The following is a 54971-nucleotide window of genomic DNA, read 5'->3' as shown; positions in this document are numbered from 1 at the left end:
AAGTATGGGGTTGGGGATCCTGCCCAGCCCGCCAGGCGCAGGCGCCGGGCCGATGGCGCCAGCGGTCCCGCTTGCCCCCGCCCACCAGCCCCCGACAGATATCCGCGGCGGACGGGCGAGCAACTGCAATGCTATGGCTGGGGTGTTGGTGGGTGCGGACCTTGGTCCGCACTATCTGTCCAATGTCATGAACCGTCGTCGCAATCGACCTTGCCTGCGCACGCTGGCGACTATCGAATCACGATGCATGTCGCAGATTGCTCGGTCTATCGCGACCGTGGCGCCACCTGCGTTCGAGGCGGCTTAACAGCATGCAAAAATGCCGGAAACCTCCTGACGTTGCGGGCATTGCAACTTGTCTGATTGGCATTCCGCTACGACGGGTTTACAGATGGTGAGCCGCCGAAAAAGGGTGGCCGGGTGTCGAAAACCCGCGACGCAAGATGTTGTTTACGCTTGCCAGCCGGCGTCACCTTGCGTGGCGCCGGCTGGCAATCCGTCTGCCGGTCATGGCGGGCGGAGCGTGGGGGCTTTCGGGTCCACCGGTTTCGTCTTGCGTCCCGGTTTTCGAGCCACGTCTCCGTCCGCCACCTTTGAGTGGCGGCTACCGTCTGTCCTGCACGGAGCCTTGCCATGAACGCATCGGATTTCCCCCATCTGCACGCCTACCTCGGCCCGGCAGACGCCGACGAGGACACGGAACCGTCGCCAGCGCTTGATCCCACCACGTTGGTTGCGACCCTGCGGCGCATCGGTACCGGCGCCGCCGCTGACGGTCAGCCGTGGCCGGAGCGGCATCAACTTCCCAGCCGGTGCATGGCGCTGGCCGATGCCGATTGCGCGCTGGCCGGGCTGCGCGTGGTGCAGGAGGTCCTGCTGGCCGCCGAACGCACCCGGCAGAACGGCGCGCCGGAGGAGTACGTCGGCGACCGGGTCATGGAAGGCCTGATGCTGGCCTGCCTTGCCTTGTGCACGCAGGCAAGCACACGACTGCAGCCGCAGCTGTAACGGATGTTGCAGCGTCAGCTTCCCCGGCAAACGGGGTCAGATCCCTTTTCCGGAGGAAAAGGGGTCTGACCCCTGTCCGCTCATTACGGCACTGCCGCCGTAACGATGATCTCAACCTTCCATTCGGCGTGCGCAAGCTTGGCTTCAACCGTGGCGCGGGCCGGGGTCGCGCCCTCCACCACCCACTCGTCCCACGCCTTGTTCATGCCCTCGAAATCGGCCATGTCGGCCAGGAAGATCTCCGCACGCAGCACGTGCTGGCGGTCACTGGCCACCAGCGCCAGCAGCTTGTCGATCTCGGCCAGCACCTGCCGGGTCTGGCCGGTGATGTCCTGGCTGGTGTCTTCCGGAATCTGGCCGGAAAGGTAGGCGACCTTGTTGTACACGGTCATCTCGGACATGCGCGGTCCGACGTCGTAACGCTCCATCATGGGCGTGGCTCCTGCGGGTGGTCTGGACTGCATTCTCACCCAGCCGGCGTTGGAAGTGTGTGCCCGGTGCGGCCACTGGATACCGCCACCACCAGCACAGCGGCAGTGCTGGTCAAACGGCGTGGACAGGCGCACGATGCGCCACGCCTGCGTTGACACCGCCCTCGCCCTTTCTGACGCACCCTTGCGCCGATGACCGCACCCACCGATTCCACTGCCTCCCCTTCCACACCGACCTGGAAGCGGGTCGTCACCATCGTCGTCCCGCTGCTGATCCTCGCGCTGGCCCTGCATGGGCTGGCCGGCGAATTCGACGAGCATGGCTACCGCGCCATCCGCCAGGCCTTCCGCGAGCTCAGCGCTGCGCAGATCGCGCTGACCGTGCTGCTCGGCCTGGCCAGCTACGCCTGCCTGATCGGCTTCGATGCGATCGGCCTGCGCCGCAGTGGCATCCGCGTGCACCCGGCACGGATCGGCATCACCGCCTTCCTCGCCCACACCCTGGGCCAGACCGTGGGCTTTGCCGCCCTCACCGGCGGCGCAGTGCGCCTGCGCGGCTACCGCAGTGCCGGCCTGGACCTGGCGCAGATCGGCCAGGTGGTGCTGATGAGCACGCTCGGCTTCATCTTCGGCGCGTGGCTGCTGATCGGCGTTGCGCTGTGCATGGAGCCGGCCGCTGCCGCGCTTGCGCTGCCGCTGGACCCCGGCGCGGTGCGCGTGGTCGGCATCGTCGCGCTGCTCGCCTATGCGGCCACCTTCGTCCTGGTCGGCCGCAACGGTCGCCAGTTCCGCATCTTCGGCCATGGCCTGTGGCTGCCCGACCGGCGCACCATGCTCGGGGTCACCGTGTTGAGCGTGGTTGAACTGGTCCTGGCCAGTGCCGCGTTCTATGTGCTGCTGCCCGATTCCACGCCGACCGGCCTGCCCGGTTTCGTCGGCCTGTATCTGGTCGCCGTGCTGGCCGGCCTGGTGTCGACGGTACCGGCCGGCCTTGGCGTGTTCGAGTGGAGCCTGCTGAAGCTGCTGCCGCAGGTGGCGCCGGCTGCAGTACTGGCGGCGGCATTGATCTACCGCGTCAGCTACTACGTGCTGCCGCTGCTGCTGGCGACTGTGCTGGCCCTGGCGCCCGCGCTGCGGCAGCCGCTGCAGGCCAGCGCAGGTGCCACCCGCGCCGGCTGGTACGCGCTGCGTCCGTGGTTGCCGCAGATCATCGCGCTGGCCGCCTTCAGTGTCGGCGCCGCGCTGGTCATCGACGGCACCCTGCCCACACCGCGACGGCACCTGATCAATGCCTCGCTGCCGATCCTGGAAACCTCGCACCTGATCGGCAGCCTGGCCGGCGTCGCCCTGTTGCTGATCGGCCAAGGCCTGGCCCGCCGCAGCCACGCGGCCTGGATGCTGGCGATGGCGATCTGCGTGATCGCACCGCTGCCGATCTGGCTGCGCGGTGGCCAACCGCTGATCGCCTTGTCGGCGTTGCTGGTGGCGATGGCGCTGTGGGCAGCACGTCGCGAGTTCTATCGCCAGGGCGCGCTGCTGGACGAAGCCTGGTCGTGGCCATGGCTGCGCAACCTCGGCCTGGTGCTGGTGGCGGTGACGTGGCTGCTGTTCTTCACTTACAGCCACGTCGAATACCAGAACGAGCTGTGGTGGCAGTTCGCCGTGTCCGGCAATGCGCCGCGCGCGCTGCGTGCACTGCTGCTGGTGGCGATGGCGCTGGTGATGTTCGGCCTGGCGCGGCTGCTGCACAGCACGCGCAGCCCGCTGCCGCCTGCCGACGACGCAACCCTGCAGGCGCTGGCACCGGTGCTGGCCGGTGCCACCGACACCCAGGCCTGCCTGGTGCTGACTGCCGACAAGGCGGTGCTGCGCGATGAGCAGCACAAGGGCTTTGTGATGATGCAGCGCTACGGCGGCTCGCTGATCGCGATGGGCGATCCGGTCGGGCCACCGGAGGTGGCGCGCGCACTGATCTGGCGCTTCCGCGAAGAAGCCGACCGGCTTGGACTGCGCCCGGTGTTCTACCAGGTGGGTGAGGCGTATTGGCAGACCTATCTCGATCTCGGCCTGGGCCTGGTCAAGCTGGGCGAAGAGGCCATGGTGCCGCTGCACGACTTCGGCCTGGAAGGCCGCGAGCGTGCCGACCTGCGGCAAGCCTGGAACCGCGGCAAGCGCGGCGGGCTGTCGTTCCGCGTAGCACCGGCGGAAGAGATCCCTGCCCTGCTGCCACGCCTGCATGCGATTTCCAACGCCTGGCTGGAGGACAAGTCAGGCGACGAGAAAGGCTTCTCGCTGGGCAGCTACGACCCGGACTATCTCGTGCGTTTCCCGATCGCCCTGGTCGAAGCTGAAGGTCGGATCGTGGCCTTTGCCAACCTGTGGCAGGCACCGGCAGGCGCCGAACTGTCGGTGGATCTGATGCGTCATGTCAGCGATGCACCGAAGGGCACGATGGATTTCCTGTTCATCGAGCTGTTCCTGTGGGGCCGCGCGCAGGGCTACGCACGGTTCTCGCTGGGCATGGCGCCGCTGTCCGGCCTGGCCCAGCACCGTCTGGCCGGTCGCTGGAACCGCCTGGCCGGCCTGCTCGCACGGCATGGTGAGCGCTTCTATGGCTTCAGCGGCCTGCGCAGGTTCAAGTCGAAGTTCGATCCGCAGTGGCGACCGCGCTACCTGGCCGCGCCCGGCGGCATGCACCTGCCGGCTGCACTGCTGGATGCCACGCGGCTGATCTCGCTGGACCCGCGGCGCAACTGACGCCCCGATCCGCCGGGCATGGCCCGGCGCTACCTGATGGATCGTCCGCACGGGTAGCGCCGGGCCATGCCCGGCGGTGGTCCCATGAGGCCGCTTACGCGCCGCCCTTGAGGATCACCTCGGCCAGGCGATCGTAGTCACCGCCGAAGTGATGGTCACCCGGCAACTTGACCTTGTGCACGCCGTCGTTGCCCGGCAGATCGGGGCACAGCGCATCCTCGTCCTTGTCGCCGTACACGCACAGGGTCCTGGCCGCCGGCAGCTTCGCCACTTCCGGCGCGATCGGCAGGCCGCCGCCACCGCCGCCCAGCCAGTTGCTGACATGGAATTCAAAGTCGGCGTTCCTGCCCACCGACAGCAGCACGATGCGCTCTAGGCCGGCGCGGGTGCCTGCATCAAGCTGGTTGATGGTGGCCGGCAGCACGTCGGCGCCCTGCGAGAAACCGATCAGCATCACCTTGTCGCGCTGCCATTGCTGGCGGTAGTGGCCGATGATCTTCTGCAGATCGACAGCGAATCCCTGCGGCGTGCGTTCGCTCCAGAAATAACGCAGCGAATCGATGCCAACCACCGCCACGCCATGTTCGGCCAGGGCGCCGGCCACGTCCTTGTCCAGGCCGGCCCAGCCGCCATCGCCGGAAACGAACACCGCCAAGGTGTCACCGCTGCCCTGCGCCGGCACTTCCACTACCGGCAGCCCCTTCAGGGCATCCGGCGGCGGTGCCAGCGCGACCCCGGCCTGCGCGCCGATCACCCGCGCGGCGGCCACCAGCCCCGGTGTCGCATCGCCAGCGGCGGTGCGCTTGAATTCACGCGCCATTGCAACCTGCTGCACGAACGGGCCAGCGCTGTTGGTCGAACACCCCGGCGCGCCGGCCGCGTTCAACCACGGGAAATTCAGTTCGCTGGGCTGCAGGCGGTCGTGCTTCACGCCATCACCGCAGACCATGCGCTCGTGCACATGTGCCGGGCAGAATCCCGAGGTCAGCAGGCCGGCAAAGACCTGGGTGTCGGCCTGCGCTGCCAGCGCATAGGCCAGTTCGGCGCCTTCGCCGCTGCCGCCGACCAACGGCAGGTGATACCCCGGCAGATGCAGGAACGCCTGTACCCAACGCGAGAAATTCTCGACATCGCCCGCGCCGAACGCGCAGCTGCTGTTGCCTTCGCGCTTGAGCACGCCACGCAGGTGGGCCACATCCACCGATGCGACCAGTGCACCATCGGCGCGCAGCGCTTCAATCGGCATGCGGCTGTCATCGGCATCGGCGCCGTCATGGAACCAGATCACCACCCGTTGCGGTGCCCCGGCCGGAACATGCACCGGCACCTGATCGAAACGTCCATGGCTGACCTGCTGCACTGACGCCACCGCTGGCACCGCCGCCAGCGCCAACACCAGTCCCATCGCCCTGCCCAGCCCTGCACGCATCGTTTCGCATCCCGTTGGAATGCGCACACGATACGCCGCTGCTGCGTGCACGGCACGTACCGGTACAGGCGCCCTGCAATCGGGCAGGTGGTTGATTCAGCGGGTGCCGGCGGCACGCCCGCGGCGATACAGCGCCAGCGCCAACCACAGCAGCCAGCCGACGATCACCGCGATCACCAGTTTCTGCCCCAGCCCACGCGGTGGGCCACCGCGCCACAGCACGTGTACCCACAGCAGCACGAAGGCCAGCCAGGCCCAGCCCCACAACAGCGCCGCACTGCCCCGCCAGCCTGGCTCGCGGCGCAGGTACCAGGCCTGCAGCAGCATGCCGACGCTGGCGCACAGGAAGGCGGTATTGGCGGCCAGGCCGTGGATCAACGGCGCCAGCAACGGCGTTGCCGCGGGTAGCCAGCTGTCACCGATGGCGACGGTGGCCAGGCCAACGGCAGCCACGCAGAACAACAGCGGTGCCGCTGCGCTGCGCCGCGGCCCCACGCTGTGCCGATACAACGCGATGCCGAGCACGGCGATGGCCAGTGCCAGCAGGCAGTAGGCGCTGCGTAGCGCCAGGCCCCACGGCCCATGCAGGTACAGGCTCAAGGTGGCCTTCACCCAATCCAGATCGGCCCGCGCGAACTGCGTCCACAACGCGGTCGCCACGAACAACAGCAGTGCCACCAGCGCCAGCGTCGCGGCCGGACGCGCCCACGTCATGGGCCAGCGTCCGGATGCCGTGCCAGCCACTCAGCCAGCGCCTTGCGATAACGCTGCAGCTCCTCGGTGTACAGGTCGAGCACGCACAACGGGCAGCCACTGCCGCAGCACTCGTTGGGACCGGGTTCTTCCGGCGGCAGTGGACGGGGATCGGCAGGAGTATCGGAGACGGTCACGGCTGCAAACAACACCACGCAATGGCAGGTGGGTAGTGTAGCGGCGCGCTCAGGCGCCCAGTTGGCGGCGCAGGTTGGCTCGCGCGGCGGCATCAAGCTGCTGGTCGAAAAAGTCGCTGAGGAAGATCCGCGGCGCGCGCAGCAGCCCCTGCAGGAAGCGGCGGCGTCCGGCGCGGTACAGGAAGCCCGGCACCACGCCTTTGTACTCTTCGGCCACGCCGCGGTCATACGCGGCGAATACCTCCTCGGGTGCCGCCAGGATCGCCATGTCGCAGTCGAGGAACAGCGCCGCTTCGGCATCGACATCGGCCGGGCCCAGCTCGCCATGGCGGGCGGTGAGCAGGATCAACTGCTCGACCCGGCCGGCATCGACCGATGCCAGCTCGGGCCAGTCCGCGATCGCCTGCAGGGCCAGCGCGGCCGACCTGGCCTCGTTGTCCTTGCGGCCGGCCTGGTAGATCGCATCGTGGTACAGCACTGCCAGATAAACCTCGGCCGGCTGCTGCCAGCCCGGACCTGCAGCCACCTCCTGGCAATGCTGCAGCACCGCGCGCACATGGCCGAAGTGGTGGTAGGCGCGCGGTGGCGTCGCATAGGCATCCTGCAGAGCCTGCCAATGCGCGGGAGCGAGAGTCAGCGGGGCGAAGTCCATGCAGGGATGATCCCGCCCTTGGCACCGCCGGGCAAGCTGGCTGTTTTTTCACCAGCAACTCACATCCCGTGCCGGGCAAGGGCGCAGGACAGTTGTCCACAGGTTTGTCGCGCGTTGGTCCACACCGGCTGTGGACGAAGCGCAGCGCCGATCGCCGGTGGATGCGGACCGCCACGCGCGGGTCTACACTGGCCGCAGGCGGGAGCGCCCGCCGCTGCCGGAAACCGTCATGCGCCGTCTTGCCGCCCGATGCTTTCTCCTGCCACTGCTCGCGCTCGGCGCACCAGCCCTGTCCGCGCAGGATGCTCCAGCCGCTGCGCCCGCCATCCCGACCATCTCCAGCGTAAAGGTCACCGCCGCCAGCGTGCCGACACCCGAACAGGTGCTCGCGATCCCGCCGGCGATGCGCGAGATGCTGCAGAAGCAGGTGATCAGCCGCAGCTACTCGCGCGACCAGCGCCTGCAGGCGCTGGTGGAGATGATCTTCAGCCAGCACGGCCTGGACCTGCAGTACGACGCCGATGCGACCTACACCGTCAGCGAGATCTGGCAGCACCAGCGCGCCAACTGCCTCGCCTTCACCCTGCTGTTCGTCACCCTCGCCCGTGAGGCCGGCATCCAGGCGCGGGTGCAGGAAGTCGGCCAGGTGGTGTCGTGGTACCAGGACCAGGACCAGGGCGTTGTCTACAACGTCGGGCACGTCAACGCCGGCGTGGATGTCGGTGGCCGCTACGGTACGGTCGACCTGGACCGCAACGTGCTGTACGACCGCCACGGGCCGCAACCGATTGGCCGCGAACGGGCGCTGGCGCACTACTACAACAACCGGGGCGCGGAGCAGCTGGCCGATGGCGACCTGAGCGGAGCACGCGCCTTCTTCGATGCCGCGCTGGCGCAGGACCCGGAGTTCGCCTCGACATGGAACAACATCGGCGTGCTCGACAACCGCCTGGGCGATGACCAGGCGGCACGCACGGCGTTGGACACGGCGTTGCGCCTGGACGGACGCCAGAGTGCAGCGCTGAACAACGCCAGTGCGCTCTATCGCAAGCTGGGCATGACGGCGCAGGCGGAAGCCATGCAGAAGAAGCTGCAGTCGGTGCAGCGCGAGGACCCGTTCGCGCAGTACATGCAGGGTGCCCAGGCCGAACGCGCTGGCGACCTGGACAAGGCGATCACGTACTACCGGCGGGCGGTGCGCCTGTACGACACCGCGCACCAGTTCCACTTCGGCCTGGCGCGGGTGTATTTCCTGACGGGCCGGCTGCAACGTGCGGACCGCGAACTGCTGCGGGCGCAGGAACTGGGCGGATCAACGCAGCAGGCACGCTACCAGGCCAAGCTGGACAGCCTGGCCCGCTGGCGGGCGCAGCAGGCCAAGCGCTGAGGCGCGATCAGGCCTTCTTGAGGAAGCAGGTCTTCAGCACCAGCCCCTTGATCTTGTCCGAGTTGCCCTCGATGTGCTCGGCATCGTCTTCGACCAGGCGGATGTTGCGGATCACGGTGCCCTGCTTGAGCGGGATTGAGGAGCCCTTGACCTTCAGGTCCTTGATCACGGTGACGGTGTCGCCGGTCTGCAGGGTATTGCCGTTGCTGTCACGCACGACCAGGGTCGAACCGGTACCTTCTTCGGCCGTCCACTCGAAGCCGCAGTCGGCGCAGATCCACAGCGCGCCATCGGCATAGGTGTTTTCCAGGGTGCACTGCGGGCAGGCGGGAACAGAAGACATTGCAAGTACCTCAAAATGAATCAACAGCGGCCATTGTAACCGCCCTGCCTTTTCGTTCATTTTCCGGCGTCGGTCCGGACCGGACCTCGCCCCACCCCGCCCGAGGCAGGCACCGGAACTTGCAGCGCGCGGCAAACTCCAGCAGAGTGCGCGGCCCCTGATCGTCCCCGGACCTCCCCATGCGCCTCGGCATCGACTTCGGTACCAGCAACTCCGCCGCCGCCATCGTGCGTGATGGGAAGCTGCTGCCGATCCGCTTCGGCGAGGCCGAACAGTTCCGCACCAGCGTGTACTTCCCCGGCGTGGTGCCCGACCCGGACGATTTCCAGCTCGACGCCGGGCAGGAACACGAACTGCAGCAGCTGATCGACAGCGCCGCCCGTGCAGCCCGCGCCGCTGGCCAGGAGCGCACGCCACAGGCCCTGCGCCGCGAGGCACTGCGCGCCCTGCGCCGGGAATGGATGGAGGCTCGCGCCGGAAAGGAACGCAGCGCCAGCGACCTGCTGCAGAACGCCGTCTATGGCGACGACGCGCTGGAAGCGTATTTCGAGGAGCACGAAGGCAACCTCGTGCAGAGCCCGAAGTCCATGCTCGGCTACAACCTGCACCCACGCGCGCGGCAGACCATCACCGGCATTGCCGCGCACATCCTCGAACACATCCGCTTGACCGCCAGCGCCCAGCTCGGCCAGCCGCTGCGCAGCGCCCTGCTCGGCCGCCCGGTGCAGTTCCGCAGCTCGATCGGCGAGGCCGGCAACGACCAGGCCCTGGACATCCTGCGCGAAGCAGCCGGCCAGGCTGGTTTCGACCACATCGATTTCCTCGAAGAGCCTGCCGCCGCAGCAATGCATTACCACGCTGAAAGCCGCGATCGCCATCAGGCGGTGATCGTCGATATCGGCGGCGGCACCACCGATATCGCCCACGCCGAAGTGGGCGGCAGCCAGGCCCCGCGCATCCACCGTGCCTGGGGTATTGCCCGCGGCGGCACCGATATCGACCTGGCCCTGAGCCTTTCCGGCTACATGCCGCTGTTCGGCCGCGGCATCACCCGCGTGCCCACCCACCACTACGTGGAAGCGGCCACCGTGCAGGACATGACCCGCCAGCGCGAGTTCCGCCAGCACAACTACGACAACGTCGACGCGCCGTGGGGCGCGCGCCTGCAGGCGCTGCAGGACACCGGCAACACCGCCCGCCTGTACCGCGATGTCGAGCGCGCCAAGATCGCCCTCAGCGGTGCCAGCGAACACCGCAGCACGCTGGATTACATCGCCCGCGACCTGCACGTGGACAACAGCGCCGACGGCCTGGCCGCCGCCGCCCATGGCTACCTGAGCCAGATCCGCGAACTGCTGGCCCAGGTCCGCAGCGACATCGGCGGCGACCCTGACGCGGTGTTCCTGACCGGCGGCATGTCCCGCGCCGGCTACCTGCGGCAGGCCGCTGCCGAGGCGTTCCCGGGCGCCCGGATGGTGCACGGCGAGCCCTCGCTGGGGGTCGTCCAGGGCCTCGCGCTGGCGGCAGCCAGCCGGGATTAACAAAACGTTACGCGGTCTGAGCTACCCTTGGCCGGCTAGAAAACCGCTGCACCTTCCGCTGGCCTCGCCGGTGTGTGTACCCATGGTGCAGCCTGACCCGCCCAGCGGGTCTGGCGACCATGCCCTCTGGCTCGATCATGGTCCGCGTATTACCCGAGCCGCCATCGAGACCCGCTTTGGGCACCCGCCAGGCCCCTGTGGCCGTACAACCTGACGCTGAACCAGCACCCATCGACTGCCGCCGTTGTGACGCGGTCTGTTGCCGGTTGCCGGTCCTGCTGCAGCCCGGCGACCACGTGCCTGGCCAGTTCCTGTCGCGCGATGCACACGGCCGTGCCGTGATGGCGCGCAACGAGGAAGGCTGGTGCGCGGCGATCGATCCGTATCACCTGCGCTGCACGATCTATTCGCAGCGCCCGGCGATCTGCCGCCAGTTTTCGATGGGCGGCGACGACTGCCGCCGCGAGCGGCAGGACTACCTGCGCCAGGCTGAATCCTGCGCGCTTTCCTCCCCTTCCACCTGACAGGAGCAACCATGCCCCGCAAGGCAAAGACCCCCGCGAAGGCCAGCAACAGCATCCGCAGCGAACGCAAGGGCGCATCCGCCAGCACCGTGGTCAACAGCGACTCGATCGCCTCCGACCTGGCCGCGTTCCGCAAGAGCGGTGGCAAGATTGAAGTTCTCGGTACCACCTGGGCGCTGAAGAAAGCCAGCTGACCCTCCCCCGACCGCGGCGGCGCTGCCGCCGCGGCCTGCCGGGCCGCGCTCAGCGGTCCAGGCGCACCTGCACACTACCCGAGTGCGACTGCACGCGGATATCGCCGTCGCCGCTGCCCAGCCGCGCATCCAGGCTGCTGCCCGGCCCATAGCGCGGCCGCTCCACCTTGCCGGCGTCGCTGTTGATCGACCCGCTGAAGCTGTTCACTGACAGCTGCGCCGACACCGTGCGCGGCAGGCGCAGGCTGACCGAGGCACTGACCGACTCGACGTTGATGCGCCCGCCTGGTGCCAAGGCGGTCGCCGACAGGTCGATGCCTCCGGATACCGTCTCCACCACCAGGCGCTGGATGCGACCGGCATCGACGCCTACCCGGCCAGACACCGTCTGCGCCCCGATCTCCCCGGAAACGCCGCCGCCGGCCTCGATCCGGCCGCTGACCGTGTTCACGTCCAGCCGTGGGGTCTGCAACCGCGCAGTGACATTGCCGCTGACCGTGTTGAGCACGCTGTCGCCACTACGACCGGCGGCGGCAAGATTGCCACTGACAGTGTCGGCCTGCAGCCGCCGCACGTCCACGCCACTGATGTCCTGGTCGGCACTGACCGTGCTCAGCAGCAGCTCCACCGAGCGCGGCACGTTGAGGGTCAAGGTGGCGCCGCCATTGTTGCCGCGTCGCGGATACTCGATTTCCCAGCGCACCCGGTTGGCACTCTTTTCCTGGCGCAGCTGCAGGCCGTCGCTGAGCGTGCCGGTGAGCTGCACGTCATTGCGGTCCCAGCCGCGTACAGTCACCTTGCCAGCGACGTTGCTCAGTTCGATGCGGCCGCCTGCAGCAACATTGTGGCGTTCATCGACGCGTGTATCGGCCAGCGCCATGGCGGGCACCAGCAGCAGGGCCGCGCAGAGAGGGAAAAGGGTTCGCATCGGGGGGTCTCCTCAGGTTGTCAGACCGGAGGCGGCCTGGGCCGCCTGCCGGGTCAGTTCGAGCCGCAGCGCATAGGTCCGCTTGAGCTGTCCAAGCAGGTGCGGCGCACGCGGGTCCTGCGCCATCGCGGCGCGGATCTGTTCCGCGCTGCGATCCAGTTCATGCAGCGCGGGCTGCCACTCCGGCGCAGTGCCATCAGGCAGCGACGCCACTGCCTGCCGGTACTGTTCGGTCATCGCATCGGCCTGCAGCTGCAGGCCGCTGGGTGCAGGCAGCGACTCGGGCGCGTGCCGCCACGGCGCCACCGCGTAGAGCGCGAGGCTGGCTGCCAACGCCGCGCCAACCGGCAGCCACCAGCGTCGACGGGTGCGCAGTGGCAAGGCCACCACGTTGTCCACCGGCGCCTGCACGGCAACCGGTTCGCGGGGTGGCAACCGCGCCGACAGGCGTTCCCAGCCATCGGCCGGTGCGCTGCGTTCCGCGGGAAGGGCGCGCAGGCGCGCCAGCAGGTCGTGATCGGGGTCGTGCGTACTCATGTCATGTCTCCCAGGCGCGCGCGCAGCAGGCCACGCGCGCGATGCAGCTGTGCTTTGGAACTGCCGACCGCCATCTGCAGCTGGCCGGCGATTTCATGGTGTTTCCAGCCTTCGATATCGTGCAGCACCAAGACCGCACGCGCGCGCGGCGGCAGGGTCGCCAACGCGCGTTCCAGGTCGCGTTCGGTGCCGGCGCAGCCGTCATGCACCGCCATCTCCGGCAGCCCACCGTCCACGTCGTCCAGGCTGTCGTGGTCATGCCCGGCGGCACGACCGCGCAGTTCCATCAGCGCGGCGTTCACTCCCAACCGATGCAGCCAGGTCGACAGGCTGCTCTCGAAACGGAAGCCGGGCAGTGCCTTCCATGCCTGCAGGAACGCTTCCTGCAATGCATCCTCGGCACGCGCCTGCTGCCCGCCACACAGCCGCCACAGGGTGGCAAACACCCGCGGCGCATGCTGCCGATACAGCTGTTCATAGGCAGCGGTATCGCCGGCCGCCGCTGCACGTACCAAGGCGGTTTCGTCGACGACGTCGTTGGCGGCAGGCGGCGCGGGCATGGTGGTGTCGAGCATATCCGTTGGATGCGGCCTGCCGGAAAAAGGTTTAGATCTTCCGGAGCGCTTTTCGGTTGCAACCTTTTCGCGCCTGGCTGCATCCATCACAGGTCCCCCGCAGGCCTGCCCGGCCAGGAGCCTCCCATGTCCAGCCCTTCCTGCGCCGCCCTGCTGGCGATCGCGGCCTGCATGCTGCTGCAGGCGTTCGACGTTTCCCTGCACTGGCGTGCCGAAAGCGGCCGCGCCTGCCTGCAGCAGCACAAACAGGACCTTGTCTGCCTTGCCTGGGCACAGGCGGTCGAAACGTCGACACGCGCCGGGTAACATCAAGCCCCGTTTCCGTCACACGTTGTCGCCCCATGATGTTGTCGCTGAAGGACCACCTGCCCGCCTGGACCCACCCCTGGCTGCATGACATCGGGATCGCCCTGCAGATCCTGATCACCCTGCTCGCCGCTTGGCTGCTGCGGGTGCTGGCGCGGCGCCTGATCCGCCGCTTCGCCGACCACTACACGCTGCCGCCGGAAATGGTGATGGGCGCGCGCCGGATCACCAGCTTCGTGGTCTATTTCAGCGCTGTGCTGTACATCCTCAGCCTGCTCGGTGCATCGCCCTCGGTGCTGTGGACGGCCTTCACCGGTTTCGCTGCGGTGGGCGCGGTGGCGTTCTTCGCGGCCTGGAGCGTGCTGTCCAACATCTTCTGCACGCTGCTGATCTTCACCACGCGACCCTTCCGCCTGCATGACTACATCGAAGTGCTGGAGAACGGCGAAAAGCCCGGGCTGAAGGGCCGGGTAATCGACGTGAACCTGATCTACACCACGCTGCAGGAAACCGGCAGCGGCCACGAGGGCACGGTGCTGCAGCTGCCGAACAACCTGTTCTTCCAGCGCACGGTGCGGCGCTGGCGCGACCCGACGCAGGCGCCCGGCGGCATCCAGGGCGACGGCTGAGGGGATTGTTCGGCAGGGCTGCGCCCTGCACCCGCAGAGGCCTTCAAACCAAGGCAACGTCAACGTCAACGTCAACGTCAACGTCAAAAGCCGGCATTCCGTGGGATGGCGGGGCACTGTGGGTGTGCGGGGACGCCGTGAATCCATCCCTGGAGGCTTGGTCGCGGCATCCATGCCGCTCACACCCCGCAAACCCACAGTGCCCCGCCTTCGACAATTCCCGGCTGCTGTTGGTAGGTGTCGACCTTGGTCGACACGTAGATCCACGCCATGCGTGGATGCTCTTCGATCCAATATCGAAATATTCGATTTCCATCGGAATTCATCCACGCATGGCGTGGATCCATGACAGATCGCGGGAACCTGCCAGAGGTGGGGCGGTGTCGGATTGCGGGGTGTCCGCGGCATGGATGCCGCGGCCAAGCCTCCAGGGATGGATTCACGGCGTCCCCGCACACCCACAGTGCCCCGCCATCCCACGGAATGCCGCTCTTGCTCTTGCTCTTGCTGTTGCTGTTGCTCTCAAGGTTGCCGGCCAGCGGCCGGCACTACCGCGGGTGCAGGGCGCAGCCCTGCCAAACACCCTTACCGCAGTTGGCTGTCCTTGCTGCCCCGGCGGTTGTAGCCACTCTGCGCCTGTTCCTCTTCGTCATGCGCCTGCTGACAGTTCACGCACAGCCGTACGCCAGGCACTGCCTGACGCCGCGCCAAAGGAATCGGCGCGTCGCATTCCTCACAGTGTTCCAGACCCGGGCCCTGGCGCAGCTGGCGCCGCGCGCGGGCAATCGCATCGTCGACGGTGGCGTCGATCTGGTCCTGGACCGCGCCATCTCCGGCCCAACCGGTAGCCATGGCCATCCTCCGCAGGTGTGTCGCCTGATATGGGGACAATACACCCCGCCGCAATCGGTAGCGCCGGGCCATGCCCGGCGGACGCTGCGACCGGTTCAGCGCCGCCTTACCAGACCAGGTCGTCGGGGACCTGGAACTGTGCGTAGTAGGCGTCGTCCTCGGCGTTGCCTGTGGAGATCTCGGCGCTGGAGCCGGGCGTGCCATGGTCGACGATGATGGCTTCCGGGGCGCGTTCACGCACCTTCTCCGCTGCCGCGCGTGGCAGCACCGCGTAGCCATCGCCATGGGCCACAATGACCAGCACGCCCACCGACAACGCCTTGCGCAGCTTGGTATCGATCAACAGGGTGCGGATCACTGCGCCATCGCTGAAGCGGTACTCGTCCTCGCCCTTGTGCGGCACGGCGTGGGCGCTGATGATCTGCTTGGCCTGCGCCTTGCGCTCAGCCTGCTTGGCCTGCGCGTTGCGCTCGGCAGCCAGCGCACGGTCACGCTCGATCTTCTCGGCGCGCGCGCGTTCAGCTTCACGCTGGACCTCCGCCGACGTCGACTCGGCCTTGCCCTGGCGGGCCTTGGCCTGTTCACGCGCGGCGGCACTGGCCTGCGACTTCTTGGCCAGGCCGGCCTTGAGCAATTGTTCCTGCAGCGCGTTGGGCTTTGCCATGGTCGATACGTACCGCGTGTAATCTGGATGCCCCATTCTACCGACGCGCCGACGCCCCTGCATGGCTGTCCTGAAGTACCTCACCGGCTACCCCGAACCCCTGGTCGCCCAGGTCAGCGATCTGCTGGCACAGGGCAAGCTCGGCCCCTGGCTGCAGCAGCGCTACCCCGACCCGCATGAGGTGCGCAGCGACCGCCAGCTGTACGACTACACCCAGGACATGAAGGACCGCTACCTGCGCAAGTCGGTGCCGCTCAACAAGGTCTGCTATGACAACACGCTGGAGGTCATCAAGCATGCCCTGGGCACCCACACCGCCATTTCCCGTGTACACGGCGGCCGGCTCAAGGCCAGCCGCGAGATCCGCATCGCCACCGTGTTCCGGCAGGCGCCAGCTGCCTTCCTGCGCATGATCGTGGTGCACGAGCTGGCCCATCTGAGGGAGGCCGACCACAACAAGGCCTTCTACCAGCTGTGCCAGCACATGGAGCCGGATTACCTGCAGCTGGAGTTCGATACCCGCCTGTACCTGACCGAGCTGGCCAACCGCGGCCAGCGCTGAGCCGGCGTAGCGGCTACACTGCGCGCCCCCTGCCCGACCTTTCGCCATGGAACCGACCCGACTCGACAAACGCCTGTCCGCCCTGCTCGGCATCCCGCGTGGTGAAGCGCGGCGCTATATCGAGGGCGGCTGGGTCAGCGTCGATGGCGAAGTGGTGGAACAGCCGCAGCGCCCGGTGGACGAGAGCGCCAGCATCGTGGTGGCCGAGCAGGCCAGCGACAGCAAGGCCGAGCGCGCCAGCATGCTGCTGCACAAACCGGCGGGCGTGCCAGCCGATGCCCTGTGCGCGCTGATCCGTACCGAGACCCGCAGCGAACTGGATGCCAGTGACATCCGTGCGCTGCAACGTCATTTCCACGGCCTGCAGCTGGCATCCTCGCTGCCGGCCGACGACAACGGGCTGGTGGTGGTCAGCCAGGATCCGGCGGTGCTCGCGCACCTGCAGCGCAACCTGGGCCGCACCGAACAGGAGTACCTGGTCGAAGTGGCTGAAGGCGGCCCGGAACGTGGCCCGTGGCTGATGGCCCGGCTGCAGCATGAAGCAGGCGGCCCGAAGGTCAGCTGGCAGAGCGAGCAGCGCCTGCGTTTTGCAGGCAAGGGACTGACCGCGAAGGGACTGAGGACTGCGGTGACGGCTGCCGGCCTGCAGGTGGTGGCCGTACGCCGCCTGCGCATCGGCCGGGTGGCGCTGGGCCCGCTGGCCGTGGGCCAGTGGCGCTACCTGGGCAGCGACGAGCGGTTCTGAGTCACGGCGCTTCATCCACGCATGGCGTGGATCTACCGGTGGCAGTTCTTCCACGCATGGCGTGGATCTACCGGTGGCAGCTCATCCATGCGTGGCGTGGATCTACCGGGGTGACAGTTCATCCACGCGTGGCGTGGATCTACCGGTGACAGTTCATTCACGCTTGGCGTGGGTCTACCTCCATGCGTAGCCAGGATCTACCATCGGCGTCATGAGTCTGCGCAAACCTTTATGGCGACGCCTGCTGCGCGTGGCCGCGATCATCATCGCCGCCCTGCTTCTGCTGGTGCTGTCCGGCCTGCTGCTGGCTGACCACCTGGCCCCGCAGGCGCGCGGCGAAGCGTCGCAGGTACTGCCACTGCAACCTTCCCAGACGCCCATTGATCGGCAGATGATGCCCCTGCAGGCCGCCCATCCCGGGCAGTCGGGCGTGGCCTTCCTCAGCGATGGCATGGATGCGTTCGCTGCCCGCGCGATGATCACCGAGCACGCCGGCCGCAGCCTGGACCTGCAGTACTACATCTGGCACGACGACCTGATCGGCCACTTGATGGCCAAGGCGCTGTACGACGCTGCCGAACGTGGCGTGCGCGTGCGCATCCTGCTTGATGACATGAATGCCAAGGACAAGGATGCGCTGATGATGGCGCTCGATGCGCATCCCAACATCGAGCTTCGCCTGTACAACCCGTTCCGCAACCGCAGCGGCATGGCCCGCACGCTGGAGCTGGTGCAACGCGCCTTCAGCGTGAACCACCGCATGCACAACAAGAGCTGGATCGCCGATGGCCGCATCGCGATCGTGGGTGGCCGCAACATCGGCGAGGAATATTTCAGCGCGCGCAGCGACGTGAATTTCCATGACCTGGACCTGGTGGTGGCCGGCCCGGCCGTGCAGCAGGCCAACCAGATCTTCGACGACTACTGGAACAGCGACGCAGCGATTCCGATCTCGGCGCTGGCAACCTATACCGATGCACAGCTGCGCCAGCTGGTGCGCCAGTCCGATCTGGACGCGCTGCATGCGCAGGCCCAACCGTACCTGCAGCGCGTGGCCGAGTCGCGCCAGCGACAGCGTGCCAGCCCGGAGCCGCTGCACTGGAGCAGGCAGGTACGGATCGTGTCCGATCCACCGATGAAGCACCACGACGATGCACACGACGACTGGCTGGTCACCGAGCTGGTCCGGCAGCTGCAGTCGACGCGCTACAAGGCACTGTTGATCTCGCCGTACTTCGTTCCCGGCAGCGAAGGGCTGAACGGACTTTCGGCGATGGCCGGACGCGGCGCCCAGGTCGGCGTGGTGACCAACTCGCTGGCGGCCAACGATGTGGCTGCCGTGCACGGTGGCTACATGGGCTACCGGGTGCCGCTGCTGAAGGCCGGCGTGCAGCTGTACGAACTGAAGGCGAACGGCCAGGCCGGTGACGGCAGCCTGTTCGGCAGCAGCGGCGCCAGCCTGCACACCAAGGCATTGCTGGTCGACGACCGGCGCGGGTTCGTCGGATCGTTCAACCTCGATCCGCGTTCGGCCTATCTCAACACCGAGATGGGCGTGCTGTTCGACGACCCGGTGCTGGGCGCACAGCTGCGCTCGGAATACCTGCGCCTGGCCAGCCCGGAACACAGCTGGTGGCTGGCACTGGGCGCTGATGACGAACTGCGCTGGCTGCAGCGCGAGCCGCCGCCGCACTGGGTCGATGCCGAGCCCGGCAGCAGTCTTGGCAAACGCTGGACGGCACGGGTGATCAGCTGGTTGCCGCTGGAATCCCAGCTGTAACGATCAGGGGGCGGCCCCCTCGCCATCGCCGTGCAGGCTTTCGTCCAGGGTTTCCACATTGCGCCCATGCAGGCGCCGCCAGATCCAGCGCAGCGCGTGTGGCGGCGCTGCCGGCAATTGTTCCAGCAAGGCCAGCATGCGGCCCTGGCTGGCATGCCCGTGCCGACACAGCAGGCTGGCCGCCGCGGCGGCGCTGGCCAAGCGCAGGCTGTCGGCCAGCGGACCGTCTGCATCAGGCGCCAGGGCCTGATGCACCGGTTCGGGCAGTTCCCACGCTGCTGCCACCCGCTGCGCCAACGGCAGTGACCACTGCTGCAGCAACTGCAGGGCCAGCGCCGGCTCCACTTCTTCGCCACGCACCTGTGCTTCCTGCAGCAGTTGACGCATGACCAGCGCCGCACCCAGGCCCTGCACCAGGCCCAGCCATTGCGCAGCGAAGGCATCGCCGAAGGTGACCGTGCGCGCATGGTCAGCGGCCGCGCGCGACGCCAGCAGGGCGTGCTCCCAGATGATCGAACTGAACTGCGGGAACACCTCGCACTGCACCTGCATCACCGGCTGCACCAGCACTGCACTGATGATCTGCCGCACACCTTCGGTGCCGACCAGGGTCACCGCCCGCTGCAGGCTTTCCACAGGCCGCTCGTGCACCTTGTAGGCCGGGCTGTTGGCGATCCGGAGCAGGTTGCCGGTCAGCACCGGATCCTGGCCGATGATCGCCGCCATCACCCGCGCCGATGCAACGTCGTCATTGACCGTCTGGATCAGCTGCGGCAGCAGTTGCGGGCGCCGCGGCAGCTGCCGGGTAGCCCAGTCGCGGTCCTGCAGCGCGCGGTCCACCGCTTCGGCCAGACCCGATGCGCTGACCGCCGCCGGTTCGCCTGCCAAGCGCGGATACAGGGCCAGCGCGTGCAGTCCGCGCTGCAGGTGGGCGGCGACCTCGGCCGCCGGCAAGGCGTCGCCCTGCAGGCTGGCCGCCGCGGCCGCCACTGCTTGGCGGGGGGCTGCGGCCAGGCGTGCCGGGGCCTGCCCGGTCAGCTGCGACAGCCAATGGAGCACAGATCGCCACCACGCTGCGGTCATCGCCGCCCATCCTGTCGTTGTCCTGCTGCCACTGCCTGCCCCTGCGCCTTCATCACATCCGGCGACCTGCCGTCGTCGCAGCATCGGCCGCACTTTCATCTTCTTTAACCCGGGCGCGTCCGGCGTCGACGGCATATCCCGGGCGAATGGACTAGAATGGCGCCGCGCGACCCGTCCCCCTGTACCGACGACGTCGCTTTTTTTGTTTTCGGACCCTACCGTTCATTGGCAGTTCGCCGCAGTTCACCGCAGATCGCGCCATCGGAGACCCCATGCTATTCGAAACCCTCGCAACCACCGGCCACGAACAGGTGGTGTTCTGCCACAACCAGGATGCCGGCCTGCGGGCGATCATCGCCATCCACAACACCACCCTGGGCCCCGCCCTGGGCGGGGTGCGCATGCGCCCCTACGCCAGCACCGACGATGCGCTGGCCGATGTGCTGCGGCTGAGCCGCACGATGACCTACAAGAATGCGCTGGCCGGTCTCAATGTCGGTGGCGGCAAGGCGGTGATCATCGGCGACCCCAAGGTCGACAAGACCGAAGTGCTGTTCCGCGCGTTCGGCCGCTATGTCGATTCGCTGGGTGGTCGCTACATCACGGCCGAGGACGTCGGCACCGACGTCAACGACATGGAGAACATCTACCTGGAGAGCCAGTTCGTCACTGGCGTGCACCAGGTCCATGGCGGCTCGGGAGATCCGGCGCCGTTCACCGCCTATGGCGCGCTGCAGGCGTTGATGGCCTCGATGCGCTTCAAGTTCGGCCATGAGGAAGTGGGCAAGACCAGCATCGCGGTGCAGGGCCTGGGCCATATCGGCATGGAACTGGTGAAGCTGCTGCGCGACCGTGGCGCCAAGCTGTACGTGACCGATCTGGACAGCGCGCTGGTGGATCGTGCAGTCAACGATTTCGGCGCCGAGGCAGTCAAGCCGGACGAGATCCACGAAGTGAACGCCGATGTGTTCGCGCCGTGCGCGCTGGAAGGCGCGATCAACGCCGACACGCTGCCGCGGATCAAGGCGAAGATCATCTGTGGCACCGCCAACAACCAGCTGTCCAGCCTGGAGATCGGCGACGAGCTGCATGCGCGCGGCATCCTGTATGCCCCCGACTACGCGGTCAACGCTGGTGGCGTGATGAACGTGTCGCTGGAAATCGACGGTTACAACCGCGAGCGCGCGATGCGGCTGATCCGCAGCATCTACCACAACCTGACACGCATCTTCGAACTGTCGCAGCGCGAGAACATTGCCCCGCAGCGCGCGGCTGACCGGATCGCAGAAGCGCGCATCCTGTCGATCGGCAAGCTGAAGATGCCGCTGGGCCGCAGCACACCGCGCCTGGGCGACCTGCGCGGCGGCTGAGCGCCGCCCCCGGCAACCGGACGCGTGCCGACCGTGGGTCGGCACCGCCGGATGAACGCGCCGGGCAGCACGCCCGGCGCCATGATCAGAAACCGGTGCTGTAGCGCAGCGCCGCCTGACGTGCATCATCGCCACCCACGCGCTGGTCGATGCCCAGGCTCAGGCGGCCATTGCGGCCCCACCACGATTCCAGCGCCAGGCCGAACAAGGCACTGCCACGCGGTGCGTCAACACCGGCCAACGGCGCCCAGGCATCAACGCCGACGAAACTTGCCTGCCAGGCCTGCTCACCGCCATCCAGCCGTTGCTGCCATTCGGCATGGCCGCGCAGCGTCCAACGACCCCACTGCCGCTCACCCCGCAGGCCCGCCAGCATCTGGCTGCGCTGTGCACGCGACGCCTCACCGCGCAGGCCGAAGCCGAAGCCGCCCTGCTCGCTGAAGCCATCGGTGTCCAGGCGGGTGCTGCTTGCCCCCAGGTACGGTGTCAACGACGCACCGATGCGCCCGAAACGGTAGCCGCCTTCAACGCTGGCACTGCTGAAACGTCCGCCGTAGCGCGCGGACACACCGTAGGCACCGGCACCCAGCAGCAACTGGCGATCCAGTTCCCGGGTGAACTGGCCGGTGCCGAACTGGGCCAGCGCATAGCCACGCCCCAGGCTCCAGCCGGCATACAGCTGCGCCTGCGCCTGGCGGTCACGCCCACGGTCACCACTGAAGTTGCTGCCACCATTGCTGCGGGTTTCGCCAAAGGCCATGCCCAGCAGGCCGTTGCTGCCCAGTGCCACGTCCTGGCCGGCCATCCAGCCCTGGCTGTCGGCGGTGTTGCCGGCAAAGCTCCCCTGCCCGGCTTCACCCAGCGCGCTCTGCCAGGCGCCACGCAGTTTCGGCGCAGCCTGCACGCGGTCGAAGCGCTCGGCAACCGCGCGGCGCGACATGTCCACGCTGTCGAAGGTCGACGCTTCAGCGCGCGCATGTGCTTGTCCGGACAGGCTCTCCAGGCTCGCCGACAGGCCATCGGTTCCGCCAGACGTACGCTGCAGCGCGCCTGCGGCCACGCCGAACGCCGAGCCCTGCAGATCCGCATTGCGGTCCAGCGCGGTGAATGCCGACTGCACCCGCAGTGCCGATGCCTGTGCATTGGCGCCGAGGCCCGATGCGGCTGCCGAAACGTTGACCTGGGTCAGGTCCATCCACGCGTCGTTGCTGCCATAGCCGTACTGCGCCTGCAGCAGGGTCAGGCCGTTGGCGCTGGTGTTGGCCACCGGCGTGGTGAACGTGCCGTTGATACCGCCGTTGGCATGGACCAGATCCTGCCGGCTGCCGACCTGCGGCACGTAGCCGGACACGATGCCATCGACCACGACGCCACCGGCCAGGCGCGCGGTGCCGGTCACCTGCAGCGCGTTTACCCCCAGCGCGACGATCAGCTGCGCATCCGGCCGCTGGCTGTAATTGCCTTCGATGGTCGCGGTGGTGTTGGCGTTGACCAGCACCACGCTGGCGCCGTTGTCGACGTTGCCGATCACCCGCGGCGTGCCGGGCATGAACTGCAGGCCGGCCATCGAGGCACCACCGGAACCGGAGACGCTCACGTTGGAACGGATCACGGCGCCACCGCGCAGGGCCAGGGTGCCGCGCTCGATGCGGGTCGCACCGCTGTAGCTGTTGTTGCCGCTCAGCTCCAGCCGGCCATCGCCGCGCTTGATCAGGCCGCCAGCGCCGGCGATGTCGTTGCTCCAGATCGAGCCCGAAGAGGCCGCGTCGACATTGACCGGGACATCGCCCCAGTCGAAGCGGCCGGGACCGTTCACCGCCTTGCCGACGTTGAGCATGCCGTAGCCGTAGATGGGATCGATGCCCGGCGCCCCGATGTCGGTGGCGGTGCCGAGCAGGGTCTGCCGCACCAGGTCGTTGTCGAAGTACGGGTAGCGCTGCCAGACGAGTGCAGCAGCACCGGAGATCAGCGGCGCGGCGAAGGACGTACCGTAGTTCCACAGGTACTTGCCGGTACCCGGCTCCGGGAACACCGCGCTGCCGGGAGCGGTCAGGCAATAGCGCGCGGCGTCGCCACAGGCATTGGCCCACGGCGCACGTTCACCGGGCTTGTTCGGATCGATCGCAGTAGCTACCAGCCAGCCTTTTTCCAGATCCGCTGCCGGCAGCGATCCGCCGAAGCCACGCTGGCTGGGCAGCGCGGCCACGCTGCTGGGCTGGTCGCGCCCTTCGTTGCCTGCGGCGAACACCACCAGGCCACCGTGATTGACGATGAAGGGGCGGTATTCGCCCGCGACCTGCGCTGTGGTGCCGAGGTCGGTCCAGTACAGGCCGCCCCAGGAATTGTTCATCACCTTCACGCCGTAGTTGATCAGGTCCTGGTGGACCCCGGCCACGCCCAGCGTGCCGCTGAAGGAGTTGCCCCGGCCACTGCCGTCATCCTTGGGCGTGGTGTCGGAAATGATGCGTGCCGAGACGATCTCCGCCCCCTGCGCGATGCCGCCGGGCCAGACCCCCACCGGTACACCGGCCGCCAGGCTGGCGACGGCCGTGCCATGGCCAAGTACGTCATCGACGTTGAGATTGTTGCGGCTCGGGTCGATGTAGTTGAGGTTGGCCACCACCCGCCCGTTCAGCGCCTCGGCACTGCGCAGCACGCCCGAATCGACAATGCCGATGCGCACGCCGCGGCCGGTCGCGCCGGTGGCCTGTGCCGCACGCGCGTTGGTCTGTGCCAGATGCGCATCGACGGCGGGCTCCAGCGGTCTGGCAGCGGGCGGCGGGGTAACCGGGGGCGTGACCGGAGGCGTGGTCGGGGGCGGGTCGATGCGCACGTTGCTGCCGCCGCCTCCACCGCCACACGCCGTCAGCGCCACCGCCAGCGCCGATGCCAGGACCGACCTTCCCATCGTCTTACGTTCCATCGTTTCCTTCCCATGAACGTTGGCCTGCCGCCATCCGGGCAGGCATCCAGTACTGCCCAGCGGCAGTCTTCGCCGACCCTCTATACTGGGCCGACCCCCACGCAGTCTGCCGGGAAACGGCGCCGTATCCAACGCCCGTCGTCTCCTTTCCGAACATTGCTCACGCATCAACGAGATTGCCATGTCCAACATCGTCATCGCCGCCGCCAAGCGCACCGCCATCGGCTCCTTCCTCGGCCAGTTCAACGGCGTTCCGACCCCGACCCTCGGCGCGGCCGCCATCGCCGCCGCGCTGGAACAGTCGGGCGTGCCTGCCAGCGACGTCTCCGAAGTCCTGATGGGCTGCGTGCTGCCGGCCAATCTCGGCCAGGCCCCTGCCCGCCAGGCAGCGATCGCCGCCGGTATTCCGCTGTCGGTCGGCGCCACCACCCTCAACAAGGTCTGCGGTTCGGGCATGAAGGCCATCATGCTCGGGCATGACCTGATCAAGGCCGGTTCGGCCAAGGTCGTGGTCGCCGGCGGCATGGAGTCGATGTCCAACGCGCCGCACCTGTTGCCCAATTCGCGCACCGGCAACCGTTTCGGCAACTTCCAGGCGGTGGACCACATGGCCCACGACGGCCTGGTCAATGCCTATGACGGCAAGGCCATGGGCGAGTTCGCCGAATGCGCCGTGGACAAGTACCAGTTCACCCGCGAAGAGCAGGACGCCTACTCCATCGAATCGGTCAAGCGCGCACAGGCAGCCCAGGCCAACGGCGCCTTCGCCGACGAGATCGTTGCGGTGAAGGTCGCCACCCGCAAGGGTGAAGTCGAGGTCGCCAGCGACGAACAGCCTGGTCGTTCGGACATTGCCAAGATCCCGACCCTGCGCCCGGCCTTCAAGAAGGACGGCAGCGTGACCGCCGCCAGTTCCTCCAGCATCTCCGACGGCGCTGCCGCCGTGGTCCTGCTGACCGAAGAAGATGCTGCCGCACGCGGCCTGCAGCCGCTGGCGCGCATCGTCGGCCATGCCACCCATTCGCAGGAGCCGGAGTGGTTCACCACCGCCCCGATCGGTGCCATCCACACCCTGCTGGCGAAGACCGGCTGGTCGCTGGACCAGGTCGATCTGTTCGAAGTCAACGAGGCCTTCGCTGTGGTGGCGATGGCACCGATGCGCGAACTGGGCATCCCGCACGACAAGCTCAACGTGAATGGCGGTGCCTGCGCGCTGGGCCATCCGATCGGCGCCTCCGGCGCACGCCTGGTGGTCACCCTGGTCAACGCATTGCGCACGCGCGGCGGCAAGCGCGGCATTGCCACCCTGTGCATCGGCGGCGGCGAAGCGACGGCTATCGCCATCGAGTTGATCTGAAAGGGTTTAACGTCTATTTCGCAAAAATGAATGCGGGATCGCTTGACACCCAATCTTGGCTTGTCATCATGTTGTCGGCGCGCAGCATGCGCGTTGCCTAATTCTAACGACGAGGATTTACACAATGAGCATCAACAAGCTGCTGGTCGCGATGTCCCTGGCTCTGGCCCTGGCCGCCTGCTCGAAGCAGGAAGCTGCCCAGGACGCCGCTGCTTCGGCCAACCAGGCCGCCACCGAAGCCCAGGCTGCTGCCGACCAGGCCGCCGCTGCTGGCGCCCAGACCGCCGACGCTGCCCAGCAGGCCGCTGACACCGCCGCCACCGCTGCTGACGCTTCGGTCGACGCCGCTGCCCAGGCTGCTGGCGCTGCCACCGACGCCGCTGCTGGCGAAGCCAAGGACGCCGCCAAGGCTGCCGAAGCTACCGCTGAGCAGGCCAAGGACGCTGCTGAAGAAGCCAAGAAGTAATAACTTCTTTCTTCAAGCTGTTCTGAAGAAGCCGCTGGTTCGCCAGCGGCTTTTTCTTTGCGCGCAGTTCCGTTCGCAGGTCACCACCAGGTCTTCACAACGGTATGAATAGGCTGGCGTCCCCATCCATTGCAGTACCGGAGACCGCCATGAAGATTCGTCCGCTGACCACTACCCTGCTGGCCGCCTCCCTGCTGCTCGCACTGGCTGCCTGCAAGGGCCCGGAAGCCGAACAGGCCAAGCAGGATGCCGCGCAGGCCGCCGACAGCGCCGGTGTAGCCGCGCGCGATGCCGTCGACAAGGCCGCTGCGGCCACCCGCGACGCTGCCGACAAGACCGCTGCCGCCTCTGAACAGGCTGCCGCCGATACCCAGCAGGCGCTGGACAGCGCCGCAGCCGCCACCGCCACCGCCGCCGACAAGGCCAAGGTCGCAGCCACCGATGCCGCCGCCCACGCCAGCGACGCCACGGCCGATGCCGCGCAGAAGGTTGCCGACAAGGCCCGCGATGTTGCTGACGACGCCAAGGCCACTGCCGCCAAGGAAGAAGCCAAGCACTAAGGCCTTCGCGTTCGTCGGGCATCGCCCGGCGCTACCGGAAAAGCCGCGGCATCGCCGCGGCTTTTCTGCTTTTCGCTTCTTCTGTTGATTCCGTGCTGGGCGCGCACGGAAACCGTCCAGGGCCGCGCGGCCCTGCCCACGCTCCAGCAGCGCCCACCACGAGGGGCCTCGCCGTTGGCCGTCACCTACGGCAGCGCACGCGCCAGCATCGCCGCCACATCCACCCCTGCCGGCAGCGTGCCGAATGCCAACCCATGCTCGCCGTGCAACCGGCTGCGGATGAACGCTTCGGCCATTGGACTGCGTGCACGCAGCAACAGCGCGGCCTGCAGCAGCAAGGCAGTGCGTTCGCAGAAGACCCGTGCCTGTGCCTCCTCCGGCGCCGCCGCATCGCGCCACTGCTGCAGTGCCGACGCATAACGCGCATCACGATCGGCCACCGCCTCCAGTTCACCGTGCAGCGCCGCCAGCACCTCCGGCTCGCGCGCCAGCGCGCGCAGCACATCCAGGCACTGGATGTTGCCGCTGCCTTCCCAGATCGAATTCAACGGTGCCTGCCGGTACAGCCGCGGCAACATCGATTCCTCCACGTAGCCGGCACCGCCCAGGCATTCCTGCGCTTCGTTGACGAACGCAGGTGCGCGCTTGCATATCCAGTACTTGCCCAAGGCCGTACCCAGCCGCGCGAGCGCGGCCTCGGCCGGATCGCTGCCAGCGCGATCGACCGCGCGTGCGATGCGCATCGCCAGCACCGTGGCCGCTTCCGATTCCAGCGCCAGATCGGCCAGCACGTTGCCCATCAGCGGATGGTCCATCAGTGGCTTGCCGAAGGTGCGCCGATGCCGCGCGTGATGCAGCGCCTGCGTCAGCGCCATGCGCATTTCCGCCGCAGCGCCCAGCATGCAGTCCAGCCGGGTCATCATCACCATGCCGATGATGGTGGCCACCCCGCGTCCCTCCTCGCCCACACGCCAGGCCTGTGCGCCACAGAACTCCACTTCGCTGGATGCGTTGGCCCAGTCGCCCAGCTTGTCCTTCAAGCGCATCAGGCGGAATGCATTGCGATCGCCGTCGGCCAGGCGCCGTGGCATCAGCAGGCAGGTCAATCCGGCCGGCGCCTGCGCCAGTACCAGGAAGCCATCGCACATGGGTGCGGAGAAAAACCATTTGTGGCCGATCAGCCGATAGCGCTCGCCGTCGATGGGTTCGGCGCGGGTGGTGTTGGCGCGCACATCCGAACCACCCTGCTTCTCGGTCATGCCCATGCCCAGGGTGATGCCGGCCTTGTCGGCCACTGGCACATCGCGCGGGTCGTATACCGGTGCGGCGGCCTTGCGCGACCACTCGGCCAGATGCGGCTGCCCGCGCAGCACGGCTACCGCGGCGTGGGTCATGGTCAACGGGCAGCTGGTGCCGGCCTCGGCCTGGTGGTGCAGGTAGCTCAGCGCAGCGCGCGCGACATGCGCGCCGGGCTGCGGCTCGTGCCAGGACAACCCTGCCACGCCATGTTCCTTGGCCGTCTGCATCAACTGGTGATACGCCGGATGGAATTCCACGGTATCGATGCGATGGCCCTGTGCATCATGGGTACGCAGGCGTGGGCGATCGCGGTTGGCGTCGAAGCCGATGCGGTACAGCGCGTCGCCGGCCAGCCCTCCGTACACCGCCAACCGCGGTGCGAACGCCGCCGCGCCCTCGCGCTGCACGGCCTCCATCAATGCGATGTCGTCGGTCCACAGCTGCCGGCCGGCGAACGGCGGCGGCTGGTTGAGCACCACATGGGTTTCGTAGGGGGCGCTGCTGTTGAAGCTCGGTCCACTCATCGGTTCCTTCCCCGCCGGCAAGAGGTGTGCGGTCCGATTGTGCCGTATCGCCCGGCAACCCCGCGTTCAGGCCGATTCTCGCCACGTGCACGACCGGACCGCCACAGTGACGGCATGGCAGGCAAAGACGATCTGGTAGTACTGCGGCCGGAAGGGCTGTACTGCGCGGCAGGCGATTTCCATATCGATCCCTGGCGGCCGGTACCGCGCGCGGTCATCACCCATGGCCATGGCGACCATGCGCGTCCGGGCATGGGCGAGTACCACTGCAGCACCGGCAGCGTGCCGATCCTGCGCTGGCGCCTGGGCGATGTGCCGCTGCACGCGCATGCCGAGGGCGTGCCGTTCGCGCTGGGCCGGGTGCAGGTATCGCTGCATCCCGCCGGCCACGTGCTCGGCTCGTCGCAGGTGCGCATCGACGATGGTGAGCAGGTCTGGGTGGCGTCGGGCGACTACAAGCGCCAGCCCGACCCGACCTGCACTGCATTCGAAGTGGTGCCCTGCGATACCTTCATCACCGAGGCGACCTTTGCGCTGCCGATCTACCGCTGGCCCGATACCCGTGCCGTGGCGGCCGAGATCGCCGCCTGGCGCCGCGAGTGCGCGCAGCGGGGCGAAGCGGCAGTGCTGCTCTGCTATGCGCTGGGCAAGGCGCAACGCGTGCTTGCCGAGCTGCGTGCGGTGGATGACCAGCCTGCCTGGCTGCATGGCGCCATCGCCAACGGCGTGGCCGTCTATCGCCAGGCCGGTGTGCCCATGCTCGACACGCTCACCGTTGCCGAACAGGGGCGTCAGCCCGATGCGGCCGGCCAGCTGATCCTGGCCCCACCCTCGGCCGCCGGTACGCCGTGGCTGCGCCGGTTCGGCCGCCACCAGCTCGGTTTCGCCTCGGGTTGGATGCAGTTGCGCGGCAACCGCCGCCGGCGCAACGTCGACCGTGGCTTTGTGATCTCCGACCATGCCGATTGGCCAGCGCTGCTGCAGACCATCACCCAGACCGGCGCGCAGCGGGTCATTGCCACCCACGGCAACACCGATGCGTTGATTCCGTACCTGCGCGAACGCGGCGTTGCCGCCGAAGCGTTCCGCACCGATTTCGGAGGCGAGGAATGAAGGCCTTCGCCGCGCTCTACCAGCGGCTGGATCGCAGCACGGCGACACTGGACAAGCGCGCGGCGTTGATCGATTACTTCCAGCACGCACGCCCGCATGACGCAGCGTGGGCGCTGTACCTGCTCAGCGGCGGCAAAGTGGGCGGCGCGCGGCGGAAGATTGCCGGCAGCGGCGAATTGCGGGCGTGGATCGCCGACGAATCCGGCCTGCCCCCCTGGCTGGTCGAAGACAGCTACGCGCAGGTCGGCGACCTTGCTGAAACGCTTACCCTGCTGCTGGATGATCCGGCCACCGAAGCCGAGGATCGGCCTCTGGCCGACTGGGTCGAACAACACCTGCTTGCCGTTGCCAACCAGCCGGAGCCGGTGCGTCGTGCCGCCGTTGTCGACGGCTGGCGACAGCTGGCATCGGCCGAACGCCTGGTCTTCAACAAGCTGCTGACCGGCGCGCTGCGCGTTGGTGTGTCGCAGCGCGTGGTGCAGCAGGCGTTGGCCGAGTGGTCCGGGCTGGATATCGCCCGTATCGCTCAGCGCATGCTCGGCGACTGGGTGCCCTCCCCCGGCCTGCTTACCACCTTGCTGTCTGCCGAAGAACTGCCGACCGATCGTCAGCAGCCCTACCCGTTCTTCCTCGCTTCGCCGCTGGAAGGCGAGCCCACCGAGCGGCTGGGCGACATCAGCCACTGGCTGCTGGAATGGAAGTGGGATGGCATCCGCCTGCAGTTGCTGCGGCGCCAGGGCGAGGTGGCGTTGTGGTCGCGCGGCGAAGAGCGGCTGGACGGTCGCTTCCCGGAGATCGAGCAGGCGGCAGCGTCTCTGCCCGATGGCTGCGTGCTCGATGGCGAGCTGCTGGCATGGGACGACGCCGACAATCTGCCGCGTGCATTCACCGCCCTGCAGACCCGCATCCAGCGCCGCAAACCCGGCGCCGCCACCCTGCGCAACACGCCGGTACGTGTGCTCGCCTACGATCTGCTTGAGCGCGACGGCGAGGACCTGCGTGCACTGCCGCTGCAGCAGCGACGCGTGCAGTTGGCCGAGGTGATCGGCACGCTCGGCGATCCGCGCATACAGCTGTCGCCCGAGGTGCCAGCCGACGATTGGCAGCATGCCGCGCAGCTGCGCGAAGCATCGCGCGAACGCGGCGTGGAAGGGCTGATGCTCAAGCGTCGTGATTCGGTCTACCAGTCCGGGCGTCGCCGTGGCGACTGGTGGAAGTGGAAGGTCGAACCGCTCACGATCGATGCGGTGTTGCTGTACGCGCAGGCAGGCCATGGTCGGCGCAGCACGCTGTATACCGACTACACCTTCGGCGTCTGGGACGGCGAGACACTGGTTCCAGTGGCCAAGGCCTATTCCGGTCTGGACGACAAGGAAATCCTCGCCCTCGACCGCTGGATCCGCGCGCACACGCGTGAACGCTTCGGCCCGGTGCGCAGCGTAAGTGCTGAACAGGTGTTCGAACTTGGTTTCGAAGCAGTCAACCGCAGCGCGCGCCACAAGTCCGGCATCGCCGTACGCTTTCCACGCATCCTGCGCTGGCGCCACGACAAGCCGGCTGCCGAAGCCGACCACCTGGCCCAGTTGCAGGCGCTGGCGCGATGAAGCGCAGCGATGCGCTGCAGCGCCTGCACGCATGGTTCGGCAGCCGCGGCTGGCGCCCCCTGCCCTTCCAGCGCGCCATGTGGCGTCATTACCTGGCGGGCGAATCTGGCCTGCTGCACACGCCCACCGGCAGTGGCAAGACCCTTGCCATGTTCGGCGGCCCCTTGTTGCAGGCGATGCTCGACCCGCCCCCCGCACCGCGTCGCGCCAGCGCGGTACGCCCGCTGCTGGTGCTGTGGGTAACGCCGCTGCGTGCGCTGGCCAGCGATACCGCACGTGCGCTGCAGGCACCGATCGACGGCCTGGGCCTGGGCTGGCGCGTGGGGCTGCGCAGCGGCGATGCCAGCAACCGCGACCGGCGCCTGGCCCGCGAAGGTCGCATCGACGTGCTGGTCACCACGCCGGAGTCGCTGGCGCTGTTGCTCAGCTATCCCGATACCCTCGAGCGCATGCGCCAACTGCGCTGCGTGGTGGTGGACGAATGGCACGAACTGCTGGGCAACAAGCGCGGCGTGCTGCTGCAGTTGAATCTGGCGCTGCTGCGTGAGGCAGCCCCGGCGATGCAGCTGTGGGGGCTGTCGGCCACATTGGGCAACCTGCCACAGGCACGCGACGTACTGCTGCCACACCGTCCACAGGCAACGATCGTGGAAGGTGCACGGCAGCGGCCGGTGACGATCCGCAGCCTGCTGCCCGAACCCGGCGAACGCTTTCCATGGGCCGGGCATCTTGGCCTTTCCCAGCTTCCGCGCGTGCTCGACGCGCTGTTCCGTGCACGCAGCAGCCTGCTCTTCACCAATACCCGTGCGCAGGCGGAACTGTGGCACCAGGCCCTCGCAGCCGTGTGGCCGGAAGATGCCGGCACGCTCGCCCTGCACCATGGATCATTGGATCCCACGCTGCGACAGCAGGTCGAGGACGGACTGCGTGCGGGCACGCTGCGGTGCGTGGTGGCCACCTCCAGCCTGGATCTGGGCGTGGACTTTCCGGAAGTGGACCAGGTGCTGCAGCTGGGCAGCCCGAAGGGCGTGGCGCGCCTGCGCCAGCGCGCCGGGCGTGCGCGCCATCGGCCCGGTGCCAACGGCCAGATACTGTGCATTCCCAGCCATGCGCTGGAACTGGCCGAGTACGCGGCGGCCCGGCACGCGTTGCATGACGGGGTGATCGAAGCGCGACGTCCTCCCACGTTGTCGCTGGACGTATTGGCCCAGCACGCCGTCAGCCGCGCGCTGGCGGGCGGCTTCAACGCCGATGCACTGCTGGAACAGGTCCGTGGCACGCATGCCTTCGCCGCGCTGGAGGACGCACAGTGGAATGCGGTGATCGATTTCATCGTGCAGGGCGGACGTGCATTGTCCCGGTACCCTGAGTTCCACAAGGTGGTACGCGATGCCGACGGCGTGTACCGCATGCCCGATCGCCGCCAGGCGCTGCGCCATCGGCTGTCGATCGGGACCATCAGCAGCGACGGCAGCGTGCGCGTACAGTTCCTGCGTGGCGGCAGCCTGGGCGCGGTGGAAGAGCAGTTCGCCAGCCGCCTGCGCCGCGGCGACCGTTTCCAGTTTGCGGGGCGGCTGCTGGAGCTGGTGCAGCTGCGCGACATGACCGCGTTCGTGCGCGTGGCGCGCGGTGGTGGTGATGGCGTGGTACCGCGCTGGCAGGGCGGTCAACTGCCACTGTCGATGCCCTTGGGCCGCGAACTGGAAAAGGTGCTGTCAGGCGCCGACCAGAGCGCGGAGTCGCGGTGGCTTGCACCGCTGCTGGCATTGCAGTCGCAGCTGTCTGCGGCGCCATCGCCCGACCACCTGCTGGTGGAAGACGTGCGCCGACGCGAAGGCCAGTTCCTGTTCGTCTATCCCTTTGCGGGCCGCCATGTGCACGAAGCGCTGGCCGCGCTGCTGGCCCTTCGCTGCACCCGTCGGCAACGCAACAGCATCGGCTATGCAGTGAATGACCATGGCCTGGTGCTCGCTCCGGCCACGCCGGTGGATCTGCAGGAACAGGACTGGCGGGCAATGCTGGATGCTGGCGATCTGCTGCAGGACCTGCGCGAAGCGGTGAACCTGGGCGAGCTGGCGCGCCGCCAGTTCCGCGGCATCGCGCGCGTAGCGGGCCTGCTGGTACCCAGCCTGCCGGGTGGCATGCCACGCTCGCTGCGCCAGCTGCAGGCCTCCGCCGGACTGCTGCATGACGTGCTGCGCGAGCACGACCCGGAGCATCTGCTGCTGGCATTGGCCGAGCAGGAAGTACTGCACGACAGCCTCGACCTGCCCGGGTTGCAGCAGGTGCTGGCACGCATCGCCACACGTTCGTTGTCCCTGCAGCGGCCCTCATCACTGACCCCGCTGGCATTTCCCTTGTGGGCCGAACGCCTGCGTGGGCAGTTCAGCAATGAAGACTGGCGTACGCGCGTGCAGCGTGCCGCGCAGCAGCTGGAGCGCCGCCATGGCCGCTGATCTTCCGCTGCAGCTGGGAGGTGAGTCGATGCTGCTGCTCGGCGGCCGGGCGCTGCTGTGGCCGGCGCAGCGCGCGCTGTTGATCGCCGACCTGCACCTGGGCAAGGCGGACGTGTTCCGGCGTGCGGGAATCGCCCTGCCGTCGGGCGGCACCGGCAATGACCTGCAGCGCCTGCAGGACCTGGTGACCATGCACCAGTGCCAGCAACTATGGATCCTCGGCGACGTCCTGCACGGCCCGGCGCATCGCGCGGCCTGGTATCAGCAATGGCTTGGCTGGCGCGAACATCACGCCGCGCTGGAGATCCACGTGGTGCGCGGCAATCACGACCGTGATCTGCCGAAGGCGGCGCTGCAGGTGCAGATGCATGACGACGCGCGATGGGGACCGTTCCTGCTGCGGCACGAGCCGCTGGCCGATGCCTCCGCGCACGTGCTGGCGGGCCATGTGCATCCGCAGGTTGCGTTGCCGGCACTGCGTCGGCGCTTCCCCGCGTTCTGGCTGCGCCAGGGCGTGACCATCCTGCCGGCATTCTCGGCATTCACCGCCGGTGTGGTGCCTGTACTGGCGCCGGGCGAACAGCTGCTCGCCTGTGTGGAAGACAGCGTAGTGCCGCTACCGGTTCGCTGACGCGTCGAGACCTGCGCGGGATTACGACGGGCGGGCGGCGATTCCGTGCATCAGGCTGAAATCCTGCGTCGCCTCGTCGGCGTGGCGCGGCAGTGCCTGTATCGCCATCAGCATTTCCTGCGCGCAGGCGCGGATATGGCCGTGGCTTTCCGGTGATGCGTGGCTGATCAGACTGCCGACATGAAACTCGAACACATCTTCCAGTACGTCGGGCTGGTCCTCGTGCAGCATCCGCAGCAGACCGCGCAGCTTGCAGATTTCCGATTCCAGCTTCTCGACCGCGAACAACATGGCATCCTCCTCGTGCATCGTGCGGCGCATCCGGGCCGCAGCAGGCAACGACAGCGGCGCCACCCGGGCCACGCGATGATCGATCACGAAAAGGAAAGCGGGCGACGCGGCTGCCGCGTGCTCATCTCTTGTCGCACATACGGGGTGAGGCAATCGTTAAGTGCCGTAACGAAAGGCTTCACGCGGTGGCCGGCATTTCCACGCCCTGTAGCGGCAGGGGCGCAGCGGCAAGCGCCTGGATGAATGCCGGATCGAGCGGCAACGCGCCCAGCCATCCGTGCTGGGTGCCGCTGAGCACGCGCAGCATGTGCCCGCGCCCGCCAGGCAGTCGTCCCATCGGTCCCAGCAGCACATCGCGCGCCTTTGCCCACGCATCGCGATCGGACTGGAACAGCGGCGTCAGCCAGCGGCTCCAGCGTTGATAGACCGCCACATGCGCACGTCGTTGCGCCTGGTAGGCCTGCAATGCCGGTTCGCCACCACCATGGGTGCGTAACGCGTCGCGCAGTGCCAGTGCATCCAGCAGCGCCATGTTCACGCCCTGCCCCAGCTGCGGGCTCATCGCATGTGCTGCATCGCCTGCCAGCACCAGCCGCCCCTGATGCCAACGCTTCATCACGGCATCGCGGTACACCGCGCGCGCCAGTTGACCAGCGTCACGCAGATGGGCAAAGCGCGCGCCCGCCTGTGGCCACAGCGCATGCAGTTCTTCCAGCCACGGCGCCATGCCGTCGCCCTGCCAGCGGTCGAAATCCGCACGCGGCAGGCTCCAGAAGAAGCTCAGGCGAGGCGTGTCGTCACCGGGTCGGGTGCCCACCGGCAGCAGGCCGATCATCTTGCGCGCGGCGACGTAGCGCTGCCGCAGCTGCTCCATGTGTGGCCAGTCTTCGGCCGGCAACAGGCACCACAGCGCACCCCACGGGTACACCCGGTCCAGCGCCGCGCCACCGTCGACGGCGTTGCGCAGCGTAGAGGCGGCGCCGTCGGCGGCAACCACCAGATCGAACGGTCCGTGCGTGCGACCGTCGCTGTCGCGCAGCCGCCCCTGCTGGTGATCGACCTCGACGATGGTTGTGCCCACGTGCAGCTCGCCGGCGCCTTCACGCGCCTGGTCCAGCACCGAGAACAACGCCCCGCGCTGCATGCCCATGCCGTGCAGGCGCGTATCCAGGCCGTCATAGCCCATGTCCATCACCGCGCGCTCGCACGGCGTATCGCCATACAGCCTTCGCACCGGCATGGCGTAGCCACGCACGGCCTCAAGCAGGCCCATCTGCCACAGCACCTGCAGTCCGCTGGGCTGCAGCAGGAATCCCGCACCCACCGGCCCGGGGGTCGGCACGCGTTCGAAGATCTCCACCTCGTGGCCATCACGGGTGAGCAGGATGGCCAATGCCTGGCCAGCGGTGCCGTATCCAATCACGGCGATGCGCAGTCGTTCCGTCATGCCTGCATTGTGCCATCGGCGCAGGGGCGGTACATCAGCTGCCCCCTCTTCCGAGCAGATGTGCATCGGGCTCCGCCACCATTGCCGGCTCTCCTGCGAATGTCCCCCGGCAGCCTCTGCGCGGCTGCCTCCTCCTTTACTTCGCAGGAGAGCCGGCAATGGTGGCAGCGCTCAGCTTTCATGGCCTCTGTTGGCGCGCGCGATTCCGCAACGGGAGCGCCTGTCCTTGCGTGCGAAGTAAAGGAGGAGGCGATGGCCGCAGGCCGGCGCCGGGGGACATTCGCACGCAAGGACGGGCGCTCCCGCCGCAAGAGCGTCTTCACGGCCAGCAAAAAAAAACCCCGCCGAAGCGGGGTTTTCAACGCACTATCGAGTGGATCACTCGGCCGGAACGATGTTCGAGGCCTGGGCGCCCTTCGGGCCCTGGGTCACGTCGTAGGTGACCTTCTGGCCTTCCTGCAGACTGCGGAAGCCCTTGGAGTTGATCGCGGAGAAGTGCGCGAAGACGTCGGCGCTGCCGTCCTCCGGCGAGATGAAGCCAAATCCCTTGGCGTCGTTGAACCACTTGACGGTACCGTTCGGCATGGTGATGCGTGACCTTATGCAATGAATGGGTGGTGTACGCTGAACCCGCGCACAAGCTGAGTATGCAAAGCTTGTTACGCGAAGACAATCACCCCCGCGCCAATTCGCCGACCAGTTCCGGAAGTCCGTTGCTGGCGGCCTGCACATTGGCGAGCACTTCGGCCATGGTGATCTCCTCACCATCACCGCACCCGGCGGCCCAGTTGGCAACGATCGCCAGGCAGGCGTAATCCAGCCCCAGCTCACGCGCCAGCGCCGCTTCGGGCATGCCGGTCATGCCGACCAGATCGCAGCCATCGCGGCGCATGCGCGCGATCTCGGCGATGGTTTCCAGCCGCGGGCCCTGGGTCGCGCCATAGCAGCCGCCATCGTGGACCTTCACACCGGTCACCTTCGCCGCCGCCAGGATCTTGCTGCGCAGCATCGGCGTATACGGATGGCCGAAGTCGACGTGCACCACGTCGGTGCCCTCTTCTTCGCAGATCGTGCTGATGCGGCCCCAGGTGTAATCGATTACCTGATCCGGGCAGGCCAGCACGCGCGGACCGAAATCGTCACCGATGCCACCGACCGTGTTCAGCGCCAGCACCCGCTGCGCGCCGATCTGCTGCAGCGCGGCCAGGTTGGCCCGGTAGTTGATCTTGTGCGGCGGCAACGAATGGCCTTCACCATGGCGTGCAAGGAAGGCCACGCGATGACCGAGCAATGTCCCGACCCGCACCGGGCCGGACGGCTTGCCGAAGCGGGTGTCGACTTCGTGGGTCTGCACGTCGTCAAGCTTGGCCAGGTTGTAGACACCGGTACCGCCAATCACGGCCAGGGCGATCTGTTGCATGGAAAGCACTCCAGAGAAAAAAGAACGCCGGCACCCGAGGATGCCGGCGGCGGGAAACGCAGGCCGCAGGCGGCCGCGTTGTTATTCCTTCATCGCGTAGATGGCCGGCACGCAGCGCAGGGTTTCGTTGACGTCCATGCCGAAACCGAACACGTAGCGATCCGGCAGCTCGATGCCGGCATAGTCGGCGGTGACGTCCGGCAGCGCGCGATCGTGCTTCTTCACGGTCATCGCGGCAATGCGCACGTCGGTCGCGCCCTGCTCCAGGCACCAGGTACGCACGCCCTGCAGGGTGTAACCCTCGTCGAGGATGTCATCGACCAGCAGCACGCGGCGGCCGAACAGCGCCGTGGCCGGCTTGTGCTTCCACACCAGGTCGCCGCCGGTGGTCTCACCGCGGTAACGGGTGGCGTGCAGGTAATCGAACTGCACGTCCTGGCCACGCGCGCCCAGCTCCAGTGCCAGCTGGCCGGCGAACGGCAGCGCACCGTGCATGATCGACAGGAACAGCGGCACCTCGCCCTGGTAGTCGCGCGCGATGGCGTCGGCGATGCCGGCAATGGCCTTGTCGATGGTGGGGCGGTCGACCAGCAGGTCGGCTTGGGCCAGGGCCTGGGAAATGGTGAGGTTCGGCATCAGACGGTTCTTCCAAGGGTTTGCAGCAGACGGGATTGGGTGTCGCCATGGCGGGCATCGGCCAGCAGGCCATCCCAGCCAAGCGCGCCGCGGCCGAGCAGGCCCAGCAGCGCAGCGGTATTGAGGGAGCGTCCCTGCACCGCGTGCAGGGCTTCATCGACCAGCTCCGGGTGGCAGACCAGCACCACATCGCAGCCGGCATCCAGGTGTGCGTGCACGCGTGCCGGCACGCCACCGGCGCTGTGCGAGGCGGCCATGCCGATGTCATCGGAGAACACCACGCCGCGGAAGCCGAGCTCGCCACGCAGGATCTGCTGGATCCAGCGCGGCGAGTAACCAGCGGGTTCCGGTGCGACCTGCGGGTAGATCACGTGCGCCATCATCACCGCATCGGCGCCGGCGGCGATACCGGCCGTGAACGGGACCAGATCCTGTGCGCGCAGTTCATCCAGCGCACGCGGATCGATCGCGGTATCCACGTGGGTGTCTTCCAGCACGGTGCCATGGCCGGGGAAATGCTTGAGGGTGGCGGCCATGCCGACCGCATGCATGCCGCGTACGTAGGCGGCGGTGAACGCGGCCACGACCTGCGGGTCTTCACTGAAGGCACGATTGCCGATGGCGCGATTGCCACGGCCGAGGTCGACCACCGGGGCGAAGCTCAGGTCCACGCCGCTGGCACGGACCTCACTGGCCATCAGCCAGGCGTGCTGCTCGGCCAATGCCAGCGCAGCGTCGGGATCCCTGGCGTACTGGACACCGATGTCCTGCAGCGGCGGCAGTTCGCTGAAGCCCTCACGGAAGCGCTGCACGCGACCGCCTTCCTGGTCCACGCAGATCAACTGCGGGCGCGGTGCGGCAGCGCGGATCGCCGCGGACAGTTCGGTCACCTGCTGCCGCGAAGCGAAGTTGCGCTTGAACAGCACCACCCCGGCCACAGCATCGTGCTGCAGCCACTCACGTTCCTGGGCGGTCAGTTCAGTACCGGCAACGCCGATCAGCAGCATGGTCGATCTCCACAACGGGCGCCCGCATGGCGCAGTGCCGCATTGTCGCAGAACCGGCCAACAGGCGCAGTGGTCAAAAAGGGGGACGGAGGGGATCAAGGCGCAATCGACCCACTGGTGCCGGATGCGACTCAATCCCCTCCGTCCCCTTCTGCGGGTCGGTCAGACCTTGCAGCCGTCCGCGCCGCAGGCGTCGTCGCCGCCGTCCGGGGCACCCTCCGCGCCCTGCCCTGCCGCCTGCTCGGCGGCGATCTGACGCAGCGCGTTGGCGAAGGCTTCCGGGGGCTGGGCTCCGGAAACCGCCCAGCGGCCGTCGATGACGAAGGTGGGCACCGAGGAGATACCCAGTGCGTGGGCCTGCGCCAGGCCCGCTTCCACTTCGGCCAGGCCACGATCGCCGGCCAGCATCTGCTGGATCTCATCTGCGGCAAGGCCACCGGCGGCGCCGGCCTCGACCAGCACCGCCGGGTCGGCCAGATTCTGTCCATGCTCGAAATGGGCGCGGAACAGCGCCTCACCGACGGCCTCCTGCACGCCGTGCTGGCCAGCCAGCCACAACAGGCGATGCGCCGGCAGCGTGGTTACCCGCACCTGGCCCTGGCTGAAGTCCATCGGCAGGCCCTCGGCCCGCGCAGCGGTCTGGGTCTGGCCCAGAATCTGCTCGGTGCGCTCGGCACCGCCGAACTTGCGCACATAGGCCTCGCGCAGTGGCACCGGGGTGGCGTCCGCATCGGGGTCAAGCTGGAACGGCTGCCAGTGGATCTCGAGTTCGGGCGCATCGGCGCCCAGCAACTGCACACCCTGCTGGAAGCGATGCTTGCCGATCCAGCACCAGGGGCAGACCACGTCGGAGTAGATGTCGATTCTCATCCCCCCGACATGGGGGCCGACACCCTCGAAAAAAGGGGACGGAGGGTTTCACCACTGTGAATAGGGGCGGCTGGCCAGAGCGACGTTGTAGTAGCGGGCGTCGTCGGTCACTTCGGCGCCGATCCAGTCCGGCAGCTCGATGGCCTGGTCGGCGCTGTCCAGCTCGACTTCGGCGACCACCAGGCCGGCGTTGTCGCCGAGGAACTCGTCCACTTCCCAGGTCAGGCCGGCGTACTCGACCAGATGCCGGCGCTTGTCGATCAGGCCGCCGACGCACAGCGCCAGCAGGTCGCGCGCATCCTGCACCGGAATCGGGTAGTCGAACTCCTGCCGGGTATGGCCCAGGGTGCGCGACTTCAGGTTCAGCGCGGCCTTGTCGCCTTCAATGCGGACCCGCACCGAGGCGTTCTGGGTGCCGCGGTCGAGTGCGCCCAGATCGTTGATGTAGCCCTGCGCCATCGGGATGACCCGGTGCGCAGCGGTGCGCCACCCATCATGGGTGACGAGGAATTTGCGTTCGATTTCGATGCCCATGGGCACAGTATGCGGCTCACGCCAGACGCTGCCTATCGGCGCGGCGACGGGCACGACTACACTGCGCGGCCCCCAACCACGGAATGGTCGCTCATGATGCTTTCCCATCGCCTTCGTCGCTGTCTTGCCCTGTCGGCGCTGCTGCCGTGCGCCGTTGCCAGCGCCGGATCGGCGGCGGTACCTTCGCTGCAGCAGGCACAGGCTGCGATGGACCGGATGTTCGACCTGGCCGTTGCCGATCGCCCCGCCAGCGACAGCAGCCGCCTGGTTGCCGAGACCTTCCGGCCCCGTCTGCAGACCCTGGACAGCTGTGCCCCCGCCGAGGCCGGCGACGCCTTCGATTGCATCGCCACCGCCAGCGCAGGCATCGAATCGCGACCGCAGCTGCTGCGGCTGGCCTTGGTGGACGGCGTGTGGACACTGCCTGACCAGCGCAATGTGCCCGTACCGGCGCCGCCCCGGGAAAGGGTGCAGGCGCTGTTGCGCGAACGGATCGCCGGGCAGGCGCAGCAGCAGGCCGACCCTGCCCTGCGCGCACGCTTCGAACAGGCTGCCAGCACCCTGCAGGTGCAGGAAGTGAGGAACTGCGAGGTCGCCAGCGACAGGGCCGCCATCGAATGCACCGTGCGCGCAGGCGACGGCAGCGAGCACGGCGAGCAGTCCATGGCCTTCGTGCGCGTGGACGGCCAGTGGCAGAACGCCCCGGCCGACTGAACGCATTGCCTGCCTGCAAGCGGCAAGGCAGGAGCCGGGCAGCCCCCGGCGCTGCAGGCATCAGCGCTTTTCGAACACCGCGATGCTTTCCACGTGCGCGGTATGCGGGAACATGTCCATCGCACCGGCGCTGACCAGGGTGAAGCCCTGTTCGTTGACCAGGTAGCCGGCATCGCGGGCCAGCGAGCCCGGATGGCAGCTGACATAGACGATGCGCTTGAACTGCTTCAACGGCAGCTGCTGCAGCACTTCGATGGCGCCCGAACGCGGCGGATCCAGCAGCAGCTTGTCAAAGCCCTGGCGCATCCATGCCGTGCTGCGCTGGTCCTGGGTGAGGTCGGCGCTGTAGAACTGCGCGTTGGTCAGCCCGTTGCGCTCGGCGTTCTCACGCGCACGCGCCACTAGCCCGGCATCACCTTCCACGCCCACCACTTCGCGCACCTTGCGCGCCAGCGGCAGGGTGAAGTTGCCCAGGCCACAGAACAGGTCCAGCACGCGCTCGTCGGCACCCGGCTCGAGCAGGTCCAGCGCGTGGGCGATCATCTTCTCGTTGAGCTTGGCATTGACCTGGATGAAATCCAGCGGACGGAACGCCAGTTCGACATCCCACGGCGCCAGCCGGAACGAAAGCGCCACGCCCTGCCCATCCAGCGGCTGCACGGTATCCACGCCGCCCGACTGCAGGTAGATGACAAAACCGTGCTGTTGGCCAAAGGCCGCCCAGGCGGCACGATCGGCATCACTCAGCGGCTGCAGGTGGCGCACGGTCAGCACCACGGCCTGGTCACCGGCGATGAACTCGATCTGCGGGATGTCGCGCTTGCCATCCAGGGATTCGATGAAGGTCGACAGCACCTCCACCTTGGTGCCGATCTCGGGGATCACGGTCAGGCACTGCTGCAGGTCCGCGACGAAGCGCGGGTCCTGCTCGCGGAAGCCGACCAGGGTCTTGTCCTTCTTCTCGACCCGGCGCACCGAGAACCGGCCCTTGCGGCGGTAGCCCCAGCTGTCACCCACCAGCGGCGGCAGCACGGTGCCCGGCTTCACATGGCCGATGCGCTCCAGGTTGTCCATCAGCACGCGCTGCTTGGCGACGATCTGCTGGTCTTCGTCCAGGTGCTGCAGCACGCAGCCGGCGCAGGTGCCGAAATGCGGGCACTTGGGGGTCACCCGCTGCGGCGAGGCCTGCAGCACTTCCACCGTGCGCGCCTCATCGAAGTGGCGGCTGCGGGCGGTCTGTTCGGCCATCACCACTTCGCCCGGCAGGGCGCCGCTGATGAAGGTGACCTTGCCGCCCTCGCCTTCACGGCGGGCAACACCGCGACCATCATGGCTGAGGTCGAGGATCTCGGTCTGGAAGGGAGTACGGTCGATACGGGAGCGGGATCGGGCCACGTGGCAACAGGCTGCGGGCAAAAGTGGGGGCGTATTGTCGCAGATCCTGACCAGCAGGGCCGCTGGCCGCTTGCGCCCGCCGCCGCCGTGCTTGATGATTGACCCCAGCTGACATGGAGGCAGCCCTGATGCAGATGACCCCGCGGGCCAGTCGACCCCGCTTCCTGCTTGTCGAGGACGACATCATCAGCCGTGGTTTTTTCAAAGCGGCGTTGGAAACGTTACCAGCGGATGTGGACACCGCCGACTCACTGGCCAGCGCCCTGGCGCGCGCCGAACCCGGTGCCCACGATCTGTGGCTGATCGACGTCAACCTGCCTGATGGCAACGGTGCCCAGCTGTTGCACCAGCTGCGCCGCTCGCACCCGGACACCCCGGCGCTGGCGCACACCGCCGACGGCGATGCTGCCATTCACGCCCGCCTGCGCGAGGCGGGTTTCAGCGACACCCTGGTCAAACCGCTGGGCCGTGACCAACTGCTGAAGGCGGTCCGTCGTGCGCTGGTCAACAGCCCCGCCGGTTCCACGGTGCCGCCGGCGGCGGTCGAGCTGGCCCTGGAGGACTGGGACGAAACCGCCGCCCTGGCCGCGCTCAATGGCCAACGCAACCACCTGATCGCCCTGCGCGAGCTGTTCCTGGCCGAACTGCCGGGCGTGCGCGATGCGGTCGAACAGGCGGTGGACCAGCATGACGAGCGCCAGCTGCGCAGCCAGCTGCACCGGTTGCAGGCCAGCTGCGGGTTCGTGGGTGCAGCGCGACTGGCACGTGCGGTACGGCAGCTGCATCACACGCCCGAATCGGGGCAGGCACAGGCGGGGTTCCGCGCGGCGGTGGCTGCCCTGCTGCACTGAGGGTTGGTCGGCAGGGCTGCGCCCTGCACCCGCCGAAGCTGACGTCAAATTCAACGTCAAAAGCGTGCATCCCGTGGGATGGCGGGGCGGTGTCGGAGTGCGGGGACGCCGTGAACCCATCCATGGGGGCTTGGCAGCCGCATCCATGCGGCTGACACCCCGCACTCCGACACCGCCCCACCTCTGACAGATTTCCGCGATCTGGTAGATCCACGCCATGCGTGGATGAATCTCCATCGAAATCGAATATTTCGATATTGGATCGAAGAGCATCCACGCATGGCGTGGATCTACGTGTCGACCAAGGTCGACACCTACCAGAGGCGGAAGCCGTTCCGACAGCTCGCGGACAATTGTCGAAGGCGGGGTGGGTCCGGTTGCGGGGGTGTCCGCGGCATGGATGCCGCGGCCAAGCCCCCAGGGATGGGTTTACGGCGTCCCCCGCTACCGGCCCCACCCCGCCTACCCACGGATAGCCAGCTTTTGCCGTTGACGTTGACGTTGACGTTGATTCGGCAGGTGCAGGGCTGCAAGCCCTGCCGAACACCCCTCAACGCCGGGGTGTCAGCTGCTCCAGCATCTCCCACGACTTCAACCCGCGCGCGCCCAGGTGATGGGCCAGCACCCGCCGCATCGGCAGGCGCAGGCTGGCCAGATCGGCGGCTTCCGGTTCGTCGTCGGCTGCCAGGGCCAGCAGTGCCGAGCCGGTAGCCGCCGCGCGACGCTCGCCGCCACGCTCGCTGAGCAGGCGCTGCGGTCCTTCCTGCGGGTCCAGTTCATAGCGCGCCGCCGGGTCAATCGGCTGGCCATCGCTGGCGGTCTCCAGATCGAAACCCACGCCCAGCGCCGCCAGCAGCTCGCGTTCGAAACGGCGCAGGGTCCAGGCCAATCCGGCCCCCACGGCCAGGCGCGCACGCGCCTCACCAAAGGCCAGGTACAACTCCGGCAGCGGGTCCTGGCGTGGTGCCAGGCGCAGGGTCAACTCGCTGAGATAGAACCCGGCCAGCATGGCCTGGCCGAGCAGACGCGGCGCCACATCCAGCGCCTCAGCACCGCGCAGCTGGGCCAGTTCGCCACGCTGCAGCGCGCTGAAGCGGATCCACTGCAGTGGCTGCAGGGCCGCTCGCAGCACCTGGCCCTTGGCCGTGGAAACACCGCGCGCGAGCAGGCCGATCCGGCCGTGCTCGGCGCTCAATACCTCGACCAGCAGGCTGGTCTCGCGATAGGCCCGCGCATGCAGCACGAAGCCGGTGTCGTCCTCGATCAGCATCGAAGCGACCGTCGCGGCTTATTCGTAGCCGAAGGCCTTCAGCGCGGCCTCGTCATCGGACCAGCCCTCACGCACGCGCACCCAGGTTTCCAGGAACACCTTGGCACCGAACAGACGCTCCATCTGCAGGCGGGACTTGGCCCCGATCTCCTTCAGGCGGGTGCCGCCCTTGCCGATCACGATCGCCTTCTGGCCTTCGCGCTCGACCCAGATCACCGCACCGATGCGCAGCAGGTTGCCGTCCTCGGTGAAGCGCTCGATCTCCACCGTGGTGGCGTACGGCAGCTCTTCGCCCAACTGGCGCATCAGCTGTTCACGCACCAGTTCGCCGGCCAGGAAGCGCTGGCTGCGGTCGGTGATCTCGTCTTCGCCGAACATCGGCGGGGCTTCCGGCAACAGCGCCAGCACGTCACGGACCAGGGCTTCCAGGCCGTTGCGCTTCTGCGCCGAAATCGGATGCACCGACGAGAAATCACGGCCGGCGGTCACTTCCTGCAGGAACGGCAGCAGTGCGCCCTTGTCCTTCATGCGGTCGATCTTGTTGACCACCAGCACCACCGGGATACCGGCGTCGCGCAGCACATTGAAGGCCAGGCTGTCCTCTTCGTCCCAGCGACCGGCTTCGATCACCAGCAGGCCGGCGTCGACGCCTTCCAGCGAGCCGCGGGCAGCGCGGTTCATGACCCGGTTCATCGCCCGCTTCTGCACCTTGTGCAGGCCGGGCGTGTCGACCAGCACCAGCTGCCCTTCCGGGTAGGTGGCGATGCCCAGCAGGCGGTGACGGGTGGTCTGCGGCCGGTTGGACACGATGCTGACCTTGGCCCCGACCAAGGCATTGGTCAGGGTCGATTTGCCCACGTTGGGGCGGCCGATGACGGCCACGCTGCCGCAATGATGGGGAGTTTGTTCGCTCACTTGGAATCCAGTTGTTCAAGGACGGCCGCAGCCGCTTGTTGTTCGGCAATCCGCCGCGAGGAGCCTTCGCCCTCGGTGCTGGCGGCGGGGTCGGCTACGTTGCAGCGTACCCGGAAGTGTTTGGCGTGGTCGTCACCGGATTCTGACACCAGTTCGTACTGTGGCAACGCCTTCTGTCGGCCCTGCAGCCATTCCTGCAGGCGGGTCTTGGGGTCCTTCTCCGGTCGCCCGGTGGCCGGCAGCGCCTCCATCGAGGCGGCAAACCAGGGCAGGACCATCGCCCGGCAGGCTTCAAAACCCACGTCCAGGTAGATCGCAGCAACCACGGCCTCGAATGCATCGGCCAAGGTCGAGTCGCGGCGATGGCCGCCGGACTTCATTTCGCCGGGGCCCATCGTCAGCCGGTCACCCAGCTGCAGGGTCCGCGCGATCACCGCCAGCGCACCCTCGCGGACCAGCTCGGCGCGGGCGCGGGTCATCGCGCCTTCGTCCGCCTTGGGCCAGCGCAGGTACAACGCCTCGGCGACCATCATGTTGACGATGCTGTCGCCAAGGAACTCCAGCCGCTCGTTATGCGGCGCGCCGGCACTGCGATGGGTCAGCGCCTGCTTGAGCAGGTCTGGGTCGCGGAAGGCGTGACCGATCAGGTCTTCACGTTGGAAAGATTTATTCGGCACCGCTACGGGTCAGGTCCTGGGAAGAATCGAATTTGCCAACCACATCCAGGTTGCCGACCAGTTGGCGGCGCACTTCGTAGTTGACCTTGAGGGTCCAGCCATTGTCGCGACGGTCGAACTTGACGTTGGCCGGCTTCACGTTGTCCGAGTAGTTGATGTACAGCCGCTTGAAGAACAGTTCCTGGATGTTGGCCGGCGCCATGCTGCCGATGCCCGGTTCCTTGGCCAGGCTCTTCATCGCCGAGCGCACCGCGTAATACTCCTGGTACATCGGGAACAGCTTCATGCCGATGTAGAGGAAGAAGCCAACCACGATCAGGACCGTCAGGAACGAGGTCAGGGTCATGCCGCGCTGCGTGTTCATCGTCTTCATTGCGTTCTCCCCAGATACGCGAGTGGATGTGAAGTCAGTTGATGCTCGAGCCGATCCGCGACGGTTCGAAGCCGTCCTTGCAGAACCAGCCCTGGCAGTTCAGCCAGATCAGGAATGCCTTGCCGCGCAGGTTCTCTTCCGGCAGCAGGCCCCAGAAACGGCCGTCGTCGCTGTTGTCGCGATTGTCGCCCATCACCAGGTACTTGCCGGCCGGCACGGTCCACTGGCCCTGGCCACGCGGATAATCGGTCTCCAGCACGGTGTGGGTACGGCCCGGCAGGTGCTCGACCAGCAGGTTGGCGCCCTCGCCCTGACCCTTGTGGCCAGCGTAGATGCCCTTGTTGTCGTACTTCAGCGGTTCGCCGTTGAGGATCACCCCGTCGCCTTCGAACACGACGGTGTCGCCCGGCACGCCGATCACGCGCTTGATGAAGTTCTCGCCCTTGGCCGGGTCGTTGTCGCCATGGCCGGGGAAGTGGAAGACCACCACGTCACCACGGGCCGGATCGCCGACCGGCACGAAGCGGGTGTTGGTGATCGGCAGGCGCAGGCCATAGGAGAACTTGTTGACCAGGATGAAATCGCCGATCAGCAGGTTCGGCATCATCGAGCTGGACGGGATCTTGTACGGCTCGGCGATGAAGCTGCGCACGATCAGCACGATCGCCAGCACCGGGAAGAACGCACGCGAGTAGTCCACCAGCACCGGCTCGGTGTCGAGCAGGCCGGCGCGCTGGGCGCGACGCTTGGCCAGGTACAGCTTGTCGGCCAGCAGGATCAGGCCGGAGGCCAGGGTCAGCACGACCAGGAGGATCTCAAACAGTTTCATTCAGGGTCCTTTGCAACGTCACCGGACGATCGGCCCGAAGGCCGGTTTCGGGGCTTATTTGTTGTCCATCTGCAGCACGGCCAGGAAGGCTTCCTGCGGAATTTCCACGCGGCCGACCTGCTTCATGCGCTTCTTGCCTTCCTTCTGCTTTTCCAGAAGCTTCTTCTTGCGCGAAACGTCGCCACCATAGCACTTGGCCAGAACGTTCTTGCGCATGGCCTTGACCGTGGTGCGCGAGATGATCTGCGAGCCGACGGCGGCCTGGATGGCCACGTCGAACTGCTGGCGCGGGATCAGGTCCTTCATCTTTTCGCACAGCTCGCGACCACGACGATCGGCATGGCTGCGATGCACGATCAGCGACAGCGCATCGACCTTGTCGCCGTTGATCAGCACGTCCACGCGCACGAACGGACCGGCATCGAAGCGTACGAAGTGGTAGTCCAGCGAGGCATAGCCACGGCTGACCGACTTCAGCTTGTCGAAGAAGTCCAGCACCACTTCGGCCATCGGCAGCTCGTAGCTGATCTGCACCTGGCTGCCCAGGTAGTTGATGCCGATCTGGCTGCCGCGCTTTTCTTCGCACAGCTTGATGATGTTGCCGATGTACTCCTCGGGAGTGAGCACGTTGGCGCGGATGATCGGCTCGCGGATCTCCTGCACATGGTTCACCGGCGGCAGCTTGGCCGGGTTGTCCATGTTGATGATCGTGCCATCGGTCTTCAGGACTTCATACACCACCGTCGGCGCGGTGCTGATCAGGTCCAGGTTGTATTCGCGCTCCAGGCGCTCCTGCACGATTTCCATGTGCAGCATGCCGAGGAAGCCGCAACGGAAACCGAAGCCCATCGCTTCGGAGCTTTCCGGCTCGAAGCGCAGCGCGGCATCGTTCAGGCGCAGCTTGTCCAGCGCTTCGCGCAGGTCCGGGTAGTCCTCGGCATCGACCGGGAACAGGCCGGCGAACACGCGCGGCTGCATTTCCTGGAAGCCGGGCAGCGGCTTCGGTGCCGGATCGCCGGCCAGGGTCAGGGTGTCACCGACGGGAGCGCCGTGCACGTCCTTGATGCTGGCGGTGACCCAGCCCACTTCGCCCGCGCGCAGTGCCGGCAGCACCTTGCGCTTCGGGGTGAACACACCAACGTTGTCGACCTGGTGATTGCGGCCAGTGGACATCACCTGCAGCTTGTCACCGGCCTTGATCTCGCCCTGCATCACGCGCACCAGCGAGACCACGCCCAGGTAGTTGTCGAACCACGAGTCGATGATCAGCGCCTGCAGCTTGTCGGTATCGCGCGGCACCGGCGGCGGAATGCGATGCACGATCGCTTCCAGCACGTCGACCACGTTCAGGCCGGTCTTGGCGCTGACCGGCACGGCGTCGCTGGCATCGATGCCGATCACGGCCTCGATCTCGGCCTTGGCGCGCTCGATATCGGCGGTGGGCAGGTCGATCTTGTTGATCACCGGCACCACTTCCAGCCCCTGCTCCACGGCGGTGTAGCAGTTGGCCACCGACTGCGCTTCCACGCCCTGGGCCGCATCGACCACCAGCAGCGCGCCCTCGCAGGCGGCCAGCGAGCGGCTGACTTCATAGGAGAAGTCGACGTGGCCGGGGGTGTCGATGAAGTTCAGGTGGTAGGTCTGGCCGTCCTTCGCCACGTACGGCAGCGACACCGACTGCGCCTTGATGGTGATGCCACGTTCGCGCTCGATCGGGTTGGAGTCGAGCACCTGCGCTTCCATCTCGCGGGCCTGGAGGCCGCCGCAGAGCTGGATGATGCGGTCGGCCAGCGTGGACTTGCCGTGGTCGACGTGGGCGATGATGGAGAAGTTGCGGATGTTCCGCATCGAATCAGAGGACATAGAGAGGTGGCGGCGGCGCGCGGCGTCGTCAGGGTAACGGTCGATTATCGCATGCCCGGAGGGCCGCCGCGTGGTTGGCCTGCCGGCACGGCCCCGGAATGGCCGAAGCCCCGCCAGGGCGGGGCTTCGGGGACACCACGAGGGCCGCCGTGAAGGCGGCCATTGGTTGTTACGGGCCGGCCTTGACCGCAACGAACGCGCTGTTGCCGCTGCCGGTACGGACCAGCAGCATGACCACATCGCCCTTCTTATAGCCGGACAGCGCGCGGTTCAGGGCTTCAACGCTGCCGACCGGGGTACTGGCCACCTGCAGGATCACCATGCCCCCGGACAGGCCGGCATCACGGGCGCCCTCGCCCTTCACGGCGGTGATGCGGACACCTTCGCCCGCCTCCAGGCCCAGCTGCTTGCGCTGCGGCGCAGTCAAGTCGGCAACGTCCAACCCCAGCAGGGCATTGGCGCCGGCCTGCGGAGCCGCCGTGTCATTGCCTGCGGACGGGCTGCGGGCATTGCCCTGCGCGTCCTCGGCCAGAGCGGTCAGGGTCGCGCTCAGGTCACGCGGCTTGCCATCGCGGATCACGCCCAGGGTGACGCGGCTGCCCGGTGCCATCGCACCGATCAGCGGCGGCAGATCGGACCAGCTGTTGACCGGCGCACCGTTCACCGTGCGGATCACGTCACCGATCTTGACCCCGGCCTTGGCCGCAGCGCTGTCCGGCACGATCTGGTTGACCAGCGCACCGCGGCTGTCGGGCAGGCCCATCGCCTGCGCCTTCAGGCCGTCGATTTCCTGCACCACCGCGCCGAGCTGGCCACGGGTGACCTTGCCGGTCTTCTTGATCTGCTCGACCGCGCTCATCGCCAGATCGATCGGGATCGCGAAGCTGATGCCCATGTAGCCACCCGAGGCCGAGAAGATCTGCGAATTGATGCCGACCACTTCACCACGGGTGTTCAGCAGCGGGCCGCCGGAATTGCCCTGGTTGATCGCCACGTCGGTCTGGATGAACGGCACATAGCGCTGGTCCGGTCCACCGGTGTTGCGACCGAGGGCACTGACCACGCCAGCGGTAACCGAGTGGTCGAGGCCGAACGGCGAGCCGATCGCGACAACCCACTGACCGGGCTTCAGGCTGTTGGAATCCCCCACGCGCACGGTCGGCAGGTTCTTGCCGTCGATCTTCAGCAGGGCGACGTCATACTGCTGGTCGCTACCGATCACCTTGGCGGTGAACTCGCGACGATCGCCGAGCTTGACCTTCACTTCGCTGGCGTCGGCGACCACGTGGTAATTGGTCAGCACGTAGCCGTCAGGCGAAATGATGAAGCCCGAGCCCATGCCGCGGCCCTTGATGCTGGGGCCGCCGTCCTGCCCGCCAGGGCCCTGCCCGGGCATCGGGAAATCCGGGCCGAAGAAGCGGCGGAAGAACTCGGGCATCTCGTCATCACCCGGGCCCATGCCGCCCCGCGCCTGGCGGTTGCTGCGGACGATGGTGGTGTCGACGTTGACCACACCGGGGCCGACCTGCTCAACCAGGTTGGTGAAGTCAGGCAGACCGCTGACCAACGGCTGCGCCGGTGCGCGTGGGGCCGCAGCGGCGGCGGCAGCCTGCGGCTGGGCGGCAGGCGCCGCCGGTTGGGCACAGGCCACCAGCGGCAGGGTCAGGGCGAACAGGCCAATGGCATGCGTGCGGAGTCGGGGAGTCATCGGACGGCAACCTCCGGGTCGGATGGAAAGGGAAAGAAGCGCCCCGCCGACGGCGGGGCGTGGAACGGTACCCGGCTCAGTCGCGCGGGCGTTGCGACGCCGGCAGGTCGTCCTGCAGGCGTGGCTCGAACGGATAGAACGCAGCGCCACCGGCATGGGCCGGGACACTGGCATTGAGGGCGCCACCGGCGGCGGGCGCCAGGCTGGAGCGCGGCCACGGCCGTGCCTGCAGGTTGCCGACCTCGCCAAAGGGCAGATTGCGCGCGCTACCGGCGGGCATGGTCGGGGTCAGCGGCGCCTGGCTGGCAACCGCGCGCAGCGGTGCGTCATCGCGCTGGGCCACGCGTGCGGCCTGCTGGCTGCGGGTGGCGCTGGCGCGGCGCACATCCTGGCGACGGCTGGCGGCGGCCATGGCCACCGCCGGCACGCTGGCCACGGCCATCGCAGCAGTGTCCACCGACGCCTCGGTGACGGCAGCCGGTTGCTCCGATGCCGGCGGCAACTGCGCCTGGCTGGCGATCACCTGCGGTGCGGAGACATCCACTGGCGGCGCCTCCTGCAGTTTTTCGCGCCCGACGAACAGCGCTACGGCAGCAACCGAAGCGGCCAGCGCACCGCCGCCCCATGCACGCCAACCACTACGGCGGGCCTGACGCTTCGGCTCGGCCAGCGGTGCGGGCTCGGCGGCGATGGCGGCAGCCACGGCGGCGCTGAAACCGGCCGGTGCCAGCAGCGACGCCTGGCCGCGCATGACATCACCCAGCAGCTGCCAGCGTTCCTGGCAGCCAGCCAGTTCCGGATCGTGTTCCATGCGGCGCACCAGGAAGCGCGCCTCGTCTGCCCCCAGCTCGCCGTCGACCAGCGCCGACAGCTGCTGGCGATGGCGTTCGTCCAGGCGTTGCCCGGCGGGAGACTGGTGGTTGTGCGATTCGTTGTTCGGAATGCGGGTCATATACGGCTCTTCTCGCGGGTGGCACTGCCGATGTCCAGCAGCGGCCGGAGTTCGGTGTCGATCGCCTCGCGCGCCCGGAAGATCCGTGAACGCACGGTGCCGATCGGGCACCCCATCTTCTGCGCGATTTCCTCGTAGCTCAGGCCTTCCACCTCGCGCAGGGTGATCGCCGACCGGAGTTCTTCCGGCAGCGCGTTGACGGCCTTCATCACCGTCTGTTCCAGTTCCTGGCGCATCAACTCGCGCTCGGGCGTATCGGTGTCGCGCAGGCGCGTGCCGGTGTCGAACTGCTCGGCGTCGCCGATGTCGATGTCATCGGTCGGCGGGCGGCGATTGTGCGAAGCCAGGTGGTTTTTGGCGGTGTTCACGGCGATCCGATGCAACCAGGTTGAGAACTGGGCGTCGCCGCGGAAGCTTCCAATCGCACGGTACGCACGGATGAAAGTGTCCTGGGCCACGTCCTGACATTCACTCCAGTCGGCGATGTAGCGACCGACCAGGGCCACGACCCGATGCTGGTACTTGCGCACCAGGACATCGAAGGCGGCACTCTCGCCGTGCTGCACGCGCCGGACCAGTTCCAGATCCAGCTCCTGAGGTGTATCAACATCGGCCATGAGGGGCCGCACTCCTGTCAGCCCAACCGACGTCGGGCAATGAGACTGCCAATCCCGGGAAAAGTTCAGTCGCCGATCACCTGGCGCCGCACCAGCTTTTAACCACCGTTCCGTTAACGTTCCGGTCCAAGGCCTGCGATCCGGGGCGCCACACCCCTGCTATTGGGATTTGACGCGGGGGAAACAACCTCTGGATCATAGCCCCCTTCTCCATACACAACCGGATGGAACGTCCATGCTCTCAAGCTTCGATGGTCTCCGCTTCAGCCACTGGCACCCCGAGATCCGCGACGATGGCGTGGTGGTCCTCTCTCTGGATCGTCAGGACAGCAGTGTCAACGCAATGTCGCAGGATGTGCTGCTGGAGCTGGGCGACCTGCTGGAGCGCATCGCCATGGACCCACCGAAGGGCGTGGTGATCCAGTCCCTCAAGAAGGCAGGCTTCATCGCCGGTGCCGACCTGAAGGAGTTCCAGGAGTTCGATCGCCGCGGCACCGTCAACGACGCCATCCGCCGCGGCCAGTCGACCTACCAGAAGCTGGCAGAACTGCCCTGCCCGACCGTGGCCGCCATCCATGGCCATTGCCTGGGCGGCGGTACCGAGCTGGCCCTGGCCTGCCGTTATCGCGTTGCATCCAATGACAGTTCCACCCGCATCGGCCTGCCGGAAACCCAACTGGGCATCTTCCCGGGCTGGGGTGGCAGCGCGCGCCTGCCGCAGCTGGTCGGCGCACCGGCGGCGATGGACATGATGCTGACCGGACGCACGCTGTCGGCCTCGGCCGCACGCGGCATCGGGCTGGTCGACAAGGTGGTGGCACCGGCCGTCGTGCTCGATACCGCCGTGGCGCTGGCACTGTCCGGCACCACCCGCCCGTTCAAGCAGCGTGCGCTGGCCTGGGCGACCAATACCTGGCCGGCACGCCAGCTGCTGGCCCCGCAGATGGTCAAGCAGGTCGCACGCAAGGCAAAGAAGGACCAGTACCCGGCGCCGTATGCGTTGATCAGCACCTGGCAGCGCAGCGGCGGCAAGCCGGTGCAGGCACGCCTGGATGCCGAACGACGCGCCGTAGTGAAGCTGGCCAGCACGCCGACCGCGCGCAACCTGATCCGCATCTTCTTCCTCACCGAACGCCTGAAGGGCCTGGGCGGTGGCGATTCCGGCATCCGCCACGTGCACGTGGTCGGTGCCGGCGTGATGGGCGGTGACATTGCTGCGTGGGCCGCCTACAAGGGTTTTGAAGTGACCCTGCAGGACCGCGAGCAGCGCTTCATCGACCCGGCCATGGAACGTGCACAGGCACTGTTCGCCAAGAAGGTGCGTGACGAGAGCAAGCGCCCGGCCGTCGCCGCGCGCCTGCGTGCGGACCTGGAAGGCAATGGCGTGGCGCAGGCCGATCTGGTCATTGAAGCGATCATCGAGAACCCGGAAGCCAAGCGTGCGCTGTACCAGACGCTGGAGCCGAAGATGAAGCTCGAGGCGTTGCTGACCACCAACACCTCGTCGATTCCGCTGGTGGAGCTGCGCGATCACATCCAGCGCCCGGCGCAGTTCGCCGGCCTGCATTACTTCAACCCGGTGGCACAGATGCCGCTGGTGGAGATCATCCATCACGACGGCATGGCGGCCGAAACCGAGCGTCGCCTGGCAGCCTTCTGCAAGGCGCTGGGCAAGTTCCCGGTGCCGGTGGCCGGCACGCCCGGCTTCCTGGTCAACCGCGTGCTGTTCCCGTACATGCTGGAAGCGGCCACCGCATACGCTGAAGGCATTCCGGGCCCGGTGATCGACAAGGCGGCGGTGAAGTTCGGCATGCCGATGGGCCCGATCGAACTGATCGACACCGTAGGCCTGGACGTGGCCGCTGGCGTGGGCAAGGAACTGGCCCCGTTCCTGGGCCTGCAGATTCCGGCGGCGCTGCAGACGGTGGAACCGGACAAGCGCGGCAAGAAGGATGGCCAGGGCATCTACACCTGGGAGAACGGCCGGGCCAAGAAGCCGGACGTGGCGCGCGACTATCAGGCGCCTGCCGATCTGGAAGATCGCCTGATCCTGCCGTTGTTGAACGAGGCGGTGGCGTGCCTGCACGAAGGCGTGGTAGCCGACGCGGACCTGCTGGACGCGGGCGTGATCTTCGGTACCGGCTTCGCACCGTTCCGCGGCGGTCCGATCCAGCACATCCGTGCGGTGGGTGCCGATGCCATCGTGGAGCGCCTGAGGGCGCTGCAGCAGCGTCACGGTGATCGCTTCGCACCGCGCCCGGGCTGGGACAACCCGGTACTGCGCGAACCGGTGGTTTGATGTGATCAGCCGGGCCTGCGGCCCGGCACCCGCAGAGGCAACAGCAACAGCCGAAACCAGAGCCAGAGCCGGAGCAACAGCCGGCTCTGGCTTTTCTGTTTGGTGGGCGGGGGGGTGTGGGTTGGCAGGACACGCCGTAAACCCGTCCATGGGGGCTCGATGGCGCCATCCATGGCGCCAGCG

Annotated in this window: 54 protein-coding genes; 22 read left to right on the top strand and 32 right to left on the bottom strand. The window is 67.6% G+C overall.

The features are described from left to right. The first annotated feature begins 633 nt into the window (after positions 1-633). A complete protein-coding gene (locus BW38_RS05925) occupies positions 634-1008 on the top strand; it encodes a hypothetical protein (protein WP_025879082.1) in 375 nt (124 codons plus the stop codon). An 83-nt stretch (positions 1009-1091) separates the two neighbouring features. On the opposite strand, the gene BW38_RS05930 is transcribed toward BW38_RS05925, so the two are convergent. Continuing rightward, the gene (locus tag BW38_RS05930) at positions 1092-1439 is read right to left on the bottom strand and encodes a RidA family protein (protein WP_025879081.1); all 348 of its coding nucleotides are present in this window, start codon (positions 1437-1439) and stop codon (positions 1092-1094) included. A gap of 192 nt (positions 1440-1631) precedes the next feature. On the opposite strand from BW38_RS05930, the gene mprF reads away from it, so the two are divergent. Then, on the top strand, positions 1632-4196 hold the full coding sequence (mprF, locus tag BW38_RS05935) for a bifunctional lysylphosphatidylglycerol flippase/synthetase MprF (RefSeq protein ID WP_032977132.1): 2565 nt from the start codon (positions 1632-1634) through the stop codon (positions 4194-4196). A 94-nt stretch (positions 4197-4290) separates the two neighbouring features. On the opposite strand, the gene BW38_RS05940 is transcribed toward mprF, so the two are convergent. From BW38_RS05940 to BW38_RS05950, 4 genes are all read right to left on the bottom strand, one after another. Continuing rightward, on the bottom strand, positions 4291-5625 hold the full coding sequence (locus BW38_RS05940) for an AcvB/VirJ family lysyl-phosphatidylglycerol hydrolase (protein WP_279208971.1): 1335 nt from the start codon (positions 5623-5625) through the stop codon (positions 4291-4293). Positions 5626-5721: 96 nt separating this feature from the next. Next, entirely contained in the window at positions 5722-6339 is a 618-nt protein-coding gene (locus BW38_RS05945) for a DUF998 domain-containing protein (protein ID WP_032977123.1), read from the bottom strand. Continuing rightward, complete coding sequence (locus BW38_RS0120840; RefSeq protein WP_032952129.1) at positions 6336-6515, bottom strand: oxidoreductase-like domain-containing protein; 180 nt, start codon at positions 6513-6515, stop codon at positions 6336-6338. Before BW38_RS0120840 ends, BW38_RS05945 begins: the two co-directional genes overlap by 4 nt. A 49-nt stretch (positions 6516-6564) precedes the next feature. Next, entirely contained in the window at positions 6565-7167 is a 603-nt protein-coding gene (locus tag BW38_RS05950) for a hypothetical protein (RefSeq protein WP_025879077.1), read from the bottom strand. Between the two features lie 229 nt (positions 7168-7396). Here BW38_RS05950 and BW38_RS05955 point away from each other — a divergent pair, with 229 nt between their 5' ends. Further along, on the top strand, positions 7397-8554 hold the full coding sequence (locus BW38_RS05955; RefSeq protein ID WP_032977141.1) for a transglutaminase domain-containing protein: 1158 nt from the start codon (positions 7397-7399) through the stop codon (positions 8552-8554). A 7-nt stretch (positions 8555-8561) separates the two neighbouring features. Here the strand turns inward: BW38_RS05955 and BW38_RS05960 are convergent, their stop codons facing one another. After that, the gene (locus tag BW38_RS05960) at positions 8562-8897 is read right to left on the bottom strand and encodes a zinc ribbon domain-containing protein YjdM (protein WP_025879075.1); all 336 of its coding nucleotides are present in this window, start codon (positions 8895-8897) and stop codon (positions 8562-8564) included. A 179-nt stretch (positions 8898-9076) separates the two neighbouring features. On the opposite strand from BW38_RS05960, the gene BW38_RS05965 reads away from it, so the two are divergent. From BW38_RS05965 to BW38_RS05970, 3 genes are all read left to right on the top strand, one after another. Then, on the top strand, positions 9077-10438 hold the full coding sequence (locus BW38_RS05965) for an Hsp70 family protein (protein ID WP_025879074.1): 1362 nt from the start codon (positions 9077-9079) through the stop codon (positions 10436-10438). 230 nt (positions 10439-10668) lie between these two features. Further along, positions 10669-10962 (top strand): YkgJ family cysteine cluster protein, encoded by a 294-nt coding sequence (locus BW38_RS0120835; protein WP_051501656.1) that lies wholly within the window; start codon positions 10669-10671, stop codon positions 10960-10962. A gap of 11 nt (positions 10963-10973) precedes the next feature. Then, a complete protein-coding gene (locus BW38_RS05970) occupies positions 10974-11156 on the top strand; it encodes a hypothetical protein (RefSeq protein ID WP_025879072.1) in 183 nt (60 codons plus the stop codon). Positions 11157-11205: 49 nt separating this feature from the next. Here BW38_RS05970 and BW38_RS05975 read toward each other — a convergent pair whose 3' ends face one another. From BW38_RS05975 to BW38_RS05985, 3 genes are read right to left on the bottom strand one after another with little or no spacing between them, the layout of a single operon-like run. Beyond that, positions 11206-12084 (bottom strand): DUF4097 family beta strand repeat-containing protein, encoded by an 879-nt coding sequence (locus BW38_RS05975; protein WP_032977119.1) that lies wholly within the window; start codon positions 12082-12084, stop codon positions 11206-11208. 12 nt (positions 12085-12096) lie between these two features. After that, positions 12097-12621, bottom strand: coding sequence for a hypothetical protein (locus BW38_RS05980; RefSeq protein WP_032977117.1), 525 nt, complete (start codon positions 12619-12621; stop codon positions 12097-12099). Further along, positions 12618-13196: an RNA polymerase sigma factor gene (locus tag BW38_RS05985; protein WP_032977116.1), complete on the bottom strand. Its 579-nt coding sequence runs from the start codon at positions 13194-13196 to the stop codon at positions 12618-12620. The genes BW38_RS05980 and BW38_RS05985 overlap by 4 nt, the downstream gene beginning before the upstream one ends. A gap of 126 nt (positions 13197-13322) precedes the next feature. Between BW38_RS05985 and BW38_RS05990 the strand changes: the two genes are divergently transcribed. Next, positions 13323-13502 carry a hypothetical protein gene (locus BW38_RS05990; protein WP_032977115.1) on the top strand — a complete coding sequence of 60 codons (180 nt, stop codon included), beginning with the start codon at positions 13323-13325 and terminating at the stop codon, positions 13500-13502. Between the two features lie 35 nt (positions 13503-13537). Next, the gene (locus BW38_RS05995; RefSeq protein WP_081794586.1) at positions 13538-14131 is read left to right on the top strand and encodes a mechanosensitive ion channel family protein; all 594 of its coding nucleotides are present in this window, start codon (positions 13538-13540) and stop codon (positions 14129-14131) included. Positions 14132-14716: 585 nt separating this feature from the next. Here the strand turns inward: BW38_RS05995 and BW38_RS06000 are convergent. Both BW38_RS06000 and BW38_RS06005 read right to left on the bottom strand, forming a co-directional pair. Then, positions 14717-14983, bottom strand: coding sequence for a DksA/TraR family C4-type zinc finger protein (locus tag BW38_RS06000; RefSeq protein WP_025879161.1), 267 nt, complete (start codon positions 14981-14983; stop codon positions 14717-14719). Positions 14984-15089: 106 nt separating this feature from the next. Further along, the gene (locus BW38_RS06005) at positions 15090-15647 is read right to left on the bottom strand and encodes a DUF2058 domain-containing protein (RefSeq protein ID WP_025879162.1); all 558 of its coding nucleotides are present in this window, start codon (positions 15645-15647) and stop codon (positions 15090-15092) included. A 61-nt stretch (positions 15648-15708) separates the two neighbouring features. Here BW38_RS06005 and BW38_RS06010 point away from each other — a divergent pair, with 61 nt between their 5' ends. From BW38_RS06010 to BW38_RS06020, 3 genes are all read left to right on the top strand, one after another. Next, on the top strand, positions 15709-16209 hold the full coding sequence (locus BW38_RS06010; RefSeq protein ID WP_025879163.1) for a M48 family metallopeptidase: 501 nt from the start codon (positions 15709-15711) through the stop codon (positions 16207-16209). 46 nt (positions 16210-16255) lie between these two features. Beyond that, a complete protein-coding gene (locus BW38_RS06015) occupies positions 16256-16954 on the top strand; it encodes an RNA pseudouridine synthase (RefSeq protein ID WP_032977114.1) in 699 nt (232 codons plus the stop codon). Between the two features lie 211 nt (positions 16955-17165). After that, the gene (locus BW38_RS06020; protein ID WP_032977113.1) at positions 17166-18734 is read left to right on the top strand and encodes a phospholipase D family protein; all 1569 of its coding nucleotides are present in this window, start codon (positions 17166-17168) and stop codon (positions 18732-18734) included. A 3-nt stretch (positions 18735-18737) separates the two neighbouring features. Here the strand turns inward: BW38_RS06020 and BW38_RS06025 are convergent, their stop codons facing one another. Further along, complete coding sequence (locus BW38_RS06025) at positions 18738-19817, bottom strand: HDOD domain-containing protein (RefSeq protein WP_032977110.1); 1080 nt, start codon at positions 19815-19817, stop codon at positions 18738-18740. A gap of 272 nt (positions 19818-20089) precedes the next feature. Here BW38_RS06025 and BW38_RS06030 point away from each other — a divergent pair, with 272 nt between their 5' ends. Then, positions 20090-21187, top strand: a complete 1098-nt coding sequence (locus BW38_RS06030; protein WP_025879167.1) for a Glu/Leu/Phe/Val dehydrogenase dimerization domain-containing protein — start codon at positions 20090-20092, stop codon at positions 21185-21187. A gap of 85 nt (positions 21188-21272) precedes the next feature. Here the strand turns inward: BW38_RS06030 and BW38_RS06035 are convergent, their stop codons facing one another. Then, the gene (locus tag BW38_RS06035) at positions 21273-24110 is read right to left on the bottom strand and encodes a S8 family serine peptidase (RefSeq protein WP_032977108.1); all 2838 of its coding nucleotides are present in this window, start codon (positions 24108-24110) and stop codon (positions 21273-21275) included. Between the two features lie 181 nt (positions 24111-24291). Here BW38_RS06035 and BW38_RS06040 point away from each other — a divergent pair, with 181 nt between their 5' ends. The 3 genes from BW38_RS06040 to BW38_RS06050 all read left to right on the top strand — a co-directional run bounded on the left by BW38_RS06040 (position 24292) and on the right by BW38_RS06050 (position 26493). Continuing rightward, positions 24292-25467, top strand: coding sequence for a thiolase family protein (locus BW38_RS06040; protein ID WP_025879169.1), 1176 nt, complete (start codon positions 24292-24294; stop codon positions 25465-25467). A gap of 124 nt (positions 25468-25591) precedes the next feature. Continuing rightward, complete coding sequence (locus BW38_RS06045; protein WP_025879170.1) at positions 25592-25933, top strand: hypothetical protein; 342 nt, start codon at positions 25592-25594, stop codon at positions 25931-25933. A gap of 149 nt (positions 25934-26082) precedes the next feature. Beyond that, the gene (locus BW38_RS06050; RefSeq protein WP_025879171.1) at positions 26083-26493 is read left to right on the top strand and encodes a hypothetical protein; all 411 of its coding nucleotides are present in this window, start codon (positions 26083-26085) and stop codon (positions 26491-26493) included. Between the two features lie 185 nt (positions 26494-26678). Here the strand turns inward: BW38_RS06050 and BW38_RS06055 are convergent, their stop codons facing one another. Beyond that, the gene (locus tag BW38_RS06055; protein WP_032977107.1) at positions 26679-28316 is read right to left on the bottom strand and encodes an acyl-CoA dehydrogenase family protein; all 1638 of its coding nucleotides are present in this window, start codon (positions 28314-28316) and stop codon (positions 26679-26681) included. A 114-nt stretch (positions 28317-28430) separates the two neighbouring features. Here BW38_RS06055 and BW38_RS06060 point away from each other — a divergent pair, with 114 nt between their 5' ends. The 4 genes from BW38_RS06060 to pdeM are packed head-to-tail and all read left to right on the top strand — an operon-like array spanning position 28431 to position 34120. Further along, positions 28431-29429 carry a ligase-associated DNA damage response exonuclease gene (locus BW38_RS06060; protein WP_032977105.1) on the top strand — a complete coding sequence of 333 codons (999 nt, stop codon included), beginning with the start codon at positions 28431-28433 and terminating at the stop codon, positions 29427-29429. Continuing rightward, positions 29426-31033 carry an ATP-dependent DNA ligase gene (locus BW38_RS06065; RefSeq protein WP_032977104.1) on the top strand — a complete coding sequence of 536 codons (1608 nt, stop codon included), beginning with the start codon at positions 29426-29428 and terminating at the stop codon, positions 31031-31033. Before BW38_RS06060 ends, BW38_RS06065 begins: the two co-directional genes overlap by 4 nt. Then, positions 31030-33489 carry a ligase-associated DNA damage response DEXH box helicase gene (locus tag BW38_RS06070; RefSeq protein WP_032977102.1) on the top strand — a complete coding sequence of 820 codons (2460 nt, stop codon included), beginning with the start codon at positions 31030-31032 and terminating at the stop codon, positions 33487-33489. Before BW38_RS06065 ends, BW38_RS06070 begins: the two co-directional genes overlap by 4 nt. Further along, positions 33479-34120 carry a ligase-associated DNA damage response endonuclease PdeM gene (gene pdeM, locus BW38_RS06075; RefSeq protein ID WP_032977137.1) on the top strand — a complete coding sequence of 214 codons (642 nt, stop codon included), beginning with the start codon at positions 33479-33481 and terminating at the stop codon, positions 34118-34120. Before BW38_RS06070 ends, pdeM begins: the two co-directional genes overlap by 11 nt. A 21-nt stretch (positions 34121-34141) precedes the next feature. On the opposite strand, the gene BW38_RS06080 is transcribed toward pdeM, so the two are convergent. From BW38_RS06080 to BW38_RS06115, 8 genes are all read right to left on the bottom strand, one after another. Beyond that, positions 34142-34411, bottom strand: coding sequence for a hypothetical protein (locus BW38_RS06080; protein ID WP_025879177.1), 270 nt, complete (start codon positions 34409-34411; stop codon positions 34142-34144). A gap of 178 nt (positions 34412-34589) precedes the next feature. After that, positions 34590-35858 (bottom strand): NAD(P)/FAD-dependent oxidoreductase, encoded by a 1269-nt coding sequence (locus BW38_RS06085; RefSeq protein ID WP_032977101.1) that lies wholly within the window; start codon positions 35856-35858, stop codon positions 34590-34592. Positions 35859-36236: 378 nt separating this feature from the next. Beyond that, complete coding sequence (locus tag BW38_RS06090; RefSeq protein ID WP_019183439.1) at positions 36237-36443, bottom strand: cold-shock protein; 207 nt, start codon at positions 36441-36443, stop codon at positions 36237-36239. An 88-nt stretch (positions 36444-36531) separates the two neighbouring features. Continuing rightward, positions 36532-37278, bottom strand: coding sequence for an S-methyl-5'-thioinosine phosphorylase (locus BW38_RS06095; protein ID WP_025879179.1), 747 nt, complete (start codon positions 37276-37278; stop codon positions 36532-36534). Positions 37279-37359: 81 nt separating this feature from the next. Continuing rightward, positions 37360-37914: a hypoxanthine-guanine phosphoribosyltransferase gene (locus BW38_RS06100; protein WP_025879180.1), complete on the bottom strand. Its 555-nt coding sequence runs from the start codon at positions 37912-37914 to the stop codon at positions 37360-37362. Beyond that, positions 37914-38921, bottom strand: coding sequence for a beta-N-acetylhexosaminidase (gene nagZ / locus BW38_RS06105; RefSeq protein WP_025879181.1), 1008 nt, complete (start codon positions 38919-38921; stop codon positions 37914-37916). The genes BW38_RS06100 and nagZ overlap by 1 nt, the downstream gene beginning before the upstream one ends. Before the next feature lie 162 nt (positions 38922-39083). Continuing rightward, a complete protein-coding gene (locus tag BW38_RS06110) occupies positions 39084-39791 on the bottom strand; it encodes a DsbA family oxidoreductase (RefSeq protein ID WP_032977100.1) in 708 nt (235 codons plus the stop codon). A gap of 48 nt (positions 39792-39839) precedes the next feature. Continuing rightward, positions 39840-40325: a CYTH domain-containing protein gene (locus BW38_RS06115; RefSeq protein WP_032977098.1), complete on the bottom strand. Its 486-nt coding sequence runs from the start codon at positions 40323-40325 to the stop codon at positions 39840-39842. Positions 40326-40418: 93 nt separating this feature from the next. Between BW38_RS06115 and BW38_RS06120 the strand changes: the two genes are divergently transcribed. Further along, complete coding sequence (locus tag BW38_RS06120) at positions 40419-41039, top strand: hypothetical protein (protein ID WP_032977096.1); 621 nt, start codon at positions 40419-40421, stop codon at positions 41037-41039. Between the two features lie 60 nt (positions 41040-41099). Here the strand turns inward: BW38_RS06120 and rlmD are convergent, their stop codons facing one another. Further along, positions 41100-42434: a 23S rRNA (uracil(1939)-C(5))-methyltransferase RlmD gene (rlmD, locus tag BW38_RS06125; RefSeq protein WP_032977094.1), complete on the bottom strand. Its 1335-nt coding sequence runs from the start codon at positions 42432-42434 to the stop codon at positions 41100-41102. A gap of 128 nt (positions 42435-42562) precedes the next feature. On the opposite strand from rlmD, the gene BW38_RS06130 reads away from it, so the two are divergent. Next, entirely contained in the window at positions 42563-43285 is a 723-nt protein-coding gene (locus BW38_RS06130; RefSeq protein ID WP_025879186.1) for a response regulator, read from the top strand. A 550-nt stretch (positions 43286-43835) separates the two neighbouring features. Here the strand turns inward: BW38_RS06130 and recO are convergent. From recO to rpoE, 9 genes are all read right to left on the bottom strand, one after another. After that, positions 43836-44555 (bottom strand): DNA repair protein RecO, encoded by a 720-nt coding sequence (recO, locus tag BW38_RS06135; protein ID WP_025877120.1) that lies wholly within the window; start codon positions 44553-44555, stop codon positions 43836-43838. A gap of 18 nt (positions 44556-44573) precedes the next feature. Next, positions 44574-45470 (bottom strand): GTPase Era, encoded by an 897-nt coding sequence (era, locus tag BW38_RS06140; protein WP_025877117.1) that lies wholly within the window; start codon positions 45468-45470, stop codon positions 44574-44576. Further along, positions 45467-46147 carry a ribonuclease III gene (gene rnc, locus BW38_RS06145; RefSeq protein ID WP_032977092.1) on the bottom strand — a complete coding sequence of 227 codons (681 nt, stop codon included), beginning with the start codon at positions 46145-46147 and terminating at the stop codon, positions 45467-45469. Before rnc ends, era begins: the two co-directional genes overlap by 4 nt. Then, positions 46137-46520, bottom strand: a complete 384-nt coding sequence (locus tag BW38_RS06150) for a DUF4845 domain-containing protein (protein WP_025877113.1) — start codon at positions 46518-46520, stop codon at positions 46137-46139. The genes rnc and BW38_RS06150 overlap by 11 nt, the downstream gene beginning before the upstream one ends. Before the next feature lie 34 nt (positions 46521-46554). After that, the gene (gene lepB / locus BW38_RS06155; RefSeq protein ID WP_025877111.1) at positions 46555-47349 is read right to left on the bottom strand and encodes a signal peptidase I; all 795 of its coding nucleotides are present in this window, start codon (positions 47347-47349) and stop codon (positions 46555-46557) included. A gap of 54 nt (positions 47350-47403) precedes the next feature. Continuing rightward, on the bottom strand, positions 47404-49197 hold the full coding sequence (gene lepA / locus BW38_RS06160) for a translation elongation factor 4 (RefSeq protein WP_032977135.1): 1794 nt from the start codon (positions 49195-49197) through the stop codon (positions 47404-47406). Between the two features lie 184 nt (positions 49198-49381). Continuing rightward, entirely contained in the window at positions 49382-50920 is a 1539-nt protein-coding gene (locus BW38_RS06165; protein ID WP_025877107.1) for a DegQ family serine endoprotease, read from the bottom strand. Positions 50921-50996: 76 nt separating this feature from the next. Next, positions 50997-51872 (bottom strand): sigma-E factor negative regulatory protein, encoded by an 876-nt coding sequence (locus BW38_RS06170; RefSeq protein ID WP_032977091.1) that lies wholly within the window; start codon positions 51870-51872, stop codon positions 50997-50999. Further along, complete coding sequence (gene rpoE / locus BW38_RS06175) at positions 51869-52489, bottom strand: RNA polymerase sigma factor RpoE (protein WP_032977088.1); 621 nt, start codon at positions 52487-52489, stop codon at positions 51869-51871. The genes BW38_RS06170 and rpoE overlap by 4 nt, the downstream gene beginning before the upstream one ends. A gap of 235 nt (positions 52490-52724) precedes the next feature. On the opposite strand from rpoE, the gene BW38_RS06180 reads away from it, so the two are divergent. Then, entirely contained in the window at positions 52725-54788 is a 2064-nt protein-coding gene (locus tag BW38_RS06180) for a 3-hydroxyacyl-CoA dehydrogenase NAD-binding domain-containing protein (RefSeq protein ID WP_032977087.1), read from the top strand. Positions 54789-54971: the final 183 nt, after the last annotated feature.

The organism is Stenotrophomonas sp. RIT309 (assembly GCF_000632045.1).
Taxonomy (GTDB): domain Bacteria; phylum Pseudomonadota; class Gammaproteobacteria; order Xanthomonadales; family Xanthomonadaceae; genus Stenotrophomonas; species Stenotrophomonas indicatrix.
The sequence above is the reverse complement of the archived record's forward strand: the minus strand, read 5'-3'. Positions and strand labels throughout refer to the sequence as shown.

Bases quoted from the DNA above. Each gene is read 5' to 3' on its own strand.
- BW38_RS06000 (WP_025879161.1), bottom strand. From the start codon at position 14,983: ATGGCTACCGGTTGGGCCGGAGATGGCGCGGTCCAGGACCAGATCGAC.
- BW38_RS06025 (WP_032977110.1), bottom strand. From the start codon at position 19,817: ATGACCGCAGCGTGGTGGCGATCTGTGCTCCATTGGCTGTCGCAGCTG.
- BW38_RS06180 (WP_032977087.1), top strand. From the start codon at position 52,725: ATGCTCTCAAGCTTCGATGGTCTCCGCTTCAGCCACTGGCACCCCGAG.
- BW38_RS06165 (WP_025877107.1), bottom strand. From the start codon at position 50,920: ATGACTCCCCGACTCCGCACGCATGCCATTGGCCTGTTCGCCCTGACC.
- BW38_RS06095 (WP_025879179.1), bottom strand. From the start codon at position 37,278: ATGCAACAGATCGCCCTGGCCGTGATTGGCGGTACCGGTGTCTACAAC.
- BW38_RS06055 (WP_032977107.1), bottom strand. From the start codon at position 28,316: ATGAGTGGACCGAGCTTCAACAGCAGCGCCCCCTACGAAACCCATGTG.
- BW38_RS05985 (WP_032977116.1), bottom strand. From the start codon at position 13,196: ATGCTCGACACCACCATGCCCGCGCCGCCTGCCGCCAACGACGTCGTC.
- BW38_RS06035 (WP_032977108.1), bottom strand. From the start codon at position 24,110: ATGGAACGTAAGACGATGGGAAGGTCGGTCCTGGCATCGGCGCTGGCG.
- BW38_RS06050 (WP_025879171.1), top strand. From the start codon at position 26,083: ATGAAGATTCGTCCGCTGACCACTACCCTGCTGGCCGCCTCCCTGCTG.
- BW38_RS06100 (WP_025879180.1), bottom strand. From the start codon at position 37,914: ATGCCGAACCTCACCATTTCCCAGGCCCTGGCCCAAGCCGACCTGCTG.
- BW38_RS06170 (WP_032977091.1), bottom strand. From the start codon at position 51,872: ATGACCCGCATTCCGAACAACGAATCGCACAACCACCAGTCTCCCGCC.
- BW38_RS06060 (WP_032977105.1), top strand. From the start codon at position 28,431: ATGGCAGGCAAAGACGATCTGGTAGTACTGCGGCCGGAAGGGCTGTAC.
- mprF (WP_032977132.1), top strand. From the start codon at position 1,632: ATGACCGCACCCACCGATTCCACTGCCTCCCCTTCCACACCGACCTGG.
- BW38_RS06130 (WP_025879186.1), top strand. From the start codon at position 42,563: ATGCAGATGACCCCGCGGGCCAGTCGACCCCGCTTCCTGCTTGTCGAG.
- BW38_RS06065 (WP_032977104.1), top strand. From the start codon at position 29,426: ATGAAGGCCTTCGCCGCGCTCTACCAGCGGCTGGATCGCAGCACGGCG.
- BW38_RS06040 (WP_025879169.1), top strand. From the start codon at position 24,292: ATGTCCAACATCGTCATCGCCGCCGCCAAGCGCACCGCCATCGGCTCC.
- BW38_RS06015 (WP_032977114.1), top strand. From the start codon at position 16,256: ATGGAACCGACCCGACTCGACAAACGCCTGTCCGCCCTGCTCGGCATC.
- lepB (WP_025877111.1), bottom strand. From the start codon at position 47,349: ATGAAACTGTTTGAGATCCTCCTGGTCGTGCTGACCCTGGCCTCCGGC.
- rpoE (WP_032977088.1), bottom strand. From the start codon at position 52,489: ATGGCCGATGTTGATACACCTCAGGAGCTGGATCTGGAACTGGTCCGG.
- BW38_RS06010 (WP_025879163.1), top strand. From the start codon at position 15,709: ATGGCTGTCCTGAAGTACCTCACCGGCTACCCCGAACCCCTGGTCGCC.
- BW38_RS06005 (WP_025879162.1), bottom strand. From the start codon at position 15,647: ATGGCAAAGCCCAACGCGCTGCAGGAACAATTGCTCAAGGCCGGCCTG.
- BW38_RS05955 (WP_032977141.1), top strand. From the start codon at position 7,397: ATGCGCCGTCTTGCCGCCCGATGCTTTCTCCTGCCACTGCTCGCGCTC.
- BW38_RS05995 (WP_081794586.1), top strand. From the start codon at position 13,538: ATGATGTTGTCGCTGAAGGACCACCTGCCCGCCTGGACCCACCCCTGG.
- BW38_RS05970 (WP_025879072.1), top strand. From the start codon at position 10,974: ATGCCCCGCAAGGCAAAGACCCCCGCGAAGGCCAGCAACAGCATCCGC.
- BW38_RS05930 (WP_025879081.1), bottom strand. From the start codon at position 1,439: ATGATGGAGCGTTACGACGTCGGACCGCGCATGTCCGAGATGACCGTG.
- BW38_RS06150 (WP_025877113.1), bottom strand. From the start codon at position 46,520: ATGAAGACGATGAACACGCAGCGCGGCATGACCCTGACCTCGTTCCTG.
- BW38_RS05940 (WP_279208971.1), bottom strand. From the start codon at position 5,625: ATGCGTGCAGGGCTGGGCAGGGCGATGGGACTGGTGTTGGCGCTGGCG.
- BW38_RS06045 (WP_025879170.1), top strand. From the start codon at position 25,592: ATGAGCATCAACAAGCTGCTGGTCGCGATGTCCCTGGCTCTGGCCCTG.
- BW38_RS06085 (WP_032977101.1), bottom strand. From the start codon at position 35,858: ATGACGGAACGACTGCGCATCGCCGTGATTGGATACGGCACCGCTGGC.
- BW38_RS06030 (WP_025879167.1), top strand. From the start codon at position 20,090: ATGCTATTCGAAACCCTCGCAACCACCGGCCACGAACAGGTGGTGTTC.
- BW38_RS05950 (WP_025879077.1), bottom strand. From the start codon at position 7,167: ATGGACTTCGCCCCGCTGACTCTCGCTCCCGCGCATTGGCAGGCTCTG.
- BW38_RS06080 (WP_025879177.1), bottom strand. From the start codon at position 34,411: ATGTTGTTCGCGGTCGAGAAGCTGGAATCGGAAATCTGCAAGCTGCGC.
- BW38_RS05960 (WP_025879075.1), bottom strand. From the start codon at position 8,897: ATGTCTTCTGTTCCCGCCTGCCCGCAGTGCACCCTGGAAAACACCTAT.
- recO (WP_025877120.1), bottom strand. From the start codon at position 44,555: ATGCTGATCGAGGACGACACCGGCTTCGTGCTGCATGCGCGGGCCTAT.
- BW38_RS06110 (WP_032977100.1), bottom strand. From the start codon at position 39,791: ATGAGAATCGACATCTACTCCGACGTGGTCTGCCCCTGGTGCTGGATC.
- BW38_RS05990 (WP_032977115.1), top strand. From the start codon at position 13,323: ATGTCCAGCCCTTCCTGCGCCGCCCTGCTGGCGATCGCGGCCTGCATG.
- BW38_RS06090 (WP_019183439.1), bottom strand. From the start codon at position 36,443: ATGCCGAACGGTACCGTCAAGTGGTTCAACGACGCCAAGGGATTTGGC.
- BW38_RS05925 (WP_025879082.1), top strand. From the start codon at position 634: ATGAACGCATCGGATTTCCCCCATCTGCACGCCTACCTCGGCCCGGCA.
- BW38_RS06070 (WP_032977102.1), top strand. From the start codon at position 31,030: ATGAAGCGCAGCGATGCGCTGCAGCGCCTGCACGCATGGTTCGGCAGC.
- lepA (WP_032977135.1), bottom strand. From the start codon at position 49,197: ATGCGGAACATCCGCAACTTCTCCATCATCGCCCACGTCGACCACGGC.
- BW38_RS06120 (WP_032977096.1), top strand. From the start codon at position 40,419: ATGATGCTTTCCCATCGCCTTCGTCGCTGTCTTGCCCTGTCGGCGCTG.
- BW38_RS06115 (WP_032977098.1), bottom strand. From the start codon at position 40,325: ATGGGCATCGAAATCGAACGCAAATTCCTCGTCACCCATGATGGGTGG.
- BW38_RS06020 (WP_032977113.1), top strand. From the start codon at position 17,166: ATGAGTCTGCGCAAACCTTTATGGCGACGCCTGCTGCGCGTGGCCGCG.
- BW38_RS05945 (WP_032977123.1), bottom strand. From the start codon at position 6,339: ATGACGTGGGCGCGTCCGGCCGCGACGCTGGCGCTGGTGGCACTGCTG.
- BW38_RS05975 (WP_032977119.1), bottom strand. From the start codon at position 12,084: ATGCGAACCCTTTTCCCTCTCTGCGCGGCCCTGCTGCTGGTGCCCGCC.
- BW38_RS05965 (WP_025879074.1), top strand. From the start codon at position 9,077: ATGCGCCTCGGCATCGACTTCGGTACCAGCAACTCCGCCGCCGCCATC.
- nagZ (WP_025879181.1), bottom strand. From the start codon at position 38,921: ATGCTGCTGATCGGCGTTGCCGGTACTGAACTGACCGCCCAGGAACGT.
- BW38_RS05980 (WP_032977117.1), bottom strand. From the start codon at position 12,621: ATGAGTACGCACGACCCCGATCACGACCTGCTGGCGCGCCTGCGCGCC.
- pdeM (WP_032977137.1), top strand. From the start codon at position 33,479: ATGGCCGCTGATCTTCCGCTGCAGCTGGGAGGTGAGTCGATGCTGCTG.